This window comes from Micromonospora sp. NPDC005299, assembly GCF_042872345.1.
Classification (GTDB): Bacteria; Actinomycetota; Actinomycetes; order Mycobacteriales; family Micromonosporaceae; genus Micromonospora.
Genome location: NZ_JBIAKG010000004.1, coordinates 422,076 through 479,341 on the forward strand (window position 1 = coordinate 422,076; position 57,266 = coordinate 479,341).

The 57,266-nt window shown below is 69.3% G+C and carries 53 protein-coding genes and 3 pseudogenes (2 of these 56 cut by a window edge); 22 read left to right on the forward strand and 34 right to left on the reverse strand.

Annotated elements, in window-relative coordinates; all coding sequences use genetic code 11:
• On the forward strand, positions 1–515 hold the 3' portion of the coding sequence (locus tag ACFYPD_RS15055) for a sulfite oxidase (protein ID WP_387113127.1). The gene continues 592 nt to the left of window position 1, outside the view; only the last 515 of its 1,107 coding nucleotides appear in the window; the start codon falls outside the window, past its left edge; the stop codon is at positions 513–515.
• Positions 516–572: 57 nt separating this feature from the next.
• Here ACFYPD_RS15055 and ACFYPD_RS15060 read toward each other — a convergent pair whose 3' ends face one another.
• From ACFYPD_RS15060 to proS, 12 genes are all read right to left on the reverse strand, one after another.
• Entirely contained in the window at positions 573–896 is a 324-nt protein-coding gene (locus tag ACFYPD_RS15060) for a DUF2469 domain-containing protein (RefSeq protein ID WP_007075222.1), read from the reverse strand.
• The gene (locus ACFYPD_RS15065; RefSeq protein ID WP_387113129.1) at positions 893–1,753 is read right to left on the reverse strand and encodes a ribonuclease HII; all 861 of its coding nucleotides are present in this window, start codon (positions 1,751–1,753) and stop codon (positions 893–895) included. The genes ACFYPD_RS15060 and ACFYPD_RS15065 overlap by 4 nt, the downstream gene beginning before the upstream one ends.
• Positions 1,747–2,214: an NUDIX hydrolase gene (locus ACFYPD_RS15070; protein WP_387113131.1), complete on the reverse strand. Its 468-nt coding sequence runs from the start codon at positions 2,212–2,214 to the stop codon at positions 1,747–1,749. The genes ACFYPD_RS15065 and ACFYPD_RS15070 overlap by 7 nt, the downstream gene beginning before the upstream one ends.
• 47 nt (positions 2,215–2,261) lie before the next feature.
• A complete protein-coding gene (lepB, locus tag ACFYPD_RS15075) occupies positions 2,262–2,894 on the reverse strand; it encodes a signal peptidase I (protein WP_387113132.1) in 633 nt (210 codons plus the stop codon).
• Positions 2,891–3,769, reverse strand: coding sequence for a signal peptidase I (gene lepB / locus ACFYPD_RS15080; protein WP_387113134.1), 879 nt, complete (start codon positions 3,767–3,769; stop codon positions 2,891–2,893). The genes lepB (ACFYPD_RS15075) and lepB (ACFYPD_RS15080) overlap by 4 nt, the downstream gene beginning before the upstream one ends.
• A gap of 193 nt (positions 3,770–3,962) precedes the next feature.
• Positions 3,963–4,322 (reverse strand): 50S ribosomal protein L19, encoded by a 360-nt coding sequence (gene rplS, locus ACFYPD_RS15085; protein WP_107077631.1) that lies wholly within the window; start codon positions 4,320–4,322, stop codon positions 3,963–3,965.
• 144 nt (positions 4,323–4,466) lie between these two features.
• Positions 4,467–5,255, reverse strand: a complete 789-nt coding sequence (gene trmD / locus ACFYPD_RS15090; RefSeq protein WP_387113136.1) for a tRNA (guanosine(37)-N1)-methyltransferase TrmD — start codon at positions 5,253–5,255, stop codon at positions 4,467–4,469.
• 16 nt (positions 5,256–5,271) lie between these two features.
• On the reverse strand, positions 5,272–5,814 hold the full coding sequence (rimM, locus tag ACFYPD_RS15095; protein ID WP_387113138.1) for a ribosome maturation factor RimM: 543 nt from the start codon (positions 5,812–5,814) through the stop codon (positions 5,272–5,274).
• Positions 5,814–6,074 carry an RNA-binding protein gene (locus ACFYPD_RS15100; RefSeq protein WP_187399607.1) on the reverse strand — a complete coding sequence of 87 codons (261 nt, stop codon included), beginning with the start codon at positions 6,072–6,074 and terminating at the stop codon, positions 5,814–5,816. The genes rimM and ACFYPD_RS15100 overlap by 1 nt, the downstream gene beginning before the upstream one ends.
• The gene (gene rpsP, locus ACFYPD_RS15105) at positions 6,049–6,552 is read right to left on the reverse strand and encodes a 30S ribosomal protein S16 (protein WP_387113139.1); all 504 of its coding nucleotides are present in this window, start codon (positions 6,550–6,552) and stop codon (positions 6,049–6,051) included. The genes ACFYPD_RS15100 and rpsP overlap by 26 nt, the downstream gene beginning before the upstream one ends.
• 242 nt (positions 6,553–6,794) lie before the next feature.
• Positions 6,795–7,442: a DUF402 domain-containing protein gene (locus tag ACFYPD_RS15110; RefSeq protein WP_387113141.1), complete on the reverse strand. Its 648-nt coding sequence runs from the start codon at positions 7,440–7,442 to the stop codon at positions 6,795–6,797.
• A 71-nt stretch (positions 7,443–7,513) separates the two neighbouring features.
• Positions 7,514–8,920 (reverse strand): proline--tRNA ligase, encoded by a 1,407-nt coding sequence (gene proS / locus ACFYPD_RS15115; protein ID WP_387113143.1) that lies wholly within the window; start codon positions 8,918–8,920, stop codon positions 7,514–7,516.
• A gap of 92 nt (positions 8,921–9,012) precedes the next feature.
• Between proS and ACFYPD_RS15120 the strand changes: the two genes are divergently transcribed.
• Positions 9,013–9,663 carry a TetR family transcriptional regulator gene (locus ACFYPD_RS15120; protein WP_387113144.1) on the forward strand — a complete coding sequence of 217 codons (651 nt, stop codon included), beginning with the start codon at positions 9,013–9,015 and terminating at the stop codon, positions 9,661–9,663.
• Positions 9,664–9,713: 50 nt separating this feature from the next.
• Here the strand turns inward: ACFYPD_RS15120 and ACFYPD_RS15125 are convergent, their stop codons facing one another.
• Both ACFYPD_RS15125 and ffh read right to left on the reverse strand, forming a co-directional pair.
• A complete protein-coding gene (locus tag ACFYPD_RS15125) occupies positions 9,714–10,802 on the reverse strand; it encodes an amidohydrolase family protein (protein WP_387113146.1) in 1,089 nt (362 codons plus the stop codon).
• A gap of 102 nt (positions 10,803–10,904) precedes the next feature.
• Positions 10,905–12,458 (reverse strand): signal recognition particle protein, encoded by a 1,554-nt coding sequence (ffh, locus tag ACFYPD_RS15130; protein WP_107077625.1) that lies wholly within the window; start codon positions 12,456–12,458, stop codon positions 10,905–10,907.
• A 283-nt stretch (positions 12,459–12,741) separates the two neighbouring features.
• On the opposite strand from ffh, the gene ACFYPD_RS15135 reads away from it, so the two are divergent.
• Entirely contained in the window at positions 12,742–13,308 is a 567-nt protein-coding gene (locus tag ACFYPD_RS15135; protein WP_387113148.1) for a low molecular weight phosphatase family protein, read from the forward strand.
• A 233-nt stretch (positions 13,309–13,541) separates the two neighbouring features.
• On the opposite strand, the gene ACFYPD_RS15140 is transcribed toward ACFYPD_RS15135, so the two are convergent.
• Complete coding sequence (locus ACFYPD_RS15140; protein ID WP_387113150.1) at positions 13,542–15,167, reverse strand: polysaccharide biosynthesis tyrosine autokinase; 1,626 nt, start codon at positions 15,165–15,167, stop codon at positions 13,542–13,544.
• A 250-nt stretch (positions 15,168–15,417) separates the two neighbouring features.
• On the opposite strand from ACFYPD_RS15140, the gene ACFYPD_RS15145 reads away from it, so the two are divergent.
• From ACFYPD_RS15145 to ACFYPD_RS15175, 7 genes are all read left to right on the forward strand, one after another.
• Positions 15,418–16,689: a glycosyltransferase family 4 protein gene (locus ACFYPD_RS15145; protein ID WP_387113152.1), complete on the forward strand. Its 1,272-nt coding sequence runs from the start codon at positions 15,418–15,420 to the stop codon at positions 16,687–16,689.
• Entirely contained in the window at positions 16,686–17,714 is a 1,029-nt protein-coding gene (gene gmd, locus ACFYPD_RS15150) for a GDP-mannose 4,6-dehydratase (RefSeq protein WP_387113154.1), read from the forward strand. The genes ACFYPD_RS15145 and gmd overlap by 4 nt, the downstream gene beginning before the upstream one ends.
• A complete protein-coding gene (locus ACFYPD_RS15155) occupies positions 17,711–18,694 on the forward strand; it encodes a GDP-L-fucose synthase family protein (protein WP_387113156.1) in 984 nt (327 codons plus the stop codon). The genes gmd and ACFYPD_RS15155 overlap by 4 nt, the downstream gene beginning before the upstream one ends.
• Positions 18,684–19,286, forward strand: a complete 603-nt coding sequence (locus tag ACFYPD_RS15160) for a hypothetical protein (protein ID WP_387113158.1) — start codon at positions 18,684–18,686, stop codon at positions 19,284–19,286. The genes ACFYPD_RS15155 and ACFYPD_RS15160 overlap by 11 nt, the downstream gene beginning before the upstream one ends.
• Positions 19,287–19,734: 448 nt before the next feature.
• Positions 19,735–20,376, forward strand: coding sequence for a glycosyltransferase (locus ACFYPD_RS15165; protein WP_387113159.1), 642 nt, complete (start codon positions 19,735–19,737; stop codon positions 20,374–20,376).
• Positions 20,377–20,756: 380 nt separating this feature from the next.
• The gene (locus ACFYPD_RS15170; RefSeq protein WP_387113161.1) at positions 20,757–21,530 is read left to right on the forward strand and encodes a glycosyltransferase; all 774 of its coding nucleotides are present in this window, start codon (positions 20,757–20,759) and stop codon (positions 21,528–21,530) included.
• 258 nt (positions 21,531–21,788) lie between these two features.
• Complete coding sequence (locus ACFYPD_RS15175) at positions 21,789–22,142, forward strand: hypothetical protein (protein ID WP_387113163.1); 354 nt, start codon at positions 21,789–21,791, stop codon at positions 22,140–22,142.
• A gap of 176 nt (positions 22,143–22,318) precedes the next feature.
• Here the strand turns inward: ACFYPD_RS15175 and ACFYPD_RS15180 are convergent, their stop codons facing one another.
• The 5 genes from ACFYPD_RS15180 to ACFYPD_RS15200 all read right to left on the reverse strand — a co-directional run bounded on the left by ACFYPD_RS15180 (position 22,319) and on the right by ACFYPD_RS15200 (position 27,229).
• Positions 22,319–23,500 (reverse strand): hypothetical protein, encoded by a 1,182-nt coding sequence (locus ACFYPD_RS15180; protein ID WP_387113165.1) that lies wholly within the window; start codon positions 23,498–23,500, stop codon positions 22,319–22,321.
• A 369-nt stretch (positions 23,501–23,869) separates the two neighbouring features.
• A complete protein-coding gene (locus tag ACFYPD_RS15185; RefSeq protein WP_387113167.1) occupies positions 23,870–25,192 on the reverse strand; it encodes a lipopolysaccharide biosynthesis protein in 1,323 nt (440 codons plus the stop codon).
• 36 nt (positions 25,193–25,228) lie between these two features.
• Entirely contained in the window at positions 25,229–26,296 is a 1,068-nt protein-coding gene (locus ACFYPD_RS15190) for a hypothetical protein (RefSeq protein WP_387113169.1), read from the reverse strand.
• Positions 26,297–26,500: 204 nt separating this feature from the next.
• A complete protein-coding gene (locus ACFYPD_RS15195) occupies positions 26,501–26,626 on the reverse strand; it encodes a hypothetical protein (RefSeq protein WP_387113171.1) in 126 nt (41 codons plus the stop codon).
• Between the two features lie 120 nt (positions 26,627–26,746).
• Positions 26,747–27,229 carry a hypothetical protein gene (locus tag ACFYPD_RS15200; RefSeq protein WP_387113173.1) on the reverse strand — a complete coding sequence of 161 codons (483 nt, stop codon included), beginning with the start codon at positions 27,227–27,229 and terminating at the stop codon, positions 26,747–26,749.
• Positions 27,230–27,391: 162 nt separating this feature from the next.
• Between ACFYPD_RS15200 and ACFYPD_RS15205 the strand changes: the two genes are divergently transcribed.
• Positions 27,392–27,670: a hypothetical protein gene (locus ACFYPD_RS15205; protein ID WP_387113175.1), complete on the forward strand. Its 279-nt coding sequence runs from the start codon at positions 27,392–27,394 to the stop codon at positions 27,668–27,670.
• Between the two features lie 437 nt (positions 27,671–28,107).
• Entirely contained in the window at positions 28,108–29,361 is a 1,254-nt protein-coding gene (locus ACFYPD_RS15210) for a nucleotide sugar dehydrogenase (protein WP_387113177.1), read from the forward strand.
• Positions 29,362–29,509: 148 nt separating this feature from the next.
• Here the strand turns inward: ACFYPD_RS15210 and ACFYPD_RS15215 are convergent.
• Positions 29,510–29,867 (reverse strand): annotated as a pseudogene (locus ACFYPD_RS15215) (IS30 family transposase); the annotation flags it as partial.
• 400 nt (positions 29,868–30,267) lie between these two features.
• On the opposite strand from ACFYPD_RS15215, the pseudogene ACFYPD_RS15220 reads away from it, so the two are divergent.
• The 4 genes and pseudogenes from ACFYPD_RS15220 to ACFYPD_RS15235 form a co-directional block, all read left to right on the forward strand.
• Positions 30,268–30,671: pseudogene (locus ACFYPD_RS15220) on the forward strand (IS630 family transposase); the annotation flags it as partial.
• A pseudogene (locus tag ACFYPD_RS15225) lies at positions 30,637–31,423 on the forward strand (transposase); the annotation flags it as partial. The pseudogenes ACFYPD_RS15220 and ACFYPD_RS15225, both read left to right, overlap by 35 nt.
• A 601-nt stretch (positions 31,424–32,024) precedes the next feature.
• Positions 32,025–32,975, forward strand: coding sequence for an LCP family protein (locus tag ACFYPD_RS15230; protein ID WP_387113179.1), 951 nt, complete (start codon positions 32,025–32,027; stop codon positions 32,973–32,975).
• A gap of 903 nt (positions 32,976–33,878) precedes the next feature.
• Positions 33,879–34,100: a winged helix-turn-helix domain-containing protein gene (locus tag ACFYPD_RS15235; RefSeq protein ID WP_334450858.1), complete on the forward strand. Its 222-nt coding sequence runs from the start codon at positions 33,879–33,881 to the stop codon at positions 34,098–34,100.
• Between the two features lie 616 nt (positions 34,101–34,716).
• Here ACFYPD_RS15235 and ACFYPD_RS15240 read toward each other — a convergent pair.
• The 6 genes from ACFYPD_RS15240 to ACFYPD_RS15265 all read right to left on the reverse strand — a co-directional run bounded on the left by ACFYPD_RS15240 (position 34,717) and on the right by ACFYPD_RS15265 (position 41,876).
• Positions 34,717–35,373 carry a response regulator gene (locus tag ACFYPD_RS15240; protein WP_387113181.1) on the reverse strand — a complete coding sequence of 219 codons (657 nt, stop codon included), beginning with the start codon at positions 35,371–35,373 and terminating at the stop codon, positions 34,717–34,719.
• The gene (locus ACFYPD_RS15245; protein ID WP_387113183.1) at positions 35,370–36,497 is read right to left on the reverse strand and encodes a sensor histidine kinase; all 1,128 of its coding nucleotides are present in this window, start codon (positions 36,495–36,497) and stop codon (positions 35,370–35,372) included. Before ACFYPD_RS15245 ends, ACFYPD_RS15240 begins: the two co-directional genes overlap by 4 nt.
• A 26-nt stretch (positions 36,498–36,523) precedes the next feature.
• Positions 36,524–37,345 carry an ABC transporter permease gene (locus tag ACFYPD_RS15250; RefSeq protein WP_387113185.1) on the reverse strand — a complete coding sequence of 274 codons (822 nt, stop codon included), beginning with the start codon at positions 37,343–37,345 and terminating at the stop codon, positions 36,524–36,526.
• Complete coding sequence (locus ACFYPD_RS15255) at positions 37,335–38,237, reverse strand: ABC transporter ATP-binding protein (protein WP_387113187.1); 903 nt, start codon at positions 38,235–38,237, stop codon at positions 37,335–37,337. The genes ACFYPD_RS15250 and ACFYPD_RS15255 overlap by 11 nt, the downstream gene beginning before the upstream one ends.
• Before the next feature lie 91 nt (positions 38,238–38,328).
• On the reverse strand, positions 38,329–39,639 hold the full coding sequence (locus ACFYPD_RS15260; RefSeq protein ID WP_387113189.1) for a sugar transferase: 1,311 nt from the start codon (positions 39,637–39,639) through the stop codon (positions 38,329–38,331).
• Between the two features lie 770 nt (positions 39,640–40,409).
• A complete protein-coding gene (locus ACFYPD_RS15265) occupies positions 40,410–41,876 on the reverse strand; it encodes a sugar transferase (RefSeq protein ID WP_387113407.1) in 1,467 nt (488 codons plus the stop codon).
• Positions 41,877–42,558: 682 nt separating this feature from the next.
• Between ACFYPD_RS15265 and ACFYPD_RS15270 the strand changes: the two genes are divergently transcribed.
• On the forward strand, positions 42,559–43,551 hold the full coding sequence (locus tag ACFYPD_RS15270) for an LCP family protein (RefSeq protein ID WP_387113191.1): 993 nt from the start codon (positions 42,559–42,561) through the stop codon (positions 43,549–43,551).
• Positions 43,552–43,577: 26 nt separating this feature from the next.
• Here the strand turns inward: ACFYPD_RS15270 and ACFYPD_RS15275 are convergent, their stop codons facing one another.
• The 5 genes from ACFYPD_RS15275 to ftsY all read right to left on the reverse strand — a co-directional run bounded on the left by ACFYPD_RS15275 (position 43,578) and on the right by ftsY (position 49,926).
• Positions 43,578–45,890: a [protein-PII] uridylyltransferase gene (locus ACFYPD_RS15275; protein WP_387113193.1), complete on the reverse strand. Its 2,313-nt coding sequence runs from the start codon at positions 45,888–45,890 to the stop codon at positions 43,578–43,580.
• 17 nt (positions 45,891–45,907) lie between these two features.
• The gene (locus ACFYPD_RS15280) at positions 45,908–46,246 is read right to left on the reverse strand and encodes a P-II family nitrogen regulator (protein WP_387113409.1); all 339 of its coding nucleotides are present in this window, start codon (positions 46,244–46,246) and stop codon (positions 45,908–45,910) included.
• Between the two features lie 25 nt (positions 46,247–46,271).
• Positions 46,272–47,573, reverse strand: a complete 1,302-nt coding sequence (locus ACFYPD_RS15285; protein ID WP_387113411.1) for an ammonium transporter — start codon at positions 47,571–47,573, stop codon at positions 46,272–46,274.
• A gap of 288 nt (positions 47,574–47,861) precedes the next feature.
• Positions 47,862–48,725 (reverse strand): phosphotransferase, encoded by an 864-nt coding sequence (locus tag ACFYPD_RS15290; protein WP_387113195.1) that lies wholly within the window; start codon positions 48,723–48,725, stop codon positions 47,862–47,864.
• 7 nt (positions 48,726–48,732) lie between these two features.
• Entirely contained in the window at positions 48,733–49,926 is a 1,194-nt protein-coding gene (ftsY, locus tag ACFYPD_RS15295; protein ID WP_387113197.1) for a signal recognition particle-docking protein FtsY, read from the reverse strand.
• 146 nt (positions 49,927–50,072) lie between these two features.
• Here ftsY and ACFYPD_RS15300 point away from each other — a divergent pair, with 146 nt between their 5' ends.
• From ACFYPD_RS15300 to ACFYPD_RS15320, 5 genes are all read left to right on the forward strand, one after another.
• Positions 50,073–51,785 carry an alkaline phosphatase D family protein gene (locus tag ACFYPD_RS15300; protein WP_387113199.1) on the forward strand — a complete coding sequence of 571 codons (1,713 nt, stop codon included), beginning with the start codon at positions 50,073–50,075 and terminating at the stop codon, positions 51,783–51,785.
• Positions 51,786–51,798: 13 nt separating this feature from the next.
• Positions 51,799–52,224, forward strand: a complete 426-nt coding sequence (locus tag ACFYPD_RS15305) for a MarR family winged helix-turn-helix transcriptional regulator (RefSeq protein WP_154225153.1) — start codon at positions 51,799–51,801, stop codon at positions 52,222–52,224.
• Positions 52,225–52,337: 113 nt separating this feature from the next.
• Positions 52,338–53,957: an MDR family MFS transporter gene (locus tag ACFYPD_RS15310; RefSeq protein ID WP_387113201.1), complete on the forward strand. Its 1,620-nt coding sequence runs from the start codon at positions 52,338–52,340 to the stop codon at positions 53,955–53,957.
• Positions 53,958–53,961: 4 nt separating this feature from the next.
• Complete coding sequence (locus ACFYPD_RS15315; RefSeq protein ID WP_387113203.1) at positions 53,962–54,450, forward strand: universal stress protein; 489 nt, start codon at positions 53,962–53,964, stop codon at positions 54,448–54,450.
• A gap of 42 nt (positions 54,451–54,492) precedes the next feature.
• Positions 54,493–55,023 (forward strand): DinB family protein, encoded by a 531-nt coding sequence (locus ACFYPD_RS15320; RefSeq protein ID WP_387113205.1) that lies wholly within the window; start codon positions 54,493–54,495, stop codon positions 55,021–55,023.
• A gap of 67 nt (positions 55,024–55,090) precedes the next feature.
• Here ACFYPD_RS15320 and ACFYPD_RS15325 read toward each other — a convergent pair whose 3' ends face one another.
• Positions 55,091–55,711, reverse strand: a complete 621-nt coding sequence (locus tag ACFYPD_RS15325; protein WP_387113207.1) for an HAD-IA family hydrolase — start codon at positions 55,709–55,711, stop codon at positions 55,091–55,093.
• Positions 55,708–57,266 carry the 3' end of a chromosome segregation protein SMC gene (gene smc / locus ACFYPD_RS15330; protein ID WP_387113209.1) on the reverse strand. It continues 2,041 nt past the right edge of the window, so the window shows 1,559 of its 3,600 coding nt (coding positions 2,042–3,600); its start codon lies off the right edge, out of view — the gene reads right to left on this strand; its stop codon occupies positions 55,708–55,710. Before smc ends, ACFYPD_RS15325 begins: the two co-directional genes overlap by 4 nt.

Consider the following 57,266-nt stretch of genomic DNA (forward strand, 5'->3'; position numbering starts at 1 on the left):
TGATCGTGCCGGGCTGGTACGGCATGGCGCACGTCAAGTGGCTGCGCGACATCCGGGTGCTGACCGAGCCGTTCGACGGCTACCAGAACGCGGTGGCGTACCGGCTGCGGCGGGACGCCGACGATCCCGGCGTGCCGGTGACCCGGATCGAGCCCCGCGCGCTGGTCCGCCCACCGGGCTTTCCGGACTTCATGTCGCGCACCCGGGTGCTGCGGCCGGGGCCGTGCACGGTGGACGGTCGGGCCTGGTCGGGGCACGCGCCGGTGACGGCCGTCGAGGTGACCTTCGACGGCGGCACGACGTGGGTGCCGGCGACCCTTGACGAGCCCACCGGGGGTGAGTGGGCGTGGCGGCGGTGGCAGGTGTCGTGGCGGGCGACGCCGGGGCGGCACGTGCTGGGCGCCCGGGCGGTCGACGCCTCCGGGCGGACCCAGCCGGTGGAGCAGCCGTGGAACCGGGGCGGGTTCGCGAACAACCTGGTGCAGCGGGTCGAGGTGGTCGTGCTGGCGGAGTGATCCGCCTGGGGCGGTCGGCCGGGCCTCCGGGCCCGCCGGCCGCTGGGACGGCTGGCGTCAGCCGCCGAATCCGGAATCTGCGGGAAGCGAGATGTCGGGCTTTTCGAGCTCTTCCACATTGACGTCCTTGAACGTCATTACGCGGACATTCTTGACGAAACGGGCGGGGCGGTACATGTCCCACACCCAGGCGTCGTGCATCTCGACCTCGAAGTAGACCTCGCCGTCCGAGTTGCGCACGTGCAGGTCGACCTGGTTCGCCAGGTAGAAGCGGCGCTCGGTCTCCACCACGTAGGAGAATTGGCGGACAATGTCGCGGTACTCCCGGTAGAGCTGCAGCTCCATCTCGGTTTCGTACTTCTCGAGATCTTCCGCGCTCATCGCACTCCGCCTTCCATGACCACATCTTCCCCCACCGACGCCGGAGGTCGCGGCTGCTCGCCCAACGCCACGCCGACGGTACCCCCTGCCGCGTCGGAGCGCTCCATCGGCTCGTCCGGACCGTCGTCGAACGCCCCGTCCGGGGCGCCGAAGAGCACCTCGTCCGGGCTGCCGGCAGCCGGCCGGCGGGACCGGGGCGGCCGGCCGTCCCGCCCCGAGACGGTGGCCACGTTCACGTACGAGAAGCGGTGTTCCCGGCAGGGCCCCCGCTCGCGCAGCGCGGCGCTGTGCTCGGGAGTGATGTAGCCCTTGTGCTCGGCGAAGCCGTAGCCCGGGTGCCGCTCGTCCAGTTCCACCATGATCCGGTCCCGGGTGACCTTGGCGAGCACGCTCGCCGCCGCCACGCAGGCGGCCACCCGGTCCCCCTTCCAGACCGCCAGCCCGGGCACGTCCAGCCCGTCCACGCCGAAGCCGTCGGTCAGCACGTATTCCGGGCGGGTGGTCAGCGAGGCGAGCGCCCGGCGCATGGCGGCCAGGTTGCACACGTGCAGCCCGCGCGCGTCGACCTCCTCGGCGGGGATGATCACCACCGCGTACGCCAGGGCCCGCGACACGACCTCCTCGTAGACCCGTTCCCGGGCCGCCGGGGTGAGCAGCTTGGAGTCGGCCAGCTCGTCGATCTCGCCGCGCCGCCCCTCGGGCAGCACCGCGGCGGCGGCCACCAGCGGCCCGGCGCAGGCCCCCCGGCCGGCCTCGTCGGCGCCGGCCACGTGCCGGAAGCCGCGCCGTTGCAGCGCCCGCTCCAGCGCGTAGAGGCCGCCGTCGCGGCGCACCACGGTGCGCGGCGGGGTCAGCACGGGACACCCCCGGCGAGCGCCCGGGTGAGCCGGTCCGCCAGGTCCGGTGGGTAGTAGCGCTCGGTCGTCGCGGCCAGCTCGCCGGCCGACCACCAGCGGTGGCCGTGCATGCTGGCCTGCTCGACCTCGTCGAAGCCGGCCGTGTCGACCTCCCAGGTCGGCACCCGGACCAGGAAGAACTCCTGTTCCTGCCGGTACCAGACCCCGTCGAACGGGAACTCGACCGTCTCGGCCCAGACCGGGGCGCCCAGCTCGGCCGGGGCGAGCCGCAGCCCGGTCTCCTCGGCCAGCTCCCGTGCCGCGCCCTCGGCCGGGCTCTCCCCCGGGTCGAGGCCGCCGCCGGGGGTGAACCAGTAGCGGTGATCCGGTCGGGCCGGATCACTGCCCTCGAACAGCAGCACCCGGTCGGACGCGTCGACGAGCAGCACCCGGGCCGCGCGACGAGGGGTGTAGACGGTCACCGCCCAAGCCTGCCAGACGCCTCCGACGAACGCCCACGCCCTCCGGCTCAGGAATTGGGGATGCCGTCGAACTGCTCCGGCACGCTGAGCCAGGTCGCCCGGCCGACCGGCCAGAAGATCGTGAAGGCCCGCCCGATCACCTGGTCCTCCGGGATGGTGGCCTCGGCGATGTCCTCGCCGGACTGCTGCCAGTGCTCCAGCGAGTCCCCGGAGGCCTCCCGGTGGTCGCCCATCACCCAGAGCCGGCCCTTCGGCACGGTGATGTCGAAGTCCTGGTCGGCGGGCTTGTTGCCGGGGAAGATGAACGGCTCGTCGATCGCCTTGCCGTTGATGATCAGCCGTTCCTGCGGGCCGGTGCGGTCGCAGCAGATCACGTGGTCGCCGCCGACCCCGATCACCCGCTTGATGAAGTCCTCGCCCTGGGGGTTGCCGCTCCACTCGGTGGGCGCCTTGAAGACGATCACCTCGCCGCGGTGCGGCGAGCGGAAGTCGTACACCAGCTTGTTGACCAGCACCCGATCGTCGATCTTGAGGGTGTTCTCCATGGACGGGGAGGGGATGAAGAAGGTCTGCAGCACGAAGGCACGAACCAGCACTGCGACCAGGATCGCCACGCCCAGGAGGATGGGCAGCTCCTTCCAGAAGGAACTGCGCGGCTTCTCGGTCTGCTCGTCAATCACGGGTGGAGCCTACGTCCCCGGCCGTGGCGCAGTCGCCCCGAACGCGCGAGAACGGAGAGCGCGGCGGTGACCGGGAGGATCAGGACGACGCCGCCCACCGGGTCGGGGTCCACGGGTGCCGGCCCGGCCGGCGCGGCGTTCGGTTGCGGCAGGTCGGCGAAGGTTTCCGGGACCGGCAGGGTGGTCCACCGCTGGGACGGCCAGACGATCATGAAGGCTCGGCCGACCACGTTGTCGATCGGCACCGGGCCCTGGCAGCGGGCGTCCTGGGAGACCAGCCGGTGGTCGCCCATCACGAAGATCTGCCCCGGCGGCACGACGATCTCGGTGAACTGCCGGGAGCGGCACTCCTTCGGGTTCGGCGGCAGCTCGACCGGCGAGTCCTCGGAGACGTACCCCTGCTCGTCCAGCGGCACGCCGTTGACCACCACCCGGCCCTTGTCGCAGCACCAGACCTTGTCGCCGGGCACCCCGATGACCCGCTTGATGAAGTCCTTCTCGCCGGGGCGGCTGACGCCGACCAGGTCGCCGAGGGTGCGGCCGACCTTGCCGGCGAAGTTGGTCGGGGGCGCGGGGGCCTCCTGGGCGACCCACCGGTCGGTGCCGCGGAACACGACCACCTCGCCGCGGACCGGATCGCGGACGTCGTAGACGACCTTGTTGACCAGCACCCGGTCGCCGATGAGCAGGGTGTTCTCCATCGACCCGGACGGGATGAAGAACGCCTGGAGCAGGAAGGTGCGGATCAGCACCGCGAGGCAGAAGGCGACGACGAGGAGCAGGGGCAGTTCCTGCCAGAGTGGCATCTGCCGGCGGGTGCGCCGCCGTCGGCGCCACGGGTCGACGGTGCCGTCCTCGTCAAGCATCTGCACCATGCCACTCTCCGGTCCGCGGAAACGACGCTACCGCCCGGGAGTCTCCGAAGGAGACCCCACGGGCGGTAGTGGACCGCTGTGACACCGCGTCGAGTGGGCGCGGCGCGCCGTCCCCCGGCGCCCGTACGACCAGGGTAATGCGCTCCGGTCGATACGACATCCGCACAGGTCAGGCGGCGTGGCGAGGGGAAATTCAGCTCGCCGGCTGCTTCTCGCGCAGCTCCTTGATCTTGGCCTTCTTGCCCCGCAGCTCACGCAGGTAGTAGAGCTTGGCGCGTCGCACGTCACCGCGCGTCACGACCTCGATCCGGTCGAGAGCCGGGCTGTTCAGGGGGTAGGTGCGTTCCACGCCCACGCCGAAGCTGACCTTGCGGACCGAGAAGGTCTCGCGGAGACCGTCACCCTGGCGGCGGATGACGACGCCCTGGAAGATCTGGACCCGGGACCGGTTGCCCTCGACAACCCGCGCGTGCACCTTCACGGTGTCACCGGCGCGGAAGTCGGGCAGGTCAACGCGCTTCGACTGGGCGTCAAGGGCGTCCAGGATGTTCATCGCTGTGTCCTCGTGAGGCTCAACGGCGCACCGTCAGTCGATGCGCGGATGGGTGATTCTGACCCCCGGGTGGTGGCCGGCGACGCCGACCCCGGTCGAGGGCCCTCGCAGCCGCCCACGGCGTGGACGGATGCGGCAACCCCTCTACTTTGCCACATCCCCCGCCCGGGGCCGAAATCCACCCCGGTCCAACGCCGCCCGGTCCCGCTTGTCCAGGCTCTCCGGCGGCAGCGCGGCGATCATGTCGGGGCGGCGGGCGGCCGTGCGCAGCAGCGCCTCGTCGCGCCGCCAGCGCGCGATCTTCCCATGGTCGCCGGAACGGAGCACCTCGGGCACCTCGTGCCCGCGCCACTCCGCCGGCTTGGTGTACATCGGGGCTTCCAGCAGCCCGTGGGCGTGCGACTCCTCGTCCAGCGAGCCGGCGTTGCCGAGCACCCCGGGCAGCAGCCGGGTGACCGCCTCCAGAATGACCAGCACGGCCACCTCGCCGCCGAAGAGCACGTAGTCGCCCAGGGAGACCTCGGTCACCCGCATCCGGGTCGCCGCGTGGTCGAGCACCCGCTGGTCGATGCCCTCGTAGCGGCCGCAGGCGAAGAGCAGGTGCGACTCGGCGGCCAACTCGTGGGCCATGGCCTGGGTGAACGGGACGCCGGCCGGGGACGGGACGAGCAGCCGGGGCAGGGTGTGCCCGTCCGGACTCAGCTCGTCAGGGGCCAGGGCGTCGAGGGCCTCACCCCACGGCTCCGGCCGCATCACCATGCCGGGACCGCCGCCGTAGGGGGTGTCGTCGACCGTGCGGTGCACGTCGTGGGTCCAGGTCCGCAGATCGTGTACGGCCAGCCGCAGCATGCCGCCCGCCCGGGCCTTGCCGATCAGCGACAGGTCCAGCGGGGCGAAGTATTCGGGGAAGATCGACACGATGTCGACGCGCATGAGGGGGTGACTCCAGTCAGAGGTCGAGCAGCCCTGCGGGCAGCTCCACCACCACGCGTCCGCCCGCGACGTCGACCTCGGGCACGATCGCCTTGACGAACGGGATGAGCGCGGTGCGCCCCTCGGGGCGCCGCAGCACCAGCAGGTCGGAGGCGGGGGCGTGGTCGATCCGGGCCACCTCGCCCAGCCGCTCACCGGCCGGGGTCACCACGGCCAGCCCGACCAACTGGTGGTCGAGGAACTCCTCCGGGTCCTCCGGCGGAGCGACCTCGGCGCTGTCCACGCCGAGCAGGGTGCCGCGCAGCGCCTCGGCGACGTCGCGGTCCAGCACGCCCTCGAAGACGACCAGCAGCCGCTCCTGGTGCCAGCGGGCGGACTCGACGGTCAACTCCGACGGCACCCGGTAGGCGCCGGGCTCCGGGGGCGCGACCGCCCCGGGTTCGGTGCGCAGCACCGCCCCCGGGGCGAACCGTGCTTCGGGCTCATCGGTCCGCACCTCCACGGTGACCTCACCGCGGATGCCGTGCGGCTTGCCGATTCGGCCGACGATGAGAAGCATCAGTACGAGTCGACGATGTCGACGCGCACCCCGCGCCCACCGATGGAGCCGATCACCTGGCGCAGCGCCTTGGCGGTCCGGCCGGACCGTCCGATCACCGTGCCGAGGTCCTCCGGGTGCACGCGGACCTCGAGCCGCTTGCCCCGACGGGAGTCGACCATGCGCACCCGGACGTCGTCCGGGTGGTCGACGATCCCCTTGACCAGGTGCTCCAGGGCGGGACGCAGCGCCATGTCAGGCCTGCTCGCCGGACTCGACACCGGTCTGCTCCTCGGCCTTCGGCGCCTCAGCCTTCGGCGCCTCGGCCTTCGGCGCCTCAGCCTCGGCGGCCGGAGCCGCAGCGGCCGGAGCCGCAGCCTTGGCGGCCTTCTTGGTCGGCGCCGGGGTGTCCGCCACACCGGCGGCGGCCTTCGCCTCGGCCTCGTACGCCGCCTTGCGGTCGGCCCGCTCGGGGGCGACCTTCAGCGGCGGCGGGGCCGGCAGGCCCTTGAACTTCTGCCAGTCACCGGTCAGCTCCAGCAGGCGCTGCACGGCCTCGCTCGGCTGCGCGCCGACCGACAGCCAGTACTGGACCCGCTCCGACTTGACCTCGATCACCGAAGGGTCTTCCTTCGGCTGGTACACACCGACGAACTCGATCGCGCGACCGTCACGCTTGGTGCGCGAGTCGGCGACGACGATGCGGTACTGCGGGTTGCGGATCTTGCCCATCCGCAGGAGCCGGATCTTTACGGCCACAGTTGTTTCGCTCCTGTTGCGATCTCACCGGCCCGGTGCGGGCGGTGTGCGGGTGAGCGCCGACCGGCACAGTGGGGTTTGGGCCGGAGACTGCTCGGTTAACTGGCGACGCGCCCGGGTTAGAGGGCGCCGGACGCGCGCCGGATACCAGCGACCCATTCTGCCATGTCCGGCCCCGATCTCTCACACCGGACCCGGACAGCTCGCCCGGGTCGCCCATGGTGGTGACGAACGACACGGGATCAGCGGACCGGCGGCCGGTCCCAGCCGGGTGGCAGTTCGTCCGGTACGTCCCAATCAGCGGGCGGGGTGAAGTCGCACCAGGTGCCGTCGAAGGGGAACTCGCCAGCCTCGGCGATCCGGATCACCCGCTCCCCCTCGGCCCGGACCGCCTTCTCGTCCGTCACCCAGTAGTGCCCGGGGAAGGCGAGGCGCTCGACGAACTCGTCCTCGTCCTTCCATTCCCAGCTCAGGTCCGGGTGGACCACCACGTCGAGGTCCTGGTCGACCATGTCGACCCCGGCCACCGCGCCGTCGTCCCAGCGGACGCCGGGCTCCTCCAGGTTCACGTACCAGTGCTGGAAGCGGCCACGTCCGTCCCGGAACCACCAGACCGAATGCGCCGCCCCGGTGGGCAGGAACTTCAGCACCGGCGGCCCGCCCCAGCGGCCCCGGGCCAGCCGGTAGGACGAGGTGATCCACTCGGCGAAGGGCACCGCCCGCATGCCCAGCCCCGCCTCGGTCGCCTCGTGCGCCACCGGGCTGTTCCGGGCCACCCAGAGCAACAGGCCCCGATCGTCGTCGCACACCACGCGGGCCGCCCGGACCCAGCCGATCCGGCCGTGCCGCACGTTCCGGTGCATGATCAGCCGACCCGGTGCGAAGCGCACGTCACCACCCAGTGCTGTCAGCAGGGGCCCCTGCTCTAGCGGACGCGTCAAGAAGGGCTCTTCCTTACACCTCAGTAGGCGCGGGCCAGGACGGCGACCAGGTCGGGCTCGTCCTCGGAGTCCGGCACCGAGCCGTCGGCCCGCAGCAGGCACCGGACGGTGACGCCCTGGCCGTTCGCCTCGGCCTCACCCTGGACGCCGACCGCCGACCACGGCACCTTGGCCCAGCCGGTGGCGGCCGCCTCCATGGCCTCGGCCAGCGTGGCGACCTCGACGGTCCGGGACCGCCGGAACGCCAGCGCCTGGTCGTGCAGCGCCTGCTGGTCCGCCTCCAGGGCGGCGAGCACCGCGCCCACCACGTCGGCGACCGGAACCGGGGCCTTCGAGCCGTCCGTACGCCGGACCACCACCGCGTTGCCGGCGGCCAGGTCGCGGGGGCCGACCTCGACGCGCACCGGGTAGCCGCGCAGTTCGGCGTCGACCGCGCGGCGGCCGAACGCGGTGTCGGTCCGGTCGTCCAGCACGACCCGGACCCCGGCGTCGCGCAGCGCGTCGCACAGCTTGTTCGCCGCCTCGGCGACGCCCTCGCCGTCCTTGACGATCATCACGTACGCCTGGACCGGCGCGAGCTTCGGCGGCACCCGCAGGCCGTTGTCGTCGCCGTGGCACATGATCAGGCCGCCGAGCATCCGGGTCGAGGTGCCCCAGGAGGTGGTCCAGGCGTGCTCCCGGCCGCCCTCGGCGGAGGAGTAGCTGATGTCGAACGCCTTGGCGAAGTTCTGGCCCAGCTCGTGGCTGGTGCCGAGCTGGAGCGCCTTGCCGTCGCCCATCATGCCTTCGCAGGTGTAGGTGGCGGTCGCGCCGGCGAAGCGCTCACGGGCGGTCTTCAGGCCGACCACCACCGGGATGCCGAGCACGTTGACCATCAGGTCCTCGTACGCCTCGTGCAGGATCCGGCGGGCGTAGGCCCGGGCGTCCTCGCGGGTGGCGTGCGCCGTGTGCCCCTCCTGCCAGAGGAACTCGCTGGTGCGCAGGAAGATCCGGGGGCGCAGCTCCCAGCGGACCACGTTCGCCCACTGGTTGAGCAGCAGGGGCAGGTCCCGGTAGGAGTCGATCCACTTGGCCATGAACTCGCCGATCACCGTCTCGCTGGTGGGGCGGACCACCACCGGCTCGGCGAGCTGCTTGCCACCACCGTGGGTGACCACGGCCAGCTCCGGCGAGAAGCCCTCGACGTGCTCGGCCTCGCGCTTGAGGTAGCTCTCCGGGATGAAGAGCGGGAAGTACGCGTTCTCCGCGCCGGCCGCCTTGATCCGGGCGTCCATCTCGGCCTGCATCCGCTCCCAGATGGCGTAGCCCGCCGGTCGGATGACCATGGTGCCCCGCACCGGGCCGTTGTCGGCCAGCTTCGCCTTGGCGATCAGGTCCTGGTACCAGCGGGGAAAGTCCTCCGCACGGGGAGTGAGCACGCGTGCCATGACCGCACATCCTATGCGCCGGGTGGGCCGCCGCTGCGCCCGGGAGTCGGCGCGCGCCGTGTCACGTCACCCGACCGTAGACTTCGACGACGATGGGTGAGCTTCCAGACGACGGCTCCGGGTCGCCGCGCGACGTCGGACGCGCCGAGCCGGAGGTGTCGACGCACCGGCTGCGGGACGCGATCGTGGACGCCGCCCGCGCGCAGACGGTCGCCGTGGGCTGGGACGGCGTCCGGATGGGCGGGGTGGCGCAGGCCGCCGGGGTGAGCCGGCAGACCGTCTACAACGAGTTCGGCAGCAAGGCCGGCCTGGCCGAGGCGCTCGCCCGGCGCGAGGTGGACCGGTTCGTCGGCGAGGTCCGCGCGGCCCTCGACGTGCACGGCGCCGACGTGCGGGCCGGGGCCTACGCGGCTATCCGGCACACCCTCGCCGCCGCCGCGGACAACCCGCTGGTCAAGGCGATCCTGACCAGCGCCCGGGGCGGCTCCGACGAGCTGCTGCCCTACCTGACCACCCGGTCCGAGCTGGTGCTCGCCGAGGCGTCCGCGGCCCTGCTGGAGTGGGCCGATCGGCACCTGCCCGCGGGCGACCCGGCGGCCCGCGCCTTCGCCGCCGACACCATCGTCCGACTGGTGGTCAGCCACATCGTGCTCCCCCAGGCGCCCGTCGACGACACCGCCGACCAACTGGCCGACCTGGCCCTCCACCTCTTCCACACCGCCGCCACCCGGCCAGCGGGTTGATCAAGGAGTTCGCGTCACGAATGACCCGTCCGCTGACGCAAACTTCTTGATCAACGAGGAGAGGGGAGGACGCGGCCGCGGAGGACGATGCGGGAGGGGGCGCGGACCACGCGCAGGTCGCGGCGGGGGTCCTCGGGGTAGACGGTCAGGTCGGCCAGGCCGCCCTCGACCAGGCCGGGGAAGCCGAGCCATTCCCGGGCCCGCCAGGAGGCGGCGGCGAGCACGTCCTCGGCCGACATGCCGGCCTGCTCGTGCAGGAGCAGCATCTCCTCGGCGGCCAGCCCGTGGTTGATGCCGCCGCCCGCGTCGGTGCCCACGTAGATCGGCACTCCGGCCTCGTGCGCGGCGCGGACCACCTCGGGGAAGCGGTCACGCAGGGCGAGCATGTGGTCGGCGTACCCGGGGAACTTCGCGCGGGCCTGCTCGGCGATGTGGCCGAAGGTACGGATGTTGATCATCGTGGGCACCAGCGCGGTGCCCTGCCGGGCCATCAGGTCGATCAGGTCGAGGCTCAGCCCGGTGCCGTGCTCCACCGAGTCCACCCCGGCCCGCACCATGATCTCCACGGCCGACTCGGAGAAGGTGTGCACGGCCGCGCGTACCCCGGCGGCGTGCGCGGCGGCGACCGCCGCGGTCATCGTGTCGGCGTCCCAGGCCGGCGCCAGGTCACCGACCCCGCGGTCGATCCAGTCGCCGACCAGCTTGACCCAGCCGTTGCCGGCGGTGGCCTGCGCGGCCACCGTCGCGGCCACCTCGGCCGCGCCGACCTCCACCCCGATGTCGCGCAGGTAGCGCTTCGGCGGCGCGACGTGCCGGCCGGCGCGGGCCAGTCGCGGCAGGTCCGGCTCGTCGTCGAGTTCCGGGTACGGGTACGGCGAGCCGGCGTCGCGGATGGCCAGCACCCCGGCGTCCCGGTCGGTGCGGGCCAGCTCGCGGGCCTGGTCGAGGGAGGTGATCGGGGCGCCGCCGTGGGCGATGCCGATGTGGCAGTGGGCGTCGGTCAGGCCGGGCAGCACGAAGCCGCCGTCGACGACCGTCTCGGCGCCGGGCACCGGTTCGAAGGTGACCCGGTCGTCGACCAGCCAGATGTCCCGGACCTCGTCGTCCGGCAGGAGCACACCGCGCACATGCAGAGCCATGTGCACAGTCCTACCGGATCACGTCCGCGAGCGTGTTACGAGCCCGCCACCGAACGCCGACGGCCCCGCCCCGGAGATGGGGGCGGGGCCGTCGGCACGTGGTCATCGGGGACCCTTGTCACCGCCCTTGCCGAGCTTGTTGAAGTCGATCTTCGGCAGCTTGAAGCCCGGCGGCAGGCCCTGGCCGCCGGCCAGGTCGCCCGGGTCGAGGCCCGGCGGGAGCTGCGGCATGCCGCCCGGGAAGCCGCCCGGCACCCCGGCGCCGGTGCGCGGCCGCCCGCCGCCCTTGGTGCCCTTGCGCTTGTTCTTGGGCGACTTGGTCGCCTTGCGCCGGCCCCCGCCGGGCAGGCCCATCATGCCGCCCATCTGCTTCATCATCTTCTGCGCGTCGGCGAAGCGGTTGAGCAGCTGGTTGACGTCCATCACGGTGACGCCGGAGCCGCTGGCGATGCGGGCCCGCCGGGAGCCGTTGATGATCTTCGGGGTGGTGCGCTCGGCCGGGGTCATCGACCGGATGATCGCGGTGACCCGGTCGAAGTGCTTGTCGTCCAGCTCGGCGAGCTGGTCCTTCATCTGCCCCATGCCGGGCATCATGGCCAGCACGTTGGCGATCGGGCCCATCCGGCGGACCGCGATGAGCTGGTCGAGGAAGTCCTCCAGGGTGAACTGCTCGCCGCCCATCAGCTTGGCGGTCATCTTCTCCTTCTGATCGGCGTCGAAGGCCTGCTCGGCCTGCTCGATCAGAGTGAGGACGTCGCCCATGCCGAGGATCCGGCTGGCCATCCGGTCGGGGTGGAAGACGTCGAAGTCCTCCAGCTTCTCGCCGGTGGAGGCGAACAGGATCGGCTGCCCGGTGACCTCCCGGACCGACAGGGCGGCGCCACCGCGGGCGTCGCCGTCGAGCTTGGAGAGGACCACGCCGGTGATGCCGACGCCGTCGCGGAACGCCTCGGCGGTGCGGACGGCGTCCTGGCCGACCATCGCGTCGATGACGAAGATGACCTCGTCGGGCTGGACCGCGTCGCGGATGTCGGCGGCCTGCTGCATCATCTCGGCGTCGATGCCGAGCCGGCCGGCGGTGTCGACGATGACGATGTCGCGGGCGGCCCGCTTGGCGTGCTCGATCGAGTCGCGCGCGACCTGCACCGGGTTGCCGACGCCGTTGCCGGGCTCCGGGGCGTACACCTCGACGCCGGCCCGGCCGCCGAGCACCTGAAGCTGCCCGACGGCGTTGGGGCGCTGGAGGTCGGCGGCGACCAGCAGCGGCTGGTGGCCCTGGGCCTTGAGCCAGCGGGCCAGCTTGCCGGCGAGGGTGGTCTTACCCGAACCCTGGAGACCGGCCAGCATGATCACGGTCGGCGGGTGCTTGGCGAACTGGAGCCGGCGCCCCTCGCCGCCGAGGACGTTGATCAGCTCCTCGTTGACGATCTTGACGATCTGCTGGGCCGGGTTGAGCGCCTGGGAGACCTCGGCGCTGCGCGCCCGCTCCTTGACGTTCGCGATGAAGCCCTTGACCACCGGCAGGGCGACATCGGCCTCCAGCAGCGCCATGCGGATCTCGCGCGCGGTGGCGTCGATGTCGGCGTCGGTGAGCCGACCCTTGCCGCGGAGCTTGGTGAAGATCCCGGACAGGCGGTCACTCAAGGTGTCAAACACGCGAACATCCCGTTTGTCAGTGTTACGGCGGGCAAAACGCGGCCGACGTACACCAGCCGGCCACAGCTAGGGTAGCCCGCCACCCGCACCCGCACCCCACGCCGTGGCAGCCACCGATCCACCCCTGGCCCCGTCGGCGCGCACCTTTCGACATCGTGACGCCACTCCCGCATGCGGCAGGGATGATATCTGCGCCACTCCGGCTCAATGCTCTCCGGAGGCCGCGGCCCGCACGGTAGGTATCCTTTTCCCTGCTGGGCGTGGCGATGGGGGAAGGTCTGCGATGGGGGGCATCATTCATGTGTGCACCGGGAACCAGGCCCGGTCACCAATTGCCCTACGGCTGATGGAGGCCGGCCTCCGGGACCGATACGGTCGGGCAGCCGACTCGATCTTTGTGACGAGCGGCGGTACCCAGGGGCCGCCCGGCCGGCCGATGCAGCCCTTCGCCATTGCCGAGCTGGAACGCCGCGGTGTGCCCGCGGACCATTTCGTCTCACAATTGCTCGACCTGGACGCGGTGGCACGTGCGCACCTGGTCCTCACCGCCACTCGCAACCATCGTGACGAGGTTGTCGCCCAGGTACCTAAGGCTCTCCCTTACACGTTCACCTGGCGAGAACTGGCGTGGCTGGTGCGCGGGCTCAAACCCGACGAGGTGCCCGGGCACTACGCGGTCGAACGGGCGGCGAACCTGGCTCGGGTGGTCAAGCAACGGCGTGGTTACCTGCAGCCGCTGCCGCCCGAGAGCTTCGACATCGCCGACCCCATGGGTGGCACCAGACAGAACTACCGCGTCGCGGCGGACCAGATCGAAGAGGCAATCGAGACGATCCTGGGCGTGGTGTAACTCTGAGCCCTTTGCATCGAGATCATGCTGTTCGATGAAAGGGCTCATGGGGCGACGATGCGGCATCGGTCACGGGAAGCGGCGGCGAGTCAACGGCGCCAATCATGCCGACTGCTCGAGCGACTCATGCAAGGCGACCGGGTCGTCCATCCGGAAGGTCCACCGCCATAACCCACCCAAGGCGCACAGCCGGTGCGGCAAACAGGTAGGGCTTGATGGCCGAGGCTCTTCGATCACCAAGGTCCATCCTCGCGGTTCTCTAACCCGTCAAGTCCGTTGCGCCTGCCGACCGCAGGGCGTTGCTGGTGCCGGGCCGGCGGTGGGGGGGTCGCTCGACCCTGTGGGGGCGCCGTCGCAGCCGCCGGCGCACGATCGGTATTGGGCGGCGCCATCACGGCCTGGGCAGCCTTGGCCGCCGCAGCCCCCGTCCAGCCGCTGGGCTGTGCGGCGTAGTAGTCGTCCTTCTTCTTCCGCTTGACCCGGTTCGCCACTACGCCGAGGATGCGGGCATCGACGTTCCGAAGGGTCTCGATCGACGTCTCGAGCTCGTCGACCTTGGTCGAGCCGACCCGGGTCACCACGAGTGCGCCGTCGGTCGACCGCGCCAGCACGGCGGCATCGGTAACCGGCAGCAGCGGGGGCGAATCGAAGATCACTGTCATGCCGCTCGCCACCAGGCCCGCGACCAGGTCGGCGAGGCGGCGTGTGCCGAGAAGTTCGCTGGGGTTTGGCGGGGTCGGACCGGAGGTCACCACATAGAGCGGCAGCTCCTGCCGCCAGTGGTGCATCGCTGCCTCGATCCGCACGTCGCCGATGAGCACGCTGGTGAGGCCGACGCCACCCGGCAGCCCGAACAGTGTGGCAATCGTCGGCTTGCGGAGATCGCCGTCGATGAGGACGACCCTCTCGCCGGATTGGGCGAGCGCGATGGCCATGTTCGCGGCAACGGTGGACTTGCCCTCGCTGGGAACCGAGCCCGTAACCACAAGGCTGCCGATCCGCCCGTCGATCGAGAGAAAGCGGATGTTGGTCCGCAGCCGGCGGAACTCCTCGGCCCGCAGTCCCGTCGGGTCGTCGGCGATCAGCGCTTGCACCTTCATCTTCGGGTCGTCCCCGATCTCGCCCACGACGGCCGCGTCCGCTACCAGGGCGGCCTCTCGCCGGCCGCGAATGGTCTTGTCCAGCGTATGACGCAGGACCGCGAGCCCCGCGCCGCTAGCGAGGCCGACAAGGAGCCCGAGCGCGAGGTTGAGTTTTGTCCTCGGCGCGACGGGTTCGCTCGGCAGCGTCGCGCTCTTGGTCACCGTCGCCTTGATCGGTGAGGTCGTGCCCGCAGGGGTCTCGATGTCGGCGATGAACCGGGGAAGTTGACTCACGACGGCGTTGGCGATGTCCCGGGCTCGCTGCGGCGACGGGTCGGTCACGGAGATATTCAGCAGAACCGTGTTCAGCGGCGAGGAGGCCTCGATCTGCTTCGCCAATTCGTCCGTGGTGTAGGAAAGGTTGAGCGATTTGATGACCTCGCTGGTCACCATGGGGCTGTCGACAATGTCGACGTAGGACCTTACGCGTTGCTGCGCGAAGGTGCCGCCCTGGTTAAGATCGGCGGCGCCCGCGTCCCGCTCGCTGATCGACACGAACAATTGCGCATCCGCCTGGTACATGGGGGTTTGAACCCATGAATACGCGCCAGCGGCCGCGCCTCCCACCGCCGTCATGAGCACCACAAGAAGCCACTGCGCCCGCAGCGCACGCAGGTACTGCGTGATGTCCATCATGCTCCGAAAGTCTGGATTGGCCGAGGCGAACGCCGTCAGTTTAGCAAGGTCGTCGGATCCGGCACGCAGACCGGTGACCATGACCAAGATTGCCGCTGGCTCGCCGGGCGATGCAATCTCATAACAAGACGTCGCAGAAGGGTCGGAAACGGGATCAATCAGGCAAGATCCAATCTTGACAAATTGCTGCCCGGATGCTGTGATCGCGTGTCAGCTTGGGTGCGGCCACGCGATCAGAACCTGTGTCTGAATGGGCCACCAGGGCAACCGTGAACGCCCGCGGCCCGACGGCAGTAGTTCCGATCGCTGAAAGCCAGGAGTTGGACGCGCGATGAGAGTGACGATCCTGGGCGGTCATTACGCGCCCGAGCCGACCGGGAATGCCCCTTATACGGCGGGTCTGGCGAACGGGCTCGTGGCACGGGGGCACGATGTGCGCGTGATCACCTCTCATCCGCACTATCCCGAGTGGCGGGTGAGGGAGGGTTACGGCGGCTGGTCCGTATCTGGTGAGGTCGAAGGAGTCCGAGTCCAGCGGTTGGGGCATTATGTGCCGGCGAGACCGAGCGGTGGGCGGAGGTTGCTCTCTGAGCTCAGCCTCGGGATCCGCTTTCTGACCGCCCGGTGGCATCGCCCCGATGTTGTGTTGCTCGTGTCGCCGAACCTGATAACCAGTGCGCTCGCCGCGCTCCGCGCTCGCCGGTCACGTGGTCTCGCGACCGGTATCTGGATCCAGGATCTCTACAGTCTGGGCATCACCGAGACGGGCCAGGGCGGCAGGTCTGCCGCAACCGCGCTAAAGGCACTGGAGTCCCGCACGCTCCGCTCCGCGACCGGCGTCGTCGTGATTCACGACAGATTTCGTTCTTTCGTCACAGAGACACTGGGCGTGCCGGCGGGATGCGTCGAGGTAATTCGCAACTGGTCCCACGTTGATCCGCCGATGGAGGTCGATCGGGCGGCCGTCCGGAACCGACGTGGCTGGGACCCCGACGTTACCGTGATCCTTCACGCCGGCAACATGGGCGCGAAGCAGGGCCTTGAGAACGTCGTTGAGGCGGCTCGGCTCGCTGACCGACAGCGCGCGCCTGTACGGTTCGTGCTGCTCGGCGACGGCAACCAACGCGCTCGCCTGCAGTCTCTCGCCAGGGATGTGACCTCCATCGAATTCGTAGCACCCCTTCCAGACGATGAATTCAGGCAGACGCTGGGGAGCGCCGACATTCTTCTCGTCAACGAGCGGGCGGGGATGAAGGAGATGTCGGTGCCGAGCAAGCTCACGACGTACTTCTCCGCATCGCTCCCAGTGCTCGCGGCTACGGATGAGGCGAGCGTAACCGCCAGCGAGATCGATACTTCCGGCGGAGGAACGAGAGTCGCCGCTGGCGATCCTCAGGCCCTGCTGGATGCCGCCCTCTCACTCCGGGCGGACCCGGCCCGGGCACGCGCCCTTGGGGCGGCAGGGCGCCGCTTTCGCGACACCGCACTCGGACAGGATGCGGCGCTTGACCACTTTGAGAAGTGGTTGGTGGATTTGGCAGAGGACCGTCAAGGCGGGGCTCGGGGACGGCGTAGCAAGTCGATGGAGGTCGTGGCTCAATGAAGCGAGCGCTTATCACCGGTATCACCGGTCAGGACGGTTCCTATCTGGCGGAGCTATTGCTCGCCAAGGGGTACGAGGTTCACGGCCTCATCCGGCGTGCCTCCACGTTCAACACGAGTCGGATAGACCACCTCTACGTCGACCCCCACGAACCGGGCGCGCGACTGTTCCTGCACTACGGCGACCTGAGTGACGGGGCACGGCTCGTTACGTTGCTGCAACGGATCGGCCCGGATGAGGTATACAACCTCGCCGCCCAATCGCATGTGCGGGTGTCCTTCGACGAGCCGGAACACACGGCGGACACGACCGGAACGGGGTCGGTCCGGCTGCTGGAGGCAGTGCGGCTGGCGGGCGTCGACACCCGCTACTACCAGGCGTCCTCGTCCGAGCTGTACGGCGCGACGCCGCCGCCCCAGAGCGAAACCACCCCGTTCTATCCGCGGTCGCCCTACGCCGCTGCGAAGCTCTACAGCTACTGGATCACTAAGAACTACCGTGAGGCCTACGGGCTGTTCGCGGTCAACGGCATCCTCTTCAACCACGAGTCTCCGCGCCGGGGCGAAACGTTCGTCACGCGCAAGATCACTCGAGCCGTCGCAGCCATCAAGGCCGGCAAGCAGCGCCACCTGTATATGGGGAATCTCGAGGCGGTTCGCGACTGGGGTTACGCACCCGAATATGTCGAAGGTATGTGGCGCATGCTGCAGGCCGACCAGCCCGATGACTACGTGCTCGCCACCGGCGTCGGCGTCAGCGTTCAGGAGTTCGTGGAGATCGCCTTCAGCCGCGTCGGGCTGGACTGGCGCGAGCACGTCCGGTTCGACGAGCGCTACCTACGCCCCACCGAGGTCGACGCGTTGATCGGGGACGCGACCAAGGCGCGAGAGCACCTCGGGTGGAAGGCGAGCATCGACGGCCGGGCGCTGGCCAAACTCATGGTCGACGCCGACGTTGAGGCTTTGACACATGCCGGCAATCCGTGGATCGACAAGGTTGATCTCGCATCCTGGAGGAGCGCGTGAGCGACGACGGCGTCAGCTACACAGCGGGCGAGCTGGACCGTGACGCAACCTTCTACGTTGCGGGCCACCGCGGGCTCGTGGGCAGCGCCATTTGGCGCAAACTCAAGGCCAGCGGGTTCACCCGGCTGGTGGGCAAGACCTCGGCCGAGTTGGACCTGCGCGACCGGGATGCCACATTCGCGTTCATGGCCGAGACCAAGCCGCGGTACCTAGTTTTGGCTGCAGCCAAGGTCGGTGGCATCTTGGCCAACAGCACCTACCCGGTGGACTTCCTCAGCGAGAACCTGCGCATTCAGACCAACGTGCTCGACGCGGCGCTCGCCAACGATGTGGAACGTGTGCTTTTCCTCGGCTCGTCATGCATCTACCCGAAGTACGCCGAGCAGCCCATTCGCGAGGAGTCCCTGCTTACCGGCCACCTCGAGCCGACCAATGACGCCTACGCTATAGCCAAGATCGCTGGGATCCTCCATGTGCAAGCCGTCCGCCGCCAGTACGGTCTGCCATGGATCTCCGCGATGCCGACGAACCTGTATGGGCCCAACGACAACTTCTCGCCTACCGGGTCGCATGTGCTGCCGGCTCTGATTCGGCGCTACGACGAGGCCGTCCGCACCGGCGCGAGCACAGTGACGAACTGGGGTTCCGGCACACCGCGGCGGGAGTTCCTGCATTCGGACGACATGGCCGACGCCTGCCTCTTCCTGTTGGAGCACTACGACGGACCGAGCCAGGTCAATGTCGGCACCGGCAAGGACACCACAATCCGGGAGATCGCCAACCTGGTGGCCGAGGCGGTCGGCTACACCGGTCGCACCGAGTGGGATTCGTCTAAGCCAGACGGAACGCCGCAGAAACTCCTCGATGTCTCCAGGCTTCGTGACGCCGGCTGGACGGCGAATATTCGGCTCCGCGAAGGCATCGCCTCGGTGGTCGGTGCCTACCGCATGACGGCGTGGGAGAAGGCAGATGTCCACTGAGCAGGATGCGTCCACGATCCCGGTCATCGACCTATCGAAGGCACCGGGTGAACGACAGGCGTGGGACCGACCCGCACTTGTCGTTTACCTGTGGAGTGTCTTCGAGTTGCTATTCGTCACCAATCCCTGGCAGATCAGCTCGGGCCTGCGCGCACTCGTGCTGCGGCTCTTCGGCGCCGAGATCGGGCGAGGTGTCATCTTCCGGCCTCGAACCCGCGTCAAGTTTCCATGGAAGCTACACATCGACGACCGCTCCTGGATTGGTGAGGGTGTGTGGTTCCACAACCAGGACCACATCTACGTTGGCCACGATGTTGTCATCTCGCAAGAGACCTTCCTTACCACTGGCAGCCACGCGCACCGGCGCGATATGGCGCTGATTACTCGCCCTATCCGAATTGATCCCGGAGCATGGGTGACTTCTCGGTGCATCGTGTTGGGCGGAACACATATCGGTCGCTCCGCGCTGATCGCTCCGGCGACATGTGTGGCTGGGCAGGTTCCGGCGGGGCGAATCGTCGGGTCTTCCGGTGTTACGGATCTTGGTCCGAGGTTCCGAACGTCGGGGGATGCTGATGACGCAACGTCGTAGCCCCGCGGCCGTTATGGCTTTCGCCTCTATTGCCGAATACCGGACCCGGTGCCTTCAACTGGTGGCAGAGCACTTCGGCGAGAGCCTCCAAATACTCGGCGGCAACATCCCATGGGGAACGGACATCCGACTGGCGGATCCGGCGGAAGTTCCATACACGCTTGTCACCAACCGGTTCATGGTGGGCTCTAGGTTACTTATTCAGAACCTCCCGCTCATGGGCCTGCTCCGCGCTAGAACGCTCCTGCTAGATCTCAACCCACGCATGCCGGCGAATTGGCTGCTTCTGGCGGCGCGTCGGGTTGCACGTCGCAGGACCCTTCTTTGGGGACATGCATGGCCGAGAGGGGGGCGAAACAGCAGATCAGACGGGCTGCGCGGTCTCATGCGCAGGCTTGCATCCGAGCTTGTCACGTACACTGAGCAACAAGCCGATGAGCTTCGCGAGATGTACCCCCGCAAGCAAGTGACTGCGGCCCCCAACTCTCTGTACAGCGCGGACGAAATGGGCTTTGACGCGAATTCGATGCGGAATAGCGTCCTCTACGTTGGCCGTTTGGTCGACGCGAAGAAGCCCGACCTCTTGGTTTCCGCATTCGAGCTGGTCGCTTCGGATCTGCCGCAGCTTCGGTTGACCATCGTCGGGGACGGGCCGGCGAGGAGCATTCTGGAGCGGCACATCGCAGAAACCGGCTTCGGTGAACGCATTCGGCTCATCGGCCATGAGTCTCGCCCCTCGGTACTCCGAGGCTACTACTCCGCGGCGATCGCGAGCGCCTCGCCTGGCTGTGCGGGCCTATCCATCACTCAAAGCTTTGGGTTCGGGGTTCCCGCCCTGATCGCCAGAGACGAGCCGCACGGACCCGAAATCGAAGCAGCCTCGGAGGGATTCAACGCTATGTTCTTTCAGAGCGACGATCCCGGCGATTTGGCCTCCGCGATTCGGCGAGCTGCGAGGCAGCGGTCTGAAGTCTTCGCTGATGGCGCCGCGATCGCGGAGTGCAGCATCCGCCGCTACTCCATTGAGGCCATGGCGGCCGGGCTAATTCAAGCCATCGAGGGTGATGACCTTTGCGTGTCGACTACGTAGTCTCGGATCTGACGTACCCACCCCGCGAAGGCCTCCACCAGCAGTCGGTAATCCTCGCGTCCACGCTACAGTCCCACGGAGTCAAGGTCCGGTTCCGCGGTATTGTCAAGAACCCAGAACTCGTGGACACTGAGGCCCTTGCCCGCGACCATGGCCTGACCTTTCAAACTCTTGGCGCCCAGCCGGGCTCGACTCTGGTGACAGGGCTCAGGCTATTGTCGCGCTCGTCCTTCTCCCGCAGAGTCCTGCGGCATGGCGACCAACCACCTCCAGACGTTATCCATATAGAGGGTGCGGCCGCGGCGGGCTTGGTCCGGCGGCGAATGCCTGCGCCAACCATAGTTAGCTTCATCGATCCTGGCTCGCGTAGGAACCTACGAATGGCCCGGCTGCCGATTCCGGGCCGAATGGGAAAATATGTGGCTGCGGCTCTTTTCCGGGCCATAGAGCTTCGGCTCGCCCGTCTGGGCGTTCCGCTGCACGTCGTTTCTGAGGATGATGCCGGCTATCTTCGAAGTGCGCTTCGCACCGCAGGTGTATTCGCCATACCGGTCATCGTCCCGACCGACGAGATTGCAGCGGTAGGCGATCATCCGATTCCTCGAGATGCCACTCGTCGGATTCTTGTCTTCGCCGATTTGCGTCACGACCACATACGGCTCGGTTACGAAGAGTTCATCAGAGCGCTTGCCGCATCTGACCTGCCCGAGGGCATCCAGATTGACATACTAGGACGTGTCCCAGGGATCGAAGGCTTAGGCCGCGACGATCTCGGTCTTCCTATCAACTATATTGAGTGGGTGGATGACTATAGGCTCGCTCTCAGGCAGGCAGATCTCGTGGTATTGCCGGACCGTACGGGTACGGGCCTGAAGAACCGAACTGTTCAGGCGCTCGCCATGGGCCGGGCCGTGGCTGGGACGCGGGCCGCATTCGAAGGAATTGCAGCACAGGACGGTGTTCATGGCTTGATCTGCCAGGACCCTGTCGAGCTGGCGAGCAAAGTGACCAAGCTTATTTGCGACTCGGCTCTACTTGGGGCGCTCGCGCGGCAAGCATCGGAGGCCACACAGGAATTCCAAGCGCACAACGTTGCCAGGCGCTGGATTGAGGCGTATACGTCGCTTAGCCATGGTCCACAATCGAAAGGGTAACCCGGCGGTGTCCGCATTGATGATCTTAGTGAGGGACAGCGTGGTTATTTAGTTTGGCCTGCCGGCCTTACCGGCCCGCTCGGATCATCGTCGTGGTCACTGTGGGGACTATGTCCGGGCCAACTGAGTGTCGCTTGTGGATAAATCAGCAGAACCGAGGAAAGCAAGCCTCAATAACTTCGATCTTGCCCAGTTCAGGCTCCACGTGAAGGCTACCGGAACCCGCCCGAAGATCAGTTCAGCGCGGAAGGACGCGGCGTGGTCGGGCACGCCGGCACCCGTCTATTGGCAGATCTCGCTGACGTGACGGGGTTGATCGCCGAGTTCGGCCAGGCCCTCGCGAGGTTGCGGCAGCGGCGCGGCGGCAACGACCCGGGCCCGGTCGCGGTGGACGTGGCGGTGACGATCGCTGAGGGTGGCGAGGCGATCGCGTACCTCGCGGTCCGCCGCCGGGTCACCGTGACTCGCCGCGGACGGCACGGCCGCAAGGGCAACCGCGTGCGGGACCTGCGTAACCGGCTCCCACCCGCAGCGCCGCCCGCCCGCAGGGTGGAGGCGTTGACGCCCTTTTCAACGAGCTGTCCAACCTGCCGACGCCTATCGGCCAACTGATCACCGCCGGCGTGGAACGTTGAGGAAATCCTGCTCGACCTACTCGACCTGATCCGCACCCATCCCAACCGAGAGCGCGCCCGCGGCCCGCTGTACCAGTTCTACCAGCGGTGCGCCCATGCGGGCGTCCCGCGAAATCCGCGTACACCTCAACCCTCGCTAATTTCGAAGAGCTGCTATCGCTGGTGCCTCGCTGTCACGTACCCGCCGCGGCTCCGGAGGGTTGACCCCTTTTTCCAGACCTTGCTGGTCCTGGTCCGGCCAGATGGCAGCGCAGGGCCTGCTGGCGAACTTGCGACGACGACCGCCATGGCCAGCAGCATCCATCCACCGATTTGCCATTGGCTGGGCTGAGCGAACACGGCCGTGATGGCGAACATGACGAATGCAAGGAGCCCCCCGAGGTGACGGACAGCGGCGGATCCGATCGCGAAAAGCGCGCACGTCAGTGCTATCGCGAGACCAACATTGTGCGAATATGCAACTATCAGGTTGATGTTTCCCAATGACGCCGAGGATCTACTGCCCGCATCGACGATACCGCGATCAGTGGCTGATTCAGCCGCGATACCGGCCTTATAACTGAGCAAATAGACGACCAGGGGGACCGCAATCATTGCGACCACCGAAGCAAGTATGATCGCAGCAGCCGGGCGTCGCTTCCTGGCTGCAAGGTGCGCCAGACCGAAGCCGAGTAGCCCTGCTCCAATCGCGATTAGTGTCCCTAGCGACTGCGTGAAAGTGGCCGCGACAATGACGGCGCCGACGGCGAGTGCTCTTAGGCGATTGTCGAGGCGCGTCACGGCGATCAGAGTGATGATCGGAATAAGATAGTACACTGCGAGGCCAGGCTCACCAACGAGCGGAGCGAATCGCCGCGACCCTTCAATAAATGGCGGCCCGGCGGTCGCCAATGTGAACGGCATGTAGAATTCGATCTGCCTGCTACCCAAAGTTGATGAGCCGATTTCGTTCCCGGCAAATCCAAACACTAGAGTAAGACCGTATGAGCACGCAAGTGGAGCGATAATGCAAGTGATCCCGCGGACTGTGGCTGCAACAAACTCGACTCGCGAGATGGCTAGTAGGGCAACGGCCCCCGCAATCACATAGACTAGAGCAAAATACACTCCGCCGGCAAAACTGATGCCGACGGCCAGCGCAATGAAACACAGGCCATACAGGATCGCAGCGGTCGCTTGGGTCCTGGACGAGGGCCGATATGTGAGCGCGATTGCGGCGAGGCCGGCCAGCGCGACGAATGTTCCCAATAAAGAACTCTCACCGAGCACTCCAGGAGGGATTAGAAAGAACAACAATGCCGCTAGAATTCCCCGCGCACCGACCATGCCCTGCACAAGCATAATGCCAATAACAAGGAGCATAGTCACTAACCCCCATAGCGGCTCACCGGTAAGCACGGCCAATAGGGCACCGAGGATCCCGGAGGCTATGGAATATACGCCGACAACAGCTACGCGTTGCGAGTTCCGATGGCGTAAGTCAGTAGGTCGCGACAACCGAGCATATGGCTGTGGCTCCGCGCGCTCAGATCTCAACGTTCTGCACCAACCTTGCAACTCATCTGCTGTCCAGCCGGAGCGCGCAAGTCGCTCATCACACTGCTTGAGGTTGGGAAAGCCATCGATGGGTATTCGATCGCTACCCGCAGCATGCTGTAAAGCCGGGGAATAGGTGCGTCGGCTTCCGCCTCCCCATATGCGGCTTCATTCTCTGGCTCGACCATTCTCTCTTCGATATGCCGCCCTCATACAGATGGCGAGCGACGCAAACACACCGAGTTGTAGTACGCAATACGCGACCGCCGCACCCTCGGCGCCCATGGTCGAGCCAAGTGCGACCACCAAGCAGAGCTGCATGGCTACCGACCCTACTAATACATACGCAACCATATCTTCATGTGCCCTGGACTGAAGAAAGGACGCAAGTGGCTGGTTCAATGTTGTAAGTACTGTGCCTGCGGCAAGCCACCGCAGAACGGGGGCGGACCCAGCATATTCTTGACCAAGCAACATTTCAACGACCTTTGGTGCAACTAATATGATGACGCAGCATGCCGCAATTCCGAGGGCCAGTACCCAAGCGGCTCGCATCACATGTTGCCGGGCGGATTTCCAATCCGTCGCCCCTGCGACAAAAGGCGCGGCGGCAGATGAGAAGGCTGTAGCGAGTAGTCCCATGGGCTGCGTCCACCTATTGACGCCGCCATAGATGCCCGCTGCGGTGGCTCCCGCGACGGCCCCCAGTATGGGCAGATCAAACTGCTGAGCGCTTAGGGCAAGGGAGCTGAGGCCATAGTGGCGTGTTCCCCGCCATGGATTTGCAAAGCCGCGACCCGTTAGACGAAGTCTCGAATGGCGGGCCTGGATTGAGTATGCCACCACGGCCATGCTAATGCTTCCTACTGCCAAGGAAATCCAGAGCGACAGCTGCGTCGACGCGCCCGAAAGCGTTAGCAAGGCAAATACCGCAACCGCTACCAGTCTCTCTAAGACCAGCAGGAGAGCCACTGTACCGCCTCGCTTCGTGGCCCGCAGGGGCACAAGCATTGTCTGGCTTGCAGCCACCGCGAACAGGATCGCTCCAGCGATACTCAACGTGGGCTGGAACCAAGCGACAGTTATGCCCCACGACGCAGCTACGAGAGCGCCAACCGCGAGCTTCGTACGGACTCGCGCACCCAGATCGGAAGGGGCTATCGCGTTTCGTGATAGTTCCCTCATCCAAAACGCGTTGGTGCCGAGGTCCAGTAGACCAGCGCCGGCAGTTCCAATGGCCACCGACGTAACAACGACGCCGAAGTCAGCCGGTGCCGTCCCCCGCGCCGCGAGGATGTAAACGCCCGCCACCAAGAGTTGCGCCAACCCCGACGCGAATGCGAGCATCACAGCTTGGGCGCCAACTGAGCGTACACGCTGGTGCCGGGGGGGATTTTGCGCCGTGGCGACACGACCCGAACTACGCACGTGAACGGGCGCGTTGCCGCCATTACCCAATTTGTGTCTCCCCTTTACCGCCGAGGCTGGCATCACAGCGAGCGAGGTCCGCGCAGACGAACGGGCTGTTCACAGGAGCGCCTCCGCGAATTGTCGAGGATCCGGAAGATCAGCTGGCTTTGGTCTTTCGCTCGATAGCACTTTGGCCATGCCCTGTGCCAGCGACTTGACGGAGAGTGGCACCCATCTCGCGTGACTGGGCATCGTCCTTGCGTCGGTGCGTAGAGACCGAGCACCGGCCGCAAGGACACGAGTTCCGGCGACCAGTGCCTTGCCGAATAGCCCGCTCGGTCCTTCGTTTGAGTGAGCGAGCACCAAGCAGTCGCTCGCCACCACGTACTCGTCGAGCTCACTATCGGTCAGTAAGCGATTGTCTATCACCAGTCCGACGCCCATTTGCGAGAACTGGGGAATAAGGTCTTGGAGCCTCGCGAGCACGGAAGGCTGGATCTTCCCAGCCACCACTAGTCCCACTTCCCGGGATGGCAGCGCCAGCAACGCTTGGGCCACTAAGTCGGCGTTCTTGCGTTCAGTCACGGCTCCAAGAACTGCGAACCAGAACCTACCTGGGTCGAGCCCTCGCTTCGACCGAATTGCAGGGCGATCGAGCGGCAACACGGTGATTGAGATCGGGTCGCCGACGGTCCTGCCCAACCGGCTCGGGGCGATCCAACTGCTTCTCAAGATCGTAACGCTTACTCTGGGTCGCGCCGATGCAGCCGCGACCAGCGCTCGACGAACTATCCTGCGAGCGAGGTCCAACAACCTGCGCCCATGTCCCTGAGCGGTGGCACGCATTACTAGGAGGGACAATCGTGCATCGCTTGCCCATCGGGCACCGGCCCCAAGCCTGATTGCAAGCTGGTCGCCGTCTGGAACAACTATGAGTTCGGCGGAGGACTGATGTGCTAGTGACAGCAACCCACTAATGGTGGTGGAGGATGTCCTGAGGATGGTTCCTAGATCGACACCGGAGAGGTGCGTCTTGTACTCATCCGTGTCCTCGACACCAGGTCGGAGCGCGACGCTGAATTCACGCTCGAGTTCCACCGCACGCTCGACTATTAGGCGCACATAGAGCAGTCGATGGCCGCTGGGATTTGGCTCAACGACCAAAATTTTGCCGGTGCCACGCATGCCGGTCGGCCTCATCGTTGTCCCGATCGGCCTAGCTGACTGATTGGGCACGGACAGCGCTCAATCGCAGGGGCATGTCTCTGCAGCGGCATTTCTTCTCCCGTGAAACCCTGGACACGCTGGGACGTCATGGCACTGTAGCAGCGCTCCGCTGGCCCCAGCTCGCGCTGTCCCCGCACCCCAGGCAGGGCCCCGGCGAAGTCGTTAGGTGAGGGCGAGTGGGCGGATGGTGTCGCGGGCGTGGTGGCGGTCGGCGGCGGCGATGTTGGTGATGCCGGCGGCGTGTAGTGCGCCGATGGCGGGCGGATGGCGACAGTCCGTGTCCGTCATCTCGCAGAACGCGGTTCGGACGCTGCGGCAGCTCCCCTCACACGCTTCTCAGGGCCCTGACAGGTGTCAAGACCCGTGACACATCCGTCAGGATTTTCATTCGGGCCTAGTACTCCAGCGTCACTTGATCTTCCGGCTGGCGTCGTGAGCGAGTCTGCGCTGGTAGTGGGATTGTCGGGCCCGGGCTTGGGGGATGTTCGTCGCCAGATCGACCAGTGCAGGGTTTGCTCTGGCGGTAGCGGTGTGGCGGGGACGAAGGCGTTGAGGGAATCGGCGGATCTCGGCGACGGTCAACGCGATGATCTCTGGGTCGGTGTCGGGCTGCTGGGCGGCGAGGGTGGCCAGGACCGCCAGGGTGATGAACCGGTGCCAGCCGGTCCAGCCGCGGACTTGGTAGTGGTCCAGGCCGACCTGGCCTTTGCCGATCTGGAACAGTTGTTCGATGCTCCAACGGAGCCGGCGACACGGACGAGGGGTGTGTAGCCGCACCGGGAGGGGTGACCAGCACAGGTAGAAGGCCAGCTCGCCGGTGGTCCGGTTCCGGCGGATGAGCAGCCGGCGGCGCTCGTCCGACCGGGTGGCGGTGGTGACCCAGGCCCACATGTCGGCGTACGAGTTCGGAGGCTCAGGTAGGTACGCATGAACGTGCCCAGGTTGTAAACGTCCGATGGGCTCCGGGCCGTTACTGTCCGCGTTGGCGCGGTCCCCACCATGGCAGCAGCGGCGGAAGGCCGCACGATCTTCGGTTGACCTCACAAACCATCGATGATCAACGCAGTGGCCGTCCTCATGCCCACGCCACGCCCAACGCCGAAGCCAAGTGACGTTGGAGTACTAGGCGCCGGTGCGCCCGCCGCATGGGTGACCGACGACGAGGTCTGCGGCACCCACCCCGGCCTGCGCGCCGACCTGGAGCACCGCGGTATCGGCTACGTCCTGGCCGTCGGCTGCGACCGACGCGTGCACGTCGACGACCGCACCCCCATCCAGGGTCGGGTAGCCGGAGGAAGGTTTACCCTCCGGTTCTCAGAGATCCCGGCGTGACAGTCTCCTGTCACCGGGCTTTGCATCCTGCTCACCACGGCGAGCGCGAGGATCCGGCAGATCGGCCAGCGCTGCGAGCAGCCCAGCAGCGGTTTCGGGCACGGTGACCGCCGGTGGACCGGACAAGGACGAGATCAGCGATGATGGCAGGGCGGGCATGACTTACTTCGGACGATCAACAAGGCGTAGCAACCTCGATGATCATCTGAACGGTCATGCCCGCCCTGTTACCACCAGCAAGCGTGCGTCTACACCAACCACATCAAGCCGGGCACTGCACGACTCTGCCGGGACCCTGCACCCTCATCCGCGTCGACGACCTCGCCGACCGGATACCCACCGCGAACTATGGGGGGCCCGTCGTCTAGTGCGGTCGTTTGCCGATACCATCAGTCGCTCCGCTGTGGTTCACAGGGGGGAACGGAAGGCAGGGCGTCGTGGATCTTGTTGTGCTCGGGCTCGGTTACGTCGGGCTCCCACTGGCTCAGCAGGCGTTGCGAGCAGGCTTGTCGGTAGTTGGCTACGATGTCAACATTGATGTCGTCCGTGCGCTCAACGATGGCAGCTCTCATGTGGACGACCTCTCGGACGCAGACATCGCCGAGATGCTCCGCCATGGTTTCCGCGCCACCACGGATCAGTCCGAGATCGGCACCGCCGAGACTGCGGTTATTTGCGTTCCAACGCCGCTGTCGGAGGACGGTGGGCCCGAGCTAAAAGCGGTCAAAGCTGCGGCCCACTCCGTGGCCCGGAGCCTACGCGCCGGGATGCTGGTGGTATTGGAATCCACGACCTACCCGGGAACCACGGACGATGTCGTCCGCCCCATCCTTGAGAAGTCCGGCCTCACCGCAGGTGTTGACTTCTTCCTCGCGTTTTCTCCGGAACGCATCGACCCAGGGAACGAGCACTACGGCACGCACAACACGCCGAAAGTTGTCGGTGGCGATACCCCAGAGAGCACGGACCGAGCAGCCGCGTTCTACAGCCGCTTCATAGAAAAAGTTGTGCGGGCCAATGGTACGCGGGAAGCAGAAACCGCCAAGCTGCTAGAAAACACGTACCGCCACATCAACATTGCCCTCGTCAACGAGATGGCCAGGTTCTGCCACGAGCTAGGCATCGACCTGTGGGACGTCATTAACGCCGCATCCACTAAGCCATTCGGCTTCCAGGCGTTCTACCCGGGCCCTGGCGTGGGCGGCCACTGCATCCCAATCGACCCGAACTACCTAAGCCACAACGTGCGAGCAAAGCTGGGGTACCCGTTCCGGTTCGTAGAGTTGGCGCAGGAGATTAACGCCACGATGCCCTCGTACGTTGCGAGCCGTGCGCAAAACATCTTGAACGACGCCGGCCTCGCGATGAACGGTGCGTCTGTTCTGCTGCTCGGCGTAACATATAAGGCCGATATCGCCGACCAGCGCGAATCACCCGCGACGCCCCTGGCCCGTCGACTTGCAGCCTTAGGCGCGAAGGTTACTTACCATGATCCGCGGGTCGAGCGGTGGAGCGTTTCAGGCTTCGAGGTCCCCAAGGTGAATGATCTCGAAGGTGCAGTCGCCTCAGCAGACCTTGTCATCCTTGTTCAGAATCACCGCGAGTACGAGGCGAATCGACTAGCTGAAGTTGCCAAGCGGTTTTTCGATACACGGGGCGTCACCTCCGGAGAGAAGTCGCACCGACTGTAGCTGAACCAAGGGACGTGCCGAGTTTTAGGGCCTGTGTCGAAGTCGGCGGTGACGTCTAAGCTGATGTGACCGCTCGGCGTGTCGGAAATCGAGATATGGCTACTTCGTCCAAGGCGTTCTGGTCGGTGGTTCGGAAGTCGAAGGTGCTCTTGGGGAAGTACTGGCGGAGTAGTCCGTTGGTGCCGCGTTGCCAGGGGCTGTGCGGGTCGCAGAAGTAGCGGGCAGCCGGTGGCGACGGTGAACACCGGGTGGGTGGCCATTTCCCCGCCCTGGTCCCAGGTCAGCGAACGGCGCAGGTGCGCGGGCATCCGGGCGGCCAGGGCGGTGAGCTCACCGATGACGGCTTCGCTGTCGCGGCCGTGGGGCAGGGTGCCGAGCATCACGTAGCGGGTGGCTCGTTCCACCAGGGTCACGATCGCTGAGGCTCCGGCCTTGCCGATGACCAGGTCACCTTCCCAGTGCCCGGGCGCCGCCCGGTCGGTGGCCTCGGCCGGTCGGGTGCTGATGTGCAGGTCCCCGATCCAGGGCCGCCGGCTGCGTACGGCACCCGCGGCAACGTGTACCCACCCCCAGCTTCGACGGCGCCCGTCGCCGCCTGACCGCATCAGCCCGCCGCTGAGCCCACTGCGCCTGATACCCCCACCGATACGCACGGCGAGCCCGCCCCGGCGACAACGACCGCCCGAGCAGGTTCTTCGTCCCGTGCCGCGCACTGTTGTTCCGCGCCACCTCCCGCGACACCGTGCACACCGGCACCCCGAGAAGCCCCGCGATCCGCGAGATCGTCCGACCCGAGGCCCACAAATGCTCCAACACCTGCCGATGCCCGAACCTCAACACACCCGGCCTCGCCACCAGCACCCCGAGCCCAACCAAGATCAGTTGCAACTGAAGCCTAGAAACCACCAGCCTCGTCCGGACGCTGCCCGCAAGATCGCCGATGAGCAGGTCGAGGCGGTGATCGTGAAGACCCTGGAAGAGGCGCCGATCAACAACGACACGCACTGGTCGACCCGGTCGATGGCCCAGGCGGTCGGGTTGAGCCAGACGGCGGTCTCGCGGTTCTGGCGGGCGTTCGGCCTCAAGCCGCATCTGGTGGACACGTGGAAGCTGTCGGACCACCCCCAGTTCATCGAGAAGGTCCGCGACGTGGTCGGGTTGTACCTAGACCCGCCGGACAAGGCGATGGTCCTCGCGGTGGATGAGAAGTCGCAGATGCAGGCCCTCGACCGTAGCGCCCCGGTGCTGCCGATGATGCCAGGGGTGCCCGCTACGTCCGCTACGGCACGACCAGCCTGTTCGGCCGCCTTGGACGTGGCCGACCGGTCAGGTGGCGTTCACTCCACTCGACGGGTCCGCATCGGGCGGGAACGGCTGCGGCAGCTCCTGCACCGACACCGGATCACCTTCCAACGGACCAAGGCGTGGAAGGAGTCCACCGACCCGCACCGGGACGCCAAGCTCGCCCGGGTCGAGTACATCAGCAGCCACTTCCCGCAGCGGGTCCTTCGACGAGTTCGGGCCCCTCGTGAACCGCCCCCAGGCCGGCACAGGGTGGGCACTGGCCGGGCATCCCCACCGGCTGCCCGCGAACTACCACAAGCTGCACGGCGTCCGACAGTTCCACGGCTGCTACAGCGTCGGCGACGGCCAACTCTGGGGCGTCGTCCGACGGCGCAAATGCGCCGCGAACATCCTCGCCGCGCTCAAGTCGACCCGGGCCGCGCGTCCGGACGGGGCGCCGATCTACGTGATTCTGGACAACCCGTCCGCGCACAAGGGCGCCAAGATCCGCAGGTGGGCGGCACGGAACAAGGTCGAGCTCTGCTTCACCCCGACCTACGCCTCCTGGGCCAACCCGATCGGGGCCCAGTTCGGGCCGCTACACACCTTCGTCATCGCCGGCTCGAACCACCCCAACCACCCTGTCCTGACCCGGAAATTGCAGGCCTACCTGCGCTGGCGCAACGACGCTCGGGGCAACCCGCCACCCGCGCAGCCTGACCAACACCGCGAACGTTCGTGGTCACGGCACTGGCCATGCTCGCCCTGGCCGCCCTGACCATCCTCGCCACCACCACCGCGCAGCAGCCGACGCCGACCCGGAGACCATCGCCTGACCGTCCCGAGATCCGCCGACTCCTCAACGCCCTCGTCCTCGCCCTACCGCTACCACCCGCCCACACCCCGCACTGGTCGACCTGGCGACGAACATCCCAAGCCCGAGCCCGACGACCGCACTACCAGCGCAGACCCGGTCACTACGCCAGCCGGACAATCAAGTGACGTTCGAGTGAGCGGACATTCACCCCGGACGAACATGCCGCGTTTGGCCACGCTCGTGGAACTTGTGACTGCGCAGGCTGGCCGGATCGGTGACTGCACTCTGACCGGTCGGGTACGCTCGCCGCTCATTCGGCTGGCGCTGGGGCTGCCATCGGCCGAGCATTTGCCTAACCTGTTCACGCCTGCCCTGCTCGGACTTGAGAAGAACTCTCACTGCAGCTTAGATCTGAAGTGAGCGACGCTGGCGAAGCGGAAAGACTGAGGGGTATATGTCAGACGTGTTAAATCCGCCCGCCCCAGATTCAACCGAACGTAAGACTCGCCACCGGCGTTCCTTGAAGCGCTGGCAGAAGGCGCTCATTGTCCTTCTCACGCTCGTGCTGATTGGCGGAATCTGCGGCGGGGCCGGCTCCCTCCTGCTGGTCGGCCGCTATGAGGGCAAGACCCACCACGAGGACATCCTCGGGCCGGTCGCCGTGCCGAAGGACGAGCAGCGCTGGAAGGCGGGGCCCCTCGATCTGCTGCTGCTCGGCAGCGACAGCCGGGAGGGCACACCTGACGAAGGCAGCGTCGCCGGCCAGCGGTCGGACACCATCATGCTGGTGCACCTGAGCAAGAACCTCGACCGCGCCACCATCGTGTCGATCCCGCGGGACAGCTACGTCTACGTCCCTCCGGCCAACGGCTGGCGCGGTGGCATGAACAAGCTGAACGCCGCGTTCGCCTTCGGCGGCGCACCCCACGCCGCGAAGACCATCACCCAGCTCACCGGAGTGAAGTTCGACGGCGCGCTGATCGCCAACTTCGCCAGCATCAACAAGATGGTCGACGCGGTCGACGGCGTACGCGTCTGCGTCCCGTACACCGTCGGGTCGAGGTCCTCTGGCAAGGTGTGGGAGAAGGGCTGCCACCAGCTTGACGGGGCGGCCGCCGAGGAGTTCATGCGGCAGCGCAAGACGGTGCCGGGCGGGGACTTCGGGCGCATCCACGACCAGCAACTGGTCGTCAAGGCCATCGCGGAGAAGGTCGCCGCCGATGGCATGCTGCAGAACCCTTTCCGCCTAGATGAGCTGCTGGCGACAACCGCCGACGCGTTGACCATCGACAAGTCACTCGACCTGCAGGAGTTGGCGTTGGTCGCACGGGGCATCAAGCCCGCGAACATCAAGTTCGCGACGGTGCCGTACACGAGCGCCAGCCTTAAGACCCACGCCGGCTCCGCGGTGAAGCTGGACGACGCGAAGGCGAAGGAGATGTTCGCCGCGATCCGCGACGACACCATTCAAGAGTGGCTGGCCGCCCACCCCCAGAAGGTCCCCGGTAGCTGATCGGAGCCGGGTCCGATTGCTGACCCGCTCCGCCGAGCCGGCAGCCCCGCAACCACCAGCGCCGCCTGCCCGCCGGCCCCGATGCCAGGGTGTCCCCGGCGGCCCGAGCGCCGCCGCGAGGAAATTCGCGTTGGGACCGGGCAGCCTCCGCCATCCAGTTCTAGCGGTGGGGCGGCGATCGCGGCGGGCAGGTTCTGCACCGTGAGCATCCACACCAGGCCCAGCCCCACGGGCAGGGCCACTGCCCGCAACGCATTGGATCGGCCGAGTAGCCGCACGGCGCCCACGGTGGGGCGTACCAGGCCAAGCAGCATCCGGAGGGCGCCGGTCTTGCCGGCGCCTTCGAATCGAGGAAGCCGTACACCTCGCCGGCCCGCACGGTCAGGTCGAGTTCATGCACGGCGGTCAGGCCTCCGTGCCGCTTGCTGAGCCCTTCGGTCTGACTGGCACGTTCATGCCCTGACGGTGCCGGATGGCGGAGCCCTTCGATGTCGGCCCGACAGCGGCTCCCTCAATGGGGCCAGGGGCATTGCCTCGGCTCCGGTGCGCCCGGACCACGCCCCGGGCCCACGTCAGCATGTCGCACCCGTCGTCCCGGCACTGCCCGCAGCGCCCCGTGACCCGGTACTCGCTCGGCTGCTCCCGGTGCGCCGTGATCACCCGCTTGGCCGTCCAGAGCACCAGGGCAGGCGTGATCGGTCCGTCATCCATGGGCACGGCTCCACCTCCAGAGAGGAGCAGGTCCGGGCACCGATCCCCGATCAGGTGCCCGGACCGCTATCGGAGGTCCCGTTGGTTGCCGACCGGAGGGACCCGCCATCGAACCTGCCATGGCTATCCATTGCTAGTCAAGCTCTCGCCATGGGTGATTGAGTAGGAGGTGCCGACCGGAGGGAACCACCAGTGCCACCGCAGTACGCCTACCAACGCGTAGCCGAGGACATGACGAACCGGATCAAGTCCGGGGAGTTTCCGCCCGGCTCACGCCTGCCCAGCCGTGCCGAGCTATGCGAGCACTACAAGGTATCCAGCTTCGTTGCCGACCGAGTCTTTCTGATCTTGAAAATGCAGGGACTCACGGAGTCGCTGCCCGGTGCCGGGGTGTACGTCAAAGAGAACGGCTAGCGGTGACAGGGAATCGGCCCGGACCTCCGGGTAGGGGCCGTTCGTCCGTGCCGGGTCAGGGTGCCGCAGACGTCTTGCTCTTGTCCACTTGGGCACGGGTGCCACTCCAGCCCGGCCAGGGCCGCAGCGGTGCGCTCGCGGCCCTGCCTGGCCGCCTCCATCCCTTTGCCTGCGATGCTGGAGGAACAGCTGCCCGGACGTGCACTGCTCCACGGTCTGCCGTACCCGATCGATATCGGCCAGGTTCTCCACCCCGACTCGTGCGCAGCCACCACGCGGTCCAGGCGTGCGAGTCCGGCGGCGGCCTGGCCGTGGAGGTAGGTCAACCAGGCCTCTCGGCGCTCGGCGATCCGCGCGGCCGCCTCGTGACGCACCCGGTCCACCGCGTCCCGGAGCCGTCCGCCACCGCCTGCGCGGCCAGGAGGGCTGGGTTGATGCGGCTGGCGGTCGCTAGGGGTTGTCATCGCTGCCCGGAAACAGGGGGCGAAGGCTGGACTGCGGCCGGCGCCGAGGCGACGACACCGCGGTACTGCGCGCGCAGCTCCTCCACCGCGTGGAGGTGGCCGGACGGCGAGGTCAGACGGCGGCCTCCATCAACTCCGCGATGACCCGACGGTCACTCCGACACCAACCCCGACTGGTACGCGAAGACCACCAGCTGAGCCCGGTCCCGGGCGGCCAGCTTCACCATCGCCCGGCTGACGTGGGTACGCGCCGTGGCCGGGCTCACCACCAGCCGGTCGGCGATCTCGGCGTTGCTCAGCCCCTCGCCCACCAGCCCCACCACCTCCCGCTCCCGGTCGGTAAGGGCGTCCAGCCGGGGATGCGGGCGGGGCACCCGGGCCGGCCGGGCGGCGTACTCCCGGACTACCCGGCGGGTCACCGACGGCGACAGCAGCGCCTCCCCCTCGGCCACCACGCGGATCGCCCGCAGCAGCTCCGCCGGCGGGGTGTCCTTGGTCAGGAAGCCGCTGGCCCCGTGCCGCAGCGCGTCGAAGACGTACTCGTCCAGCTCGAAGGTGGTCAGCACGACCACCCGGGTGCCGGCCAGCGCCGGGTCGGCGACGATTCGCCGGGTCGCCTCGATCCCGTCCACGCCCGGCATCCGGACGTCCATCAGCACCACGTCTGGGCGCTCGGCGCGGGCCAGCTCGACGGCGCGCAAGCCGTCGGCGGCCTCGCCGACCACGCTCAGGTCGTCCTCGCTCTCCACCAGGGCCCGCAGCCCGATCCGGATCAGGTCCTGGTCGTCGGCGAGCAACACCTTGATCATGAAGTCTCCTCCACCGGCAACGTCGCGTACACCCGGAAACCGCCGCCGGCGACCGGCCCGGCGCTGAACGCGCCACCGAGCGCGGTGACGCGCTCCCGCATCCCCGCCAGGCCGAACCCGCCGCCCGCCCCGGGCCCGGTCGCCGCGCCCCGGCCGGTGTCGGTCACCTCCACCGCGACCCCGGCGGGCGAGTACCGGAGCCGGACCGCTGCGGTGGCCTGCCCGGCGTGACGCAGCACGTTGGTCAACGACTCCTGCACGACGCGGTACGCGGCCAGGTCGACCGCCACCGGCAGCCGGCGGGGCTCCCCGTCGACCGTGACGGTCACCGGGACCCCGGCGCCCGTTAGCCGGTCGCGCAGCTGCGGCACCTGGTCCAGCCCCGGGGCCGGGGCCCGCTGCGCGTCCGCCTCGTCCCGACGGACCACGGTGAGCGTCACCCGCAGCTCGTCCAGGGCCTCCTTGCTGGTCCGGCTGATCGCCCGCAACGCGGTCTCGCCCTGCTCCGGCCGCTTCGCCAGCAGGTGCAGGGCGATCTCCGCCTGCATGTGGATCGCGGCGAGCCCGTGCCCGACCACGTCGTGCACCTCCCGCGCCACCCGCAGCCGCTCGGCGTCGGCCAGTCGGCGCGCCTCGTCGGTGCGGCTGCGTGCCGCGTTCTCCCGGCCCAACCGCACGGTGACCCCCACGGCGAAGGGCACCACCACCCAGGCGGCGGCCGGCATGAGCCCGACGAGGCCGGGCGGGCGCACCCCGACGAAGACGTGCGTGAGCAGCACGAGCAGCGCCACCCCGGCGGCCGACGCCGCGAGCCGCGCCGGCCGGTACGCGGCCACCGTGTAGACCGCCACGAAGAACGACAGCAGGATCGGGCCGTACGGGTAGCCGAGCACCAGGTACGCGGTGCTCGCCGCGGTGACCACGGCCAGCGTGGCCAGCGGCCAGCGCCGCCGGACGGCCACCGCGAGCGCGGCCACCACGACCAGCGGATAGGCGGCCGGCCCGGCCTCCACGCCCTGGTTGAGGCCGGCCGGCGCGGTGCCGGCCAGCCCGATCACCAGCAGGGCCAGGGCGACGAGGCCGTCCAGGAGCCGGCGGCCCCGGTCGCCACGCTCGCGGTCCACGTCCCCTCCCCCCGCCCCGCCCCGCCTCAGCCGATGTCCCGTCGGCGCAGCAGCACCGCGCCGACGGCCGCGAACCCGACCAGGTACGCGGCCACCACCACGGCCGCCTGCCCGCCGCCGACGGTGGCCGCCACCCCGGGGGTGTCCCCCGGCGCGCCGAGCGCGGCGGCCAGCGACCCGGCGTTCGGCCCGGGCAGCCCCTCCTGCGCCTTCGCCACCCAGTCGACCAGCGGCGCGGCGATCGCGGCGAGCAGGTTCTGCACCGCGAGCATCCACACCAGGCCCAACCCGACCGGCAGCGCCACGGCGCGCAGCGCGACGGCGAGCACGGCACCGAGCATGGCCCACATCGTCGCGATGAGCCACCCCGCTCCGAGCCCGGTGAGCAGGTCGCCGGCGGACGGCCAGGTCACCGGCTGCGCCTCGGCGGACGCGATGAGCACGCTGGCCACCGCGCCGACCGCGAACACGGCGAGCACCACGGCCAGCGCGGCGGCGGCGAGGGCGAGCAGCTTGCCGGCGTACACCTCCAGCCGGGTGGGGCCCTGGGTGAGCACGGTCTTCCAGGTGCCCCAGCCGTACTCGCCGCCGACGGTGAGCACGCCGAGGATCAGCAGGATCGAGCCGAGGAAGACCGGCAGCCCGCCGAGGGAGTTGCCGACCAGCTGGTCCGGGAGCAGGGCGGGCAGCGTCCGGTCGGTGTTCGGCCCGTCGGTGCCGCCCGCGATGCCGGCGTACGGGAAGACGTAGGTGAAGATCAGTGCGAGCACCAGTGTGATGGCCAGCAGCAGCCAGCTGGCCGGCCGCCGGACGAGCTTGACCGTCTCGGCGAGGAAGCTACGCGACATCGGCCGTTCCCTTCTCCACGAGGTCGAAGAAGACCTGTTCCAGGTCCCGTTCCCGGGGGCGCAGCTCGCGTACGGCGAGCCCGGCCCCGACCAGCTCGGTGTTGAGCCAGGCGGCCCGGTCCGGGTCGACGGCCAGCTCCAGCCCGCCGTCTACCACCCGGACCCGCTCGGCGCCGACCAGTTCCCGGGCCCGGTCGGCCGCCTCGTCCAGCGGGTCGGCGAGCAGCCGCAGCCCGGCCGCGCCCCGCAGCTCGGCGACGGTGCCCTCGGCGACCAGCCGGCCGCGGGCGATCACCCCGACCCGGTCGCAGATCTGCTCGACCTCGCCGAGCAGGTGGCTGGAGACCAGCACCGTGCAGCCGGCCGCGCCGAGCCGGCGGATGAGGGTGCGCATGTCCGCCATGCCGGCCGGGTCGAGGCCGTTGGTGGGCTCGTCCAGGATCAGCAGGCGGGGGTCCTTCAGCAGCGCGGCGGCCACGCCGAGCCGCTGCTTCATGCCCAACGAGTAGCCGGCGTAGCGGTCGCCGGCCCGGTCGGTGAGGTCGACCAGGTCGAGCACGAGCGCGACCCGGTCGGCGCCGACCCCGGCGTAGCGGGCCAGCACCCGCAGGTTGTCCCGGCCGGAGAGGTACGGGTAGAAGGCCGGACCCTCGATCAGCGCCCCGACCCCGGTGAGCCGGCCGGCGGCGGGCGGGCGGCCGAGCAGCCGGACCGTGCCGGCGGTGGGCCGGACCAGCCCGAGCAGCATGCGCAGGGTGGTGGTCTTGCCGGCGCCGTTGGGGCCGAGAAAGCCGTACACCTCGCCGGTCCGGACGGTGAGCTGGAGGTCCTGCACGGCGGTCAGGCTGCCGTACCGTTTGGTGAGCCCTTCGGTCTGCACTGGCAGGTTCATGCCAGGAAGACTGCCGCCCGGCGAGCCCGCGGACGTCGTCCCCGAAGCGACTCCGGTGGTACGCCGCGGAACGTACGCCGGGCGGCCCGGCCTACCGGCCTCCGCCGACGATGACCTCGCGGATCGTCCGCAAGATGATCTTGACGTCGAGCCAGAGCGACCAGTTCTCGATGTAGTAGTTGTCGAACCGCGCCCGATCGGAGATCGGCGTGTCCCCCCGTAGGCCGCTGACCTGGGCCAATCCGGTCAGTCCGGCGGGGACGCGGTGCCGCCAGGCGTAGAGGGCGTGCTCGGCGGAGAAGAGCTCCACGAAGTGGGGGCGTTCCGGGCGCGGGCCGACCAACGTCATGTCGCCGCGCAGGATGTTCCACAGTTGTGGCAGCTCGTCGAGGGAGGTGCGCCGCAGGAAACGGCCGACCGGCCCGACCCGGCTGTCGTTCGCCACCGACCAGGTGGTCTGCGACTCGGTTTCGTCGACCGGGCGCATCGAGCGGAACTTGAGGACGGTGAACAGCTTGCCGTTCCGGCCGACCCGCTGCTGCCGGAAGAACACCCCCGGCCCACCCTCGATCCGCACGGCCAGCGCGCAGACGGCCATGACGGGGCTGAGCAGGATGAGTGCCAGGGCACTGAAGACGATGTCCACCGCGCGCTTGAGGGCCCACTGCCACCCGCTCAGCCTCGGCGGTCGGATGCGCATGACGGGAATCGCGCCGATGTGGTCAGGCCGCGGGGTCTGGGTCTGGAACTGGTGCATCCGCGGTACGACCAGGGTGTCGTAGGCCGACGCCATCGCCTGACGCAGGAGCGCGGCGAACCGCGACTCGGTGGTGTCCGGGTCGGCGACGATCAGCACGTCCGCGCCGCCACGGGCCATCGCCTCGGTCAGGTGGTCCAGGTCGCCCAGGTAGGGCACGGTGTTGACGGCGGGGTCCGACCCGCGCGCGTTGTCGACGAAGCCGACGACCCGCAGCCCGTACTGCGGATAGCGGGCGAGGACGTGCGCCAGGTCGGCCGCGACCGCGCCACTGCCCACCAGGATCGTCCGGTGGCCGACGATGTGCCGTCGGCGGCCGAACTTGATCGTCGACGTCGCGACGGCACGCCCCACGATCAGCAGACCGAGCATGACGAAGGCCGCGCGCAACAGGCTGCCGAAACCCGCGAAGCTCTCGTGCCGGATGGCGGCGATGAACGCCACGCTCCCCGCCGCGACCAGGAACCAGGCGACCAGCACGGGCAACTCGTCGAGAATGGACAGGTGCAGCCGGGACCGGTAGAAGCGACCGGTCGCCAGACACGCGATCGCCACCACAGCCAGGACGGTCAGGCCACGCACATGGTTCGGGTTGAAGGGCACGGGCGTCAGCAGGGCGAGGACGTCCATAGGCAGCACGAGCATCCACGCCCGGATGTGGCCTGCCCAGCGCGCGGTTCGCGCCGCGGGGGCCGGCGGCTGAGCCACCGGTAAGGTCCCGGACGGCACCCAGAGTCCCGGTCCCTCCCTTCCGCCAGTCGGCTGCTCCGGTACGGAGGGCACGAACGCCGACGGAAGATGCGACTTTGAGGTCACTTTTCGGTCTCCGAGGATGGTCGGTCGTGGTGTGGTGCCAGTCGGCAGCGGAACCTCAGCTCGCGGGGGTACGTCCGCACAGACCGCCGCGAGGCTCGGGAGATGATCGTTTGCCCTGGTAGCGGCGCGAGCCTACCTCCCAACTGAACAGTTCATGGGGACGATCCCACCCGCTGTTTGACCCGAGACAACTACCGGACAGACCCTGACCAACGACAGCCACCCCTAGCGATCAATCCACTACAGGCAGCAGTCGCGGGTGCTCCTCAAGAGTCGACGGCGGCTTCACCGGCCGATCGCCATCTTCATCATTAAGAGCGCAAATTGGGCGAAGAGCTGCGGTCGAGGGCGTCCCGTATGGCCGAACGGTTGACGGAGGCCAGCCGCCAGCGCCACGCCAGCGAGATAGCCGACTCCACTTTCGCGACGAGCGCCGGCGCGCACGGGCCAGCCGGGCCGATCGAAGGGGCCATCGAGGCAATTCCGAGCCCCGCTGCAGTCGGCGCCGAGGGTGGGATACGGGCCGCCTGCCGCCACCCGGCCCGACGCCCGTTTGTCGAGCGACCCCCGCGGCTAAGTCCCGCGACGTAGTCGGCCGGTCAGCGACCTCCGCCGACCAGCACCTCCCGGACCGTCCGCAGCAGGATCTTGAGGTCGAACCACAGCGACCAGTTCTCGATGTAGTAGTTGTCGAAGCGCGCCCGATCGGAGATCGGGGTGTCGCCGCGCAGGCCGCTGACCTGGGCCAACCCGGTGAGTCCGGCCGGGACCCGGTGCCGCCACGAGTAGTGCCGGTGTTCCACGGAGAAGCGTTCCACGAAGTGCGGGCGCTCCGGGCGCGGGCCGACCAACGTCATGTCGCCGCGCAGGATGTTCCAGAGCTGAGGCAGCTCGTCCAGCGACGTACGCCGCAGGAAGCGGCCCACCGGCCCGACGCGGCTGTCGTTCGCCACCGACCAGGTCGTCTGCGACTCTGCGTCGCTCGCCGGACGTAGGGAACGGAACTTCAGCAACTCGAACAGCTCGCCGTGCCGGCCGACCCGCTGCTGCCGGAACAGAACCCCCGGTCCGCCCTCAATGCGTACGGCCAGGGCACAGGCGGCGAGGAGCGGGCTGAGCGCGACGAGCGCCACCGCGCTGACGACGACATCCGCCGATCGTTTGAGGACCCACCGCCACCCGCTCAACTGGGGTGGGCGGATCCGCATCACGGGAATCGCCCCGATGTGATCCGGCCTCGGCGTGTCAGTCTGGAACTGGTGCATCCGTGGCACGACGAGGACGTCGTACGTCGTGGCCATCGCCTCACGCAGGAGATCAATAGACGGGCTGTCCGTGGTGTCCGGGTCGGCAATGATCAACACGTCGGCCTGGGCTCGCGCCATCGCTGCCGTGAGGCGGTCGAGGTTGCCGAGGTGCGGCAGGTCGCGAACTGCTTGGCCGGTGCGGTGCGGGTTGTCGACGAACCCGACGACTCGCAGCCCGTACTGCGGGTAGCGGGCCAGCACCGCGGCCAGGTCCGCAGCCACTGGACCACCGCCGACCAGGATGGTCAGGTGACCGACGATCCCCCGTCGGCGCCCAAACCTGATCATCCAGGTCGTGATACCTCGGCCCACGAACAGCAGGATGACCATGTACGCGGCGTCCCGAAGCAGGCCGCCGAGGTTGGCGAACGTGTCGTGCCGAGTCGCCATGATGACGGAGACGATTGCCACCGCGACGAGGAAACGACTGACGATCACCGGCGCCTCGTCAAGGATCGACAGGTGCAGGCGGGACCGGTAGAGACCACCCGAGGCGAGCAGGGCAATGGTCAGCAGCGTCAAGACACTCAGCCCGCGCCAGTGATCGGGATTGAAGGGCGCGGGCGCCAGCAGCACAATGACGTCCACGGGGAGCACGAGCATCCAGGCCCGGACGTGGCGGATCACGGGTTGCTCCGAAGACGGAGCCAATACCAACTCCCGGCGAGCCTCACGTAGTCGTCCAGCCGACGATTGCAAATCGACGGTGTCTGCATCCACCGATCCGCCCCAATGCTGCTCGGTACGCACTGCGGTCATTGGCCTTTCCTGCTGCCCGGACTTCACGTAGGTCCCCCACGAAGTGGCATTTCAGGTCTTGATCAGGCGCTATTGCGCCGTTATGCCAAGCGCCGCCGAAAGCTAGGTATGAGCGTCCTTCACGGCGGCGACGCTGAGCATAACTTAGGTAACGCACTGCGGCGCCAGCCGCAAAGGTGCTGGCAGGGCTGCCTGTTCGGGGGAGCAACCGTCCGCCCTACGTGGACGCATCGTCCGCTCGGGAGACAGATTCAAGCCAGTCCGGCGTGCCGACCCGTCAATTGGCCAGACAAGAAGGCCTGTCATTTTTCCGACAGACCCTTGCCGGAACTGTCGAGGATAAGGACCCCCGGTTCGTCGCGGCGCCGCAGACGAAGCAGGTCCGAACTGAGGGGCACCCTGCACGCCTGATGGAGCTGGGTTTACGGTCAGGCATCCGAACAGATTCATAGCCAATCGGTCGCGCTCACCACTCGTACGGTTGGCCCTGGCACTTCTCTCGGCCAGGCATTTGGCCAACTCGTTCCAAGCTCAGTGCACAGGCTTGATGTGACCATGACCGCGGGCTTGAATCGGAAAGAACAGGTGCCACAGACGAGTACTGAGGGGCTCAATGTCAGACGTCTCGACCCCGATTGTCCCGGGCATTTCTGAGCCCCAGCCGACCGCACGCAAGGGATCCTTGAAGCGCTGGCAGAAGGCCCTCGTTGTCCTGCTCACGCTCGTGCTCGTTGGCGGCATCTGCGGCGGTGCCGGCGCCCTGGCCGTGGTCAGCCGCTATGAGGGCAAGACCCACCACGAGGACCTGCTCGGCCCGGTCGCCGCGCCGAAGGACGAGCAGCGCTGGAAGGCCGGGCCACTCGATCTGCTGCTGCTCGGCTCCGACAGCCGCGAAGGCGAACCCGACGAGGGCCGCTTCTCCGGCCAGCGGTCGGACACGATCATGCTGGTGCACCTCAGCAAGAACCTCGACCACGCCACGATCGTCTCGATCCCGCGGGACAGCTACGTCTACGTCCCGCCGGCCGGGGGATGGAAGGGCGGCATGAACAAGCTCAACGCCGCTTTCGCCTTCGGCGGCGCCCCTCATGCCGCGAAGACCATCACCCAGCTGACCGGGGTGAAGTTCGACGGCGCTCTGATCGCCAACTTCGCCAGCATCAACAAGATGGTCGACGCGGTCGACGGCGTTCGAGTCTGCGTCCCCTACACGGTCAGGTCGACGTTCTCGAAGACGGCCTGGGAGAAGGGCTGCCACGACCTTGACGGGGTGGAGGCCGAGGAGTTCATGCGGCAGCGCAAGTCCGTGCCGGGCGGGGACTTCGGGCGCATCCACGACCAGCAACTGGTGGTCAAGGCCATCGCGGAGAAGGTCGCCGCGGAGGGCATGCTGCAGAACCCGTTCCAGCTGGACGACCTGCTATCCACCGCTGCCGAGGCCCTGACCATCGACAAGGCCCTCAACCTGCGGGAGTTCGCTCTCGTCGCCCGGGACATCAAGCCCTCGAACATCAGGTTCGCCACCGTGCCGTACACCAGCGCCAGCCTGAAGACCCACGCGGGTTCCTCTGTGAAGCTGGACGACGCCAAGGCGAGGGAGATGTTCGCCGCCATCCGGGACGACACCATCCAGGAGTGGCTCGCCGCCCATCCGCAGAAGGCTCCCGGTAGCTGACCGGCGGACCGGGTCGCAAACCCGGCCTACACGGCGGCGAGGACGGCGGCCTCGATGCGGGTCCGCTCGGCGTCGTCGGGCCAGCCGCCGACCAGGTAGAACGCGTCCACCACGTCGCCGCCGAGGGTGGAGATCCGGGCGGCCCGCACCTGGGCGCCGGCCTCGTCCAGGGCGCAGGTGACCCGGTAGAGCAGCCCGGCCGCGTCGGCGGCGCGCAGCTCCAGCAGCACCGCGTCGGTGGCCGCCTCGCGGTGCCAGACCACCCGGGGCGCGGCGCCCTGGCCCCGCGCGGCCAGGGCCCGGCCGCGCAGCCGCTGGATGACCGAGACGTCGCCGGTGAGCGCGCGGCGCAGGTCGGCGCTGAGCGCGATCGGGTCGGGGGCCAGGCCGTAGCGCGGCTGCACCCGGCACTGCACCAGGGCCCGGCCGTCGACCGTGGCGGCGTCCGCGGAGATCACCTCCAGCCGGTGCAGGGCCAGGCAGCCGGCCACCGTGGCGAGCAGCCCCCGGCGGTCGGCCGCGGCCACCGACACCCGGTCCTCCCCGAGGTGGACGACCGGCAGCGGCCCGGCGACCAGCGCCGGGTCGGGGGCCGGCGGGGCGGGCACCACGCCGGTGTCCAGGGCGGCCCGCACCCGGGCAACCAGTTCGGCGACCAGCCGCCCCTTCCAGTCCGACCAGGCGGCCGGCCCGGTGGCCGCGGCGTCGGCCCGGACCAGGCCGTGCAGCAGGTCCAGGGTGGTGGTGTCGCCGACCCGCTCGGCGACCCCGGCGACGGTCTTCGGGTCGGAGAGGTCCCGCCGGGTGGCCACGTCGGGCAGCAGCAGGTGCAGCCGGACCAGCTTGGCGATCAGCGCCGCCTCGGCCGTGGGCAGCCCGATCCGGGCGGCCACCGCCTCGGCGAGGGGCGCGCCCACCGTGCTGTGGTCACCGGGGAGGCCCTTGCCGATGTCGTGCAGGAACGCGCCGAGCAGCAGCAGGTCGGGCCGGTCCACGTCGCGGGCGTGCCGGCTCGCCTCGTACGCGGCCTGCACCAGGTGCCGGTCGAGGGTGAACCGGTGCACCGGGTTGTGCTGGGGCAGGCTGCGCAGCCGGGTCCACTCGGGCAGCCAGCCGTCGACGAGGCCGTACCGGTCGCAGGTCTCCCAGGCGGGCACCAGGCCGGGGCCCGCCCCGAGCAGAGTGATCAGCGCGGCCCGGGCGGCCGGCGGCCAGGGCGCGGGCAGCGGCGGGCAGTACGCGGCCAGCCACTCGCAGGTGGCCCGGGCGATGGGCAGCCGCGTGGTGGCCGCCGCGGCGGCGACCCGCAGCGACAGGCTCGGGTCGGGGCGGGCGCCGATCGCCGTGCGGGCGAGGACCAGCTCGCCGTCCTGCTCGACCACGTCCCGGGCGACGGGGCGGCGCAGCGGCCGGCCGGCGGCGCTGCGGTGCCGGCCGGCGCGGAGCCGGTCGGCGGCCCGCCAGGCGTCGTCGAGGGCGTGGCTGACGGTCCGGGCGTCCCCGGCCACCCGGCGCAGCAGGGCGTCGCCGTCGACGGCTTCCGGTCGGGGCGCGGCGTCAGACGCGTCGAGCTGAGGTTGTCGCAAGCCCAGCAGGGCGGCGACGCCGTCGCGTTCCTGGGCGACCAGCCGGTCGATCCGGCGGCCGACCTGCTGGTGCAGGGCGTCGCGGGTGTCGAGCAGCCGCCGGTGGGCGGCGTGCACGGCGGGGCGGAGGGCGTCGGTGACGCCGGCGGTGGCGATGGCCCGGAGGATGCCGACGTCGCGCAGCCCGCCGGCGGCCTCCTTGAGGTCGCCTTCGAGCAGGAAGGCCAGCTCGCCGTGGGTCTCCCAGCGGGCGGTGGTGATCTCCCGCAGCCGCGGGAGCTGCCGGACGGCGGTGCGCCGCCAGTGGTCGGCGGCGGTGCGGACGAGCTGGTCGGCCAGCACCGGGTCGCCGGCCACGTGGCGGGCGTCGAGCAGGCCGAGGGCGACCTTGACGTCGTCCTGGGCCACCGAGAGCGCCTCGGCGACGGTGCGCACCGAGTGGTCCAGCCGCAGGCCGGCGTCCCAGATCGGATACCAGAGCGAGGCGGCGAGCTCGTCGGTGCCGGGCACCCCGGCGTGCAGCAGCACCAGGTCGAGGTCGCCGTGGGGCGCGCACTGGCGGCGGCCCAGCCCGCCGACCGCGACCAGCGCGATGCCCTCCCGGCGGGGGAAGATGCCGCGCAGCCAGGCGTCCAGGGCGTCGGCCCGGGCCGCGCGCGCCTCGGCGCCGATCCCCCCGGGTACGCCGGCGACCTCGTTGACCACGGGTGGGCCGTCCCCGGTGGGGCCGGTCGTCGTGGTCAACGAGGTCACGTCGGTCGGATCCGGCGTCAGAGGGCGTCGAGCCCGCGCTCGCCGGTGCGCACCCGGACGACCTCCTCGACGCCGGTCACCCAGACCTTGCCGTCGCCGATCTTGCCGGTCCGGGCGGCGCCCACGATGGCGTCGACGATCTTTTCGACGTCCATCTCGTCGGTGAGCACCTCGACCCGGATCTTGGGCAGGAACTCGACCGTGTACTCGGCACCCCGGTAGACCTCGGTGTGCCCCTTCTGCCGGCCGTAGCCCTGGACCTCGCTGACGGTCAGGCCGGCCACGCCGAGGGCGTGCAGGGCCTCCTTCACCGCGTCCAGCTGGTACGGCTTGATGACCGCGGTCACCAGCTTCATGTCCAACCCCTCCATCCCAGGAACGTTAACCGGCGACCTTCTCGCTGACCGGCTCGGCGGGCTCCTCCGCCGGGTCGGTGGGTTCCGGGGTCGGCCTGGCGGCGCCGATCCCGGCCATCGCGAACGCGCCCCCGCCGCTGCCGCCCGTGGTGGGCGACAGGTCGTACGCGCTCTCCGCGTGCTCGGCGACGTCGATGCCGTCGACCTCCGCCTCGGCGGAGATCCGGAACCCGATCGTCTTGTCGATCACGAAGCCGAGGGCGTACGCGATGACGAAGGAGTAGACCGTGACGATCAGCGCGCCCAGCGCCTGCTTGCCCAGCAGGGTGGCGTCACCGCCGACCAGCAGGCCGTCGCTGGCGACCAGCGAGCTGACCGAGGCGGTGCCGAACAGGCCGATCCACAGGCAGCCGATCCACCCGCCGACGAAGTGCACGCCGACCACGTCGAGGGAGTCGTCGTAGCCGAGCCGGTACTTCAGGCCCACGGCTAGGGCGCAGACCGCACCGGCGACCAGACCCAGCAGCACCGCCGCGGCCGGGGTGATGAAGGCGCACGCCGGGGTGATGGCGACCAGACCGGCCACCGCACCCGAGGAAGCGCCCACCAGGGTCGGCTTGCCGTCGCGCACCCACTCCACCACGATCCAGCCGAGCAGCGCGGCGGCGGTGGCGACCTGGGTGTTCATGAAGGCCAGCGCGGTGACCCCGTCGGCGGTCAGCTCGGAACCGGCGTTGAAGCCGAACCAGCCGAACCAGAGCAGACCGGCGCCGAGCGCGACCAGCGGGATGTTGTGCGGCTTGGCGCTCTCCCGGGGCCAGCCGACCCGCTTCCCGAGGACCAGCACGAGGGCGAGCGCCGCGGCGCCGGCGTTGATGTGCACCGCCGTGCCACCGGCGAAGTCGAGGGCGCCGATGTCGCCGCCGATCAGGCCGCCGCCCCAGACCATGTGAGCGACCGGGAAGTAGACCAGGGTGGCCCAGCCGGCCGCGAACACCAGCCAGCCGGCGAACTTCGTCCGGTCGGACAGCGCCCCGCTGATCAGCGCGACGGTGATGACGGCGAACATCATCTGGAAGGCGATGAAGACGTAGAGCGGGATACCGGTCTCGCCCCACAGGTCGCTCTCACCGACGAAGGTCTTGGTGCCCAGGTACTGGCCCAGGTCACCGATGAACTTGCCGCCCTCCCCGAAGGCGACGGTGAAGCCGTAGAAAAGCCACAGGATGCTGACGAGCCCGATGGACGAGAAGCTCATCATCATCATGTTCAGCATGCCCTTGGAACGGTTCAGCCCGCCGTAGAACAGGGCCAGACCGGGCGTCATGAGCAGCACGAGCGCAGTCGAAACAAGCAGCCAGGCAGTGTTCCCGGTATCGATCTCCACGCTGCCTCCTCTCGGTGTCGTATTCCTCCCTCCGACTAGACCTGGCAGCATCGCCCGTCAGCCGGTTGCGCGGAAGCTTGGTCGGCGGCTGTTTCCTTCACCGACACCGCTCGATTTCCGACGCGTGACGGGTTGTTTCCGGCGTGTGAAGAACGACGATCATGCCTGGGGAAAACGGAAAGATCGGCCGGTCCGACGCGGAACCGGCCACTCTTCCTCGACACGCGGTCAGCGCAGCGCGTACTCCAGGGCGTGCCGCTCGTAGTCGAGCAGCCGCAGGTCGCGCATGGGCCGGCGCAGGTGGCCCTTGTGCACGATCCGGACGAACGCCGGCTCGCCGGCGGCGGCCATCCGCCGGATGCCCTCGACGTGGTCGACGATCCGCTTGCGGATGGTCCGGATCAGCCGGTGCCGGTCCCGGGGGATAAGCCCGTACGCGTCGGCGAAGAGGCGCAGCCGGCGCGGCCGGTCCGGGTGCTTCCAGCCGAGGGTGATCGAGTCCCGGTCGGAGAAGATCGGCACCCAGGTCCAGGCCGCGTACGCCACGTCGTAGATCCGGGCGCCGGGCGAGGCCAGGTCGAAGTCGATCAGCCCGAGGGTGCCGTCCGGCCGCCAGATCACGTTGTGCGGGGCGGCGTCGTGGTGGCAGATCACCTCGGTGTCCGGCGGGGGCGGGCCGAAGGAGCGCCAGACCGCCGCCGGCGGCGGGGTGAAGCCGTACTGGGCGTCGTGGAACATCCGCAGCATGGTCGCCACGGTGACCAGGGCCTCGTCGGTGACCCAGTGCGGGGCCAGCGGGTACTCCCCGCACTCCCCCTCCAGGTACGACAGGACCTCCCGGTTGCGCTCGTCCATGCCGAGGGCGCGGGGCGCGCCGGTGAAGCCGACGTACTCCAGATGCCGCAGCAGCGCGTGGACCGAGGGGGTCCACGGGCCGGCGTTGCGCCGGACGGTGTCGCCCACCCGGACCACGGTGCTCACGTTCCCGCCGTGGAGCGGAATCTCCTGCGAAGTCACGTACGGTCTCCCGAGGCGTGGCGACGGGTTGCTGGGGTCGCGCCACCCCGCGTAGGCGCGATCGTCAGTCGTCACGTCGAGGCTACGCGTCCCGGGCGAGCGGCTCAGTGCCGAGCAGCGCGTCGACGAACTGCGCCGGGTCGAACGGGGCCAGGTCGTCCGGGCCCTCGCCGAGGCCGACCAGCTTGACCGGGATGCCCAGCTTGCGCTGCACGGCGATCACGATGCCCCCCTTGGCGGTCCCGTCGAGCTTAGTCAGCACCACGCCGGTCACGTTGACCACCTCGGTGAAGACCCGGGCCTGCTCCAGGCCGTTCTGGCCGGTGGTGGCGTCGAGCACCAGCAGGGTCTCGTCGATCGGGCCGTGCTTCTCCACCACCCGCTTGACCTTGCCCAGCTCGTCCATCAGGCCGACCTTGTTCTGCAGCCGGCCGGCGGTGTCCACCAGCACCGTGTCGACCCTCGTGTCGATGCCCCGCTTGACCGCGTCGAAGGCGACGCTGGCCGGGTCGGCGGCCTCGGGGCCGCGGACGGTCTCCGCGCCCACCCGGCCGCCCCAGGTCTCCAGCTGGTCGGCGGCGGCCGCCCGGAAGGTGTCGGCCGCGCCGAGCAGCACGGTCCGGCCGTCCGCGATGAGCACCCGGGCGATCTTGCCGCAGGTGGTGGTCTTGCCGGCGCCGTTGACCCCGACGACCAGCAGCACCGCCGGCACGCCTTCCTTGGGGGCGGTCTTCAGCGACCGGTCGAGCGTCGGGTCGAGGGCGTTGACCAGCTCGGCGGCGAGCAGGGTGCGCAGCTCGGCGACCGACCGGGTGCCGAGCACCCGGGTCTGCTCGCGCAGCCGGTCGACGATCTCGCGGGTGGAGTCGACGCCGACGTCGGCGGCGATCAGGCTGTCCTCGATCTCCTCCCAGGTGTCCTCGTCGAGGCGGTCCCGGCTGAGCAGGCCGAGCAGGCCCTTGCCGAAGACGTTCTGCGAGCGGGACAGCCGGGAGCGCAGCCGGACCAGCCGGCCGGCGGTGGGCTCGGGGACCTCGATGGTGGGCAGCGGCGGCGCTTCGACCACCGGCGGCGGCTCGACCAGCACGCCGGTGCGCAGGTCCGACTCCGCCGCTTCGACCGGCGGCCCGGCCAGGTCCTCCTCGGCCCGGGTGTCGACCTCCGTCTCCGGCAGCGGCGGCTCGGGGCGCCGGCGCAGCCGGGGCACCACGAGGCTGAGGCCGCCGAGGATCAGCACGCCGAGCAGGGCGAGTGCGACGAGGAGGTATTCCGTCATGCCCGAAATCCTGTCAGATGCCGGCGACGGCGTCCCACTCACCGCCTCGGCACGTGAACAAGCTGCGGGTACGCTCGCGGCTGGAAGGCGTGCCGCAACCGCCGGCCGGGTAGGAAGGGTTTGATGATCTTCGTCGGAGGTGCGCCGTGACCGGTTCCCGTCTGCTCATCGGCCCGCTGTTGCGACGGGTCGTCGGCACGCGGGCCACCGTCTGGGTGGAGACCAGCGCTCCCGCCGTGGTCACCGTCCGCACGGCCGACGGGGCCACCGGCACCGCACCCACCTTCTCGGCGTACGACCACCACTACGCGATCGTGGTGGTGTCGGGGCTCACGCCGGACAGCGGCACGACCTACGAGGTGCTGGTCGACGACGAGGTGGCCTGGCCGGTGCCGGACAGCGGCTTCCCGGCCAGCGTGATCCGGACCCGGGCGGCGGACGACCGGGACCAGCCGGTGACCCTGCTCTTCGGCTCCTGCCGGGAGACCACCCAGCACGCGACCGCCCGCAAGCTGCCCCCGGACGCGCTGGACGCGTACGCCCGGCGGATGATCGCCGCCCCCGACCCGGACGCCCTGCCCGACCTGCTGGTGCTCCTCGGCGACCAGGTCTACGCGGACGAGACCTCGCCGACCGTGCGCCGGCTGCTCAAGCGGCGGCGCCGCCGCCCGAAGGGCGCCCCGGCCACCCAGGTGGTCAGCTTCGACGAGTACACCAAGCTCTACCTGGAGTCCTGGCGCGACCCAGAGATCCGCTGGCTGCTCTCCACCGTGCCGAGCGTGATGATCTTCGACGACCACGAGATCATCGACGACTGGAACACCTCGGCGTCCTGGCGGGCGGACATGCGGGCGCAGCCCTGGTGGGCGGAGCGCATCCGCAGCGGCCTGGCCTCCTACTGGGTCTACCAGCACCTGGGCAACCTGGCCCCGGACGAGATCGCCGCCGACCCGGTGTTCGCCAAGGTGGCCGCCGCCGAGGACGCCACGAGCGTGCTGCACGAGTTCGGCGAGCGAGTCGACCAGGAGGCCGACGTGGCGCACGACACCGAGCGCTGGCGGGCCGTGCAGTACCAGTGGAGCTACGCGCTGGACCTGGGGCGGACCCGCCTGGTCATGCTGGACAACCGCTCCAGCCGGGTGCTGGACGCCGGCAACCGGGCGATGCTGCCGCCGGGCGAGTGGTCCTGGTTCCTGGACCGGGCGCACGGCGTCTACGACCACCTGGTGGTCGGCGCCTCGCTGCCCTGGCTGCTCCCGCCCGGCATCCACCACGTCGAGGCGTGGAACGAGAGGCTCGCCGACTCCCGCCGGCCCTGGGTGGCGAACGTCGCCGAGCGGATGCGGCGGGCCTGGGACCTGGAGCACTGGGCCTCGTTCCGGCGCTCCTTCGAGGCGCTCGGCGAGTTGTTCGCCCGGCTGGGCAGCGGCACGGCGCCGCGCGAGGGGGCGCGGGTCGGCGCCGGCCCGGCGTACTCGCGGCCGGCCTCGATCAGCGTGCTCTCCGGGGACGTGCACCACTCGTACGTGGCCCGGGCCCGGTTCGCCGACGGGAGCGTGCGCACTCCGGTGCACCAGCTCACCTGCTCGCCGATCCACAACCAGGTGCCGGCCGGGATGCGCCCGCTGATGCGGCTCGGCTGGAACCCGGGGCCGGCCGGGGCGGCCCGGACGCTGGCCCGCTCGGCCGGGGTACGCCGCCCGCCGGTCGGGTGGAAGAAGCTGGCCGGGCCCTACTTCGGCAACGCGGTGGCCACGCTGACCCACCGGGGCCGGGCGGCCGAGGTCGTGATCGAAGGCACCACCAGCGACGGGCACCTGCGCACGGTGGCGCGCCAGCGGCTCAGCGACGAGGTGTGAGTACCCTCTCAGCGTGGACGAGAGCCTGCGCGCCGTAGAACACGAACTGACCGCGTTGCTCCGGCGCGGGCGCGCGCTGTCCTGGGAGATCGCCCGGGAGGTCCATCCCAACCTGGAGCCGAACGCCTACGGGCTGCTGCTCTGGCTGCGCCGGTCCGGCTCGATCCGGCTCACCGATCTGGCCGTCAAGCTGGGCATCGGCAAGGGCACGCTGAGCCGGCAGATCGGCGGCCTGGAGGCGTTGGGGCTGGTCCGCCGCGACCCGGACCCGACCGACCGGCGGGCCGCCCAGCTCAGCCTGACCGAGGAGGGCACCCGCCGGTTCGACGCGGCGCGGGCGGCGCGACTCGGACAGATCCGGCGGTCGCTGGAATCCTGGCCGAAACAGGACGTCGACGACTTCGCCCGGCTCATGCACCGGTTCAACGAGACCTTCTGACCGGATCCGCCCTGGAATAAGACCTGCGCCACGTGAGGTTGTTGCTTGAGGCAACCAAGCCATACGGTTGCCCGAAGCACCCTTTCCCCCGTCTTTTCCGGAGGCATTCCACGATGACGCAGGCGACAGCGCCCACCCGGGCGACCGCCGTCGACATGTCCCACCGGCAGATCCTGGAGGCTCTCTCCGGCCTGCTGCTGGGCATGTTCGTCGCGATCCTCTCCTCCACGGTCGTCTCGAACGCGCTGCCGCGGATCATCACCGAGCTGCACGGCGGCCAGTCCGCGTACACCTGGGTGGTCACCTCGACGCTGCTGGCCACCACGGCGACCACCCCGATCTGGGGCAAGCTCGCCGACCTGACCAGCAAGAAGCTCCTGGTCCAACTGGCCCTCACGATCTTCGTGCTGGGCTCGGTGCTGGCCGGTCTCTCCCAGTCCACCGGCCAGCTCATCTCCTGCCGGGTGCTCCAGGGCGTCGGCGCGGGCGGTCTCACCGCCCTGGCCCAGGTGATCATGGCGACGATGATCACCCCGCGCGAGCGCGGCCGGTACAGCGGCTACCTCGGCGCGGTGATGGCCGTCGGCACCATCGGCGGCCCGCTGATCGGTGGCGTCATCGTCGACACCGACTGGCTCGGCTGGCGCTGGTGCTTCTACGTGGGCGTGCCGTTCGCCGCCCTCGCCCTGGTCGTGCTCCAGAAGACCCTGCACCTGCCGGTGGTCAAGCGCGAGGCGAAGATCGACTGGTGGGGCGCCACCCTGATCACCGCGGCCGTCTCGCTGCTGCTGATCTGGGTCACCCTGGCCGGCGACAAGTACGACTGGATCTCCTGGCAGAGCGCCGTCATGGTGGCCGTTGCCGTGCTGCTCGGCGCGCTAGCCCTCCGGGTGGAGAACCGCGCCGCCGAGCCGATGATCCCGCCGCGCCTGTTCCGCAACCGCACCATCACCCTCGCCGTGGTCGCCAGCATCGCTGTCGGCGTGGGCATGTTCGGCGCCTCCGTCTTCCTCGGCCAGTACTTCCAGATCAGCCGCGGCGAGAGCCCGACCATGTCCGGCCTCATGACGCTGCCGATGATCCTCGGCCTGCTGGTCGCCTCCACCGTGGTCGGCCGCATCATCACCAACACCGGCCGCTGGAAGCGCTACCTGGTCCTCGGCTCGACGCTGCTCACCGCCGGCTTCGCGCTGATGGGCACCATGCGGGCGGACACCCCGTACTGGCGGCTCGCCGTCTTCATGGCGCTGATCGGCCTCGGCCTGGGCATGACCATGCAGAACCTGGTCCTCGCCGTGCAGAACACCGTCGGCCCGCACGAGCTCGGCGCGGCCAGCTCCGTGGTCGCCTTCTTCCGCAGCCTGGGCGGCGCCATCGGGGTGAGCGCGCTCGGCGCGATCCTCGGCCACAAGGTCAAGGACTACCTCGCCGACGGGCTCGCCGGACTCGGCATCCCGGCGTCCAGCTCCGGCAGCGGCGGTACCCTGCCGAATGTGCACACCCTGCCCGCCCCGATCCGCGCGGTCGTCGAGGCCGCGTACGGGCACGGCGCCGGGGACATCTTCCTGGCCGCCGCCCCGTTCGGGCTGATCGCGCTGATCGCGGTGGTGTTCATCAAGGAGGTGCCGCTGCGCCGCACCAACAGCGACCCGATCTCCACCGAGGTCGAGCGGGAGTCGACCGTCGCGGCCGGCGGTGGCGCCGCGGTGGTGCGCACGGGCGGACGGGACTGACCCGATGGACGCCCCCGAACGTGAGAAGTACGGCCCGGAGGCCCGGCCGCTGCCGTTCGAACGCGGCACGGACGGGCCCCGGGTGGTGCTGGTCGGCGTCGACGGCAGCCGCACCTCACTGCGCGCCGCCTCGTACGCGGCCGGGCTGGCCCGCCGGCAGGGCGCCGGGCTCGTGGTGGTCTTCGTCAGCTCACCGCCGCCCTACACCGCGATCATGTCCGGTGTGGTGGCCGGGGCCGTCCAGCAGACCCAGGACGAGCTGGCCGCCGAGCTGCGCGAGGAGTGCCGGCGCGGCGCGGAGGAGCTGGGCCTCCCGGTGACCTTCCTGTGCCGGCGCGGCGACGCGTACGCCGAGCTGTCCAAGGCGGCCGACGAGCACCGCGCCGACCTGGTCGTGGTCGGGTCGTCCGAGCAGGCCGGCCACAAGCTGGTCGGCTCGGTCGCCACCCGGCTCGTCCGCACCGGCCGCTGGCCGGTCGTGGTGGTGCCCTGAAATCCGGTCGCGGCCGTCGTACCCGGACCGCAGGATGACCGCATGACCTGGAGAGCACCCGAGATCGACCGCACGCACGAGCCCTACGTCGGTGACGAGCGCACCATGCTCGAAGGCTGGCTCGACTACCACCGCGACACCCTGCTGCACAAGTGCGCCGGCCTGACGGCTGAGCAGCTGCGCGCCGCGAGCGTCGAGCCGTCGACCCTCACCCTGCTGGGGCTGGTCCGGCACATGGCCGACGTGGAGCGCTGGTGGTTCCGGATCCGCGCCGCCGGGGAGGACATTCCCGGCCTCTACGACGGTGACGAGGACCCGGACGCGGATTTGAACGCCGTCGCCGACGCCGACCCGGAGCAGGCCTTCGCCACCTTCCGGGCCGAGGTCGAGGCGGCCCGGAAGGCGGCCGCCGGCCTGTCGCTGGACCACACCTTCCGGCGCCCCCGCCGCGACGGCAGCGCCGACGACATGAACCTCCGCTGGGTCTACGTGCACATGATCGAGGAGTACGCCCGGCACAACGGCCACGCCGACCTGATCCGCGAGCGCATCGACGGCGTCACCGGCGACTGACCGTCCCGCCGGTGCGGTGGCGGTGTCCCGGCCGACCGGAACCCGCCACCCCGGCGAGCCGGCCGGCTCAGAACGCCAGCGCCGCCCGGATGTAGCGCAGGTCGGCCGCGCTGCTCCAGCGGTGCGCGGAGAGCCCGGCCACCCGAGCGCCGGCCACTGCACGGTCCTCGTCGTCGACGAACAGGACCCGGGCCGGCGGCGTCCCCAGCGCCTGGCAGGCCGCCTGGAAGTATTCCTTCGCCGGCTTGTGCACCCCGATCACCGAGGAGTTGACCACGACGTCCAGTTCGTCGGTGAGGTCCAGCGCGGCCAGGTCGGCGTCGAGCACGTCGGTGGCGTTGGTGCCCAGCCCGACCCGGACGCCGGCCGCCCGGACCTCCCGGATGAAGGCGAGCACGTCGGGGTCGACCTCGCCCCGGTAGCGCTGCCACGCGTCCACCGCGGCCCGGGCCCGGCCCGGGTCGCCGACCGAGGGGGTGAGGGCGTCGGCCACGCTGGTCATCCACTCGGCGTGGCTGACGTTGCCGGTGAGCACCGGCTTGAGCAGCCCCCAGGACATGGCGATCTCGCCGAGGACGCCCTCGGTCAGCCCGTACTCCCGCTCGACCCGGGCGGCGACCGCCGGGTCCCAGCGGCGCAGCACGCCGTCGAAATCGACCAGGAGCGCCGTGGCGCGTTCCCGACTCACTCGCTGTTCCCCTGCCCCTCGTCGTCGGCCCGGTTGAGCCGCTGGCTGATCACCTGGGTGACGCCGCTGCGCATGGTCACGCCGTAGAGCGCGTCGGCGATCTCCATGGTGCGCTTCTGGTGGGTGATCACGATGAGCTGGCTCTTCTCGCGGAGCTGGGCCAGCAGCGTGATCAGGCGGCCCAGGTTGACGTCGTCGAGGGCCGCCTCCACCTCGTCCATGATGTAGAACGGGCTGGGCCGCGCGCGGAAGATCGCCACAAGCATGGCCACCGCGGTCAGCGAGCGCTCGCCGCCGGACAGCAGCGAGAGCCGCTTGATCTTCTTGCCGGGCGGCCGGGCCTCGACCTCGACGCCGGTGGTGAGCAGGTCCTCCGGGTCGGTGAGCACCAGCCGCCCCTCGCCGCCGGGGAAGAGCACGGTGAACACCTGCTCGAACTCCCGCGCGGTGTCCTCGAACGCGCTGGCGAAGACCTCCAGGATCCGCTCGTCGACGTCCTTGACCACGGTGAGCAGGTCCCGGCGGGTGGCCTTGAGGTCCTCCAGCTGCTCGGAGAGGAACTTGAAGCGCTCCTCCAGCGCGGCGAACTCCTCCAGCGCGAGGGGGTTGACCTTGCCGAGCAGGGCCAGTTCCCGTTCCGCCTTGGCGGCCCGCTTCTCCTGCACCGGCCGCTCGTAGCGGACCGGCTCGGGCACGGGCGTGCCGTCCTTCTCCGCCGCCGCGAGGTCCGCGTCGGTGGGCGGGACGAGCTGGTCGGGGCCGTACTCGGCGACCAGGGTGGCCACGTCGAGGCCGAAGTCCTCGGCCGCCTTCGCCTCCAGCTGCTCGATGCGCAGCCGCTGCTCGGCGCGGGCCACCTCGTCCCGGTGCACCTGGCTGGTCAGCCGCTCCAGCTCGGCGCCGAGCCGCTTGGCCGCGCCGCGTACCTCGGACAGCTCGGCCTCGCGGGCGGCGCGCTCGCGGGCCACCTCGTCGCGGTGCTCCTCGGCCCGGGCGATCGAGACGGTGAGCCGGGTGAGCGCCTCGCGGGCGCCGCCGACCACGGCCCGGGCGATCTCCGCGCCGCGGGTGCGGGCCGCGCGCCGGGCGGCCGCGCGCTCCCGCGCGGCCCGCTCGGCGGTCGCCTGCCGGGCCAGCGAGTCGGCCCGGCCGGCGATCGAGGAGACCCGCTCCTCGGCGGTACGCACGGCGAGCCGGACCTCCATCTCGTTCTGCCGGGCCTGCGGCACCATGGCGGCGAGCTGGTCGCGTTCCTCGGTGGACGGTTCGGCGTCGAGCGGGGTGACCTCGGCCAGCCGGAGCCGCTCCTCCAGCTCGGCGAGGGCCGCCAGGTCGCGTTCCCGGGCCGCCTCGGCGCGGGCCCGGGACTCGCCGAGCCGGTCGGTCTCGGCCCTGGCCGACCGGGCGGCCGCGCCCAGCTCGGCGAGGCGGCGGGCGGCGGCGTTGCGGTGGCTCTCCGCCTCCCGTTTGGCGGCGGCGGCGTGCTGCACGGCCTCCTTGGCGCTTGCGACCTCGGCGCGCGCCTCGACCAGCTGCTCGCGCAGCTCGGCGGTGG

Bases quoted from the DNA above. Each gene is read 5' to 3' on its own strand.
- ACFYPD_RS15060 (WP_007075222.1), bottom strand. From the start codon at position 896: ATGAGCGCGGAAGATCTCGAGAAGTACGAAACCGAGATGGAGCTGCAG.
- lepB (WP_387113134.1), bottom strand. From the start codon at position 3,769: ATGGTGCAGATGCTTGACGAGGACGGCACCGTCGACCCGTGGCGCCGA.
- rplS (WP_107077631.1), bottom strand. From the start codon at position 4,322: ATGAACATCCTGGACGCCCTTGACGCCCAGTCGAAGCGCGTTGACCTG.
- trmD (WP_387113136.1), bottom strand. From the start codon at position 5,255: ATGCGCGTCGACATCGTGTCGATCTTCCCCGAATACTTCGCCCCGCTG.
- rimM (WP_387113138.1), bottom strand. From the start codon at position 5,814: ATGCTTCTCATCGTCGGCCGAATCGGCAAGCCGCACGGCATCCGCGGT.
- proS (WP_387113143.1), bottom strand. From the start codon at position 8,920: ATGGCACGCGTGCTCACTCCCCGTGCGGAGGACTTTCCCCGCTGGTAC.
- ACFYPD_RS15120 (WP_387113144.1), top strand. From the start codon at position 9,013: ATGGGTGAGCTTCCAGACGACGGCTCCGGGTCGCCGCGCGACGTCGGA.
- ACFYPD_RS15125 (WP_387113146.1), bottom strand. From the start codon at position 10,802: ATGGCTCTGCATGTGCGCGGTGTGCTCCTGCCGGACGACGAGGTCCGG.
- ACFYPD_RS15135 (WP_387113148.1), top strand. From the start codon at position 12,742: ATGGGGGGCATCATTCATGTGTGCACCGGGAACCAGGCCCGGTCACCA.
- ACFYPD_RS15140 (WP_387113150.1), bottom strand. From the start codon at position 15,167: ATGGTCACCGGTCTGCGTGCCGGATCCGACGACCTTGCTAAACTGACG.
- ACFYPD_RS15145 (WP_387113152.1), top strand. From the start codon at position 15,418: ATGAGAGTGACGATCCTGGGCGGTCATTACGCGCCCGAGCCGACCGGG.
- gmd (WP_387113154.1), top strand. From the start codon at position 16,686: ATGAAGCGAGCGCTTATCACCGGTATCACCGGTCAGGACGGTTCCTAT.
- ACFYPD_RS15160 (WP_387113158.1), top strand. From the start codon at position 18,684: ATGTCCACTGAGCAGGATGCGTCCACGATCCCGGTCATCGACCTATCG.
- ACFYPD_RS15165 (WP_387113159.1), top strand. From the start codon at position 19,735: ATGTACCCCCGCAAGCAAGTGACTGCGGCCCCCAACTCTCTGTACAGC.
- ACFYPD_RS15170 (WP_387113161.1), top strand. From the start codon at position 20,757: ATGGCCCGGCTGCCGATTCCGGGCCGAATGGGAAAATATGTGGCTGCG.
- ACFYPD_RS15185 (WP_387113167.1), bottom strand. From the start codon at position 25,192: ATGCCAGCCTCGGCGGTAAAGGGGAGACACAAATTGGGTAATGGCGGC.
- ACFYPD_RS15190 (WP_387113169.1), bottom strand. From the start codon at position 26,296: ATGCGTGGCACCGGCAAAATTTTGGTCGTTGAGCCAAATCCCAGCGGC.
- ACFYPD_RS15195 (WP_387113171.1), bottom strand. From the start codon at position 26,626: ATGACGGACACGGACTGTCGCCATCCGCCCGCCATCGGCGCACTACAC.
- ACFYPD_RS15200 (WP_387113173.1), bottom strand. From the start codon at position 27,229: ATGTGGGCCTGGGTCACCACCGCCACCCGGTCGGACGAGCGCCGCCGG.
- ACFYPD_RS15205 (WP_387113175.1), top strand. From the start codon at position 27,392: ATGATCAACGCAGTGGCCGTCCTCATGCCCACGCCACGCCCAACGCCG.
- ACFYPD_RS15240 (WP_387113181.1), bottom strand. From the start codon at position 35,373: ATGATCAAGGTGTTGCTCGCCGACGACCAGGACCTGATCCGGATCGGG.
- ACFYPD_RS15250 (WP_387113185.1), bottom strand. From the start codon at position 37,345: ATGTCGCGTAGCTTCCTCGCCGAGACGGTCAAGCTCGTCCGGCGGCCG.
- ACFYPD_RS15255 (WP_387113187.1), bottom strand. From the start codon at position 38,237: ATGAACCTGCCAGTGCAGACCGAAGGGCTCACCAAACGGTACGGCAGC.
- ACFYPD_RS15260 (WP_387113189.1), bottom strand. From the start codon at position 39,639: ATGCTCGTGCTGCCTATGGACGTCCTCGCCCTGCTGACGCCCGTGCCC.
- ACFYPD_RS15265 (WP_387113407.1), bottom strand. From the start codon at position 41,876: ATGACCGCAGTGCGTACCGAGCAGCATTGGGGCGGATCGGTGGATGCA.
- ACFYPD_RS15280 (WP_387113409.1), bottom strand. From the start codon at position 46,246: ATGAAGCTGGTGACCGCGGTCATCAAGCCGTACCAGCTGGACGCGGTG.
- ACFYPD_RS15285 (WP_387113411.1), bottom strand. From the start codon at position 47,573: ATGACGCCCGGTCTGGCCCTGTTCTACGGCGGGCTGAACCGTTCCAAG.
- ftsY (WP_387113197.1), bottom strand. From the start codon at position 49,926: ATGACGGAATACCTCCTCGTCGCACTCGCCCTGCTCGGCGTGCTGATC.
- ACFYPD_RS15310 (WP_387113201.1), top strand. From the start codon at position 52,338: ATGACGCAGGCGACAGCGCCCACCCGGGCGACCGCCGTCGACATGTCC.
- ACFYPD_RS15315 (WP_387113203.1), top strand. From the start codon at position 53,962: ATGGACGCCCCCGAACGTGAGAAGTACGGCCCGGAGGCCCGGCCGCTG.
- ACFYPD_RS15320 (WP_387113205.1), top strand. From the start codon at position 54,493: ATGACCTGGAGAGCACCCGAGATCGACCGCACGCACGAGCCCTACGTC.